This window comes from Nocardia flavorosea, from assembly GCF_015477805.1.
GTDB classification, from domain to species: Bacteria; Actinomycetota; Actinomycetes; order Mycobacteriales; family Mycobacteriaceae; genus Nocardia; species Nocardia flavorosea_A.
Window position 1 is genome coordinate 1,724,141 of record NZ_JADLQL010000001.1, and the last position, 57,671, is coordinate 1,781,811.

The 57,671-nt window shown below is 68.1% G+C and carries 50 protein-coding genes, 2 tRNA genes and 1 riboswitch (2 of these 53 running past the window's edge); of the genes, 14 read left to right on the top strand and 38 right to left on the bottom strand.

Translation table 11 applies throughout. The features are described from left to right. The 6 genes from ffh to ftsY form a co-directional block, all read right to left on the bottom strand. Positions 1–2: a 2-nt sliver of a signal recognition particle protein gene (gene ffh, locus IU448_RS07750; protein ID WP_195054725.1), read on the bottom strand. The gene continues 1,561 nt to the left of window position 1, outside the view; a 2-nt sliver of its 1,563-nt coding sequence is all that appears in the window; only part of the start codon is in view: it crosses the left edge, with 2 bases visible at positions 1–2; the stop codon falls past the left edge of the window. Positions 3–136: 134 nt separating this feature from the next. Next, on the bottom strand, positions 137–445 hold the full coding sequence (locus IU448_RS07755; protein ID WP_195054726.1) for a hypothetical protein: 309 nt from the start codon (positions 443–445) through the stop codon (positions 137–139). 177 nt (positions 446–622) lie between these two features. Continuing rightward, the gene (locus IU448_RS07760; RefSeq protein ID WP_195055107.1) at positions 623–3,052 is read right to left on the bottom strand and encodes a [protein-PII] uridylyltransferase; all 2,430 of its coding nucleotides are present in this window, start codon (positions 3,050–3,052) and stop codon (positions 623–625) included. A 183-nt stretch (positions 3,053–3,235) separates the two neighbouring features. Next, positions 3,236–3,574, bottom strand: coding sequence for a P-II family nitrogen regulator (locus IU448_RS07765; protein ID WP_033241369.1), 339 nt, complete (start codon positions 3,572–3,574; stop codon positions 3,236–3,238). A gap of 5 nt (positions 3,575–3,579) precedes the next feature. Beyond that, positions 3,580–4,869, bottom strand: coding sequence for an ammonium transporter (locus IU448_RS07770; RefSeq protein WP_324188547.1), 1,290 nt, complete (start codon positions 4,867–4,869; stop codon positions 3,580–3,582). A gap of 264 nt (positions 4,870–5,133) precedes the next feature. After that, positions 5,134–6,855, bottom strand: coding sequence for a signal recognition particle-docking protein FtsY (ftsY, locus tag IU448_RS07775; protein ID WP_195054727.1), 1,722 nt, complete (start codon positions 6,853–6,855; stop codon positions 5,134–5,136). Positions 6,856–7,021: 166 nt separating this feature from the next. On the opposite strand from ftsY, the gene IU448_RS07780 reads away from it, so the two are divergent. After that, positions 7,022–7,411, top strand: a complete 390-nt coding sequence (locus tag IU448_RS07780; protein WP_033241367.1) for a DUF2237 family protein — start codon at positions 7,022–7,024, stop codon at positions 7,409–7,411. 108 nt (positions 7,412–7,519) lie between these two features. Here the strand turns inward: IU448_RS07780 and smc are convergent, their stop codons facing one another. From smc to IU448_RS07845, 14 genes are all read right to left on the bottom strand, one after another. Next, the gene (gene smc, locus IU448_RS07785; protein WP_195054728.1) at positions 7,520–11,146 is read right to left on the bottom strand and encodes a chromosome segregation protein SMC; all 3,627 of its coding nucleotides are present in this window, start codon (positions 11,144–11,146) and stop codon (positions 7,520–7,522) included. Positions 11,147–11,348: 202 nt separating this feature from the next. After that, on the bottom strand, positions 11,349–11,783 hold the full coding sequence (locus IU448_RS07790; RefSeq protein WP_195054729.1) for a DUF1707 SHOCT-like domain-containing protein: 435 nt from the start codon (positions 11,781–11,783) through the stop codon (positions 11,349–11,351). 287 nt (positions 11,784–12,070) lie between these two features. Continuing rightward, positions 12,071–12,376, bottom strand: a complete 306-nt coding sequence (locus tag IU448_RS07795; protein WP_195054730.1) for an acylphosphatase — start codon at positions 12,374–12,376, stop codon at positions 12,071–12,073. A 2-nt stretch (positions 12,377–12,378) separates the two neighbouring features. Further along, positions 12,379–12,852: an OsmC family protein gene (locus IU448_RS07800; RefSeq protein WP_195054731.1), complete on the bottom strand. Its 474-nt coding sequence runs from the start codon at positions 12,850–12,852 to the stop codon at positions 12,379–12,381. A gap of 59 nt (positions 12,853–12,911) precedes the next feature. Continuing rightward, the gene (locus IU448_RS29360; protein ID WP_267466998.1) at positions 12,912–13,046 is read right to left on the bottom strand and encodes a hypothetical protein; all 135 of its coding nucleotides are present in this window, start codon (positions 13,044–13,046) and stop codon (positions 12,912–12,914) included. A gap of 192 nt (positions 13,047–13,238) precedes the next feature. Next, on the bottom strand, positions 13,239–14,762 hold the full coding sequence (locus IU448_RS07805) for a PstS family phosphate ABC transporter substrate-binding protein (protein ID WP_195054732.1): 1,524 nt from the start codon (positions 14,760–14,762) through the stop codon (positions 13,239–13,241). 430 nt (positions 14,763–15,192) lie between these two features. Next, positions 15,193–16,278 (bottom strand): winged helix DNA-binding domain-containing protein, encoded by a 1,086-nt coding sequence (locus tag IU448_RS07810; protein ID WP_195054733.1) that lies wholly within the window; start codon positions 16,276–16,278, stop codon positions 15,193–15,195. 220 nt (positions 16,279–16,498) lie between these two features. Beyond that, positions 16,499–17,557, bottom strand: a complete 1,059-nt coding sequence (locus IU448_RS07815; RefSeq protein ID WP_195054734.1) for a PHP domain-containing protein — start codon at positions 17,555–17,557, stop codon at positions 16,499–16,501. A gap of 3 nt (positions 17,558–17,560) precedes the next feature. Further along, positions 17,561–18,142: a dihydrofolate reductase family protein gene (locus tag IU448_RS07820; RefSeq protein ID WP_195054735.1), complete on the bottom strand. Its 582-nt coding sequence runs from the start codon at positions 18,140–18,142 to the stop codon at positions 17,561–17,563. Between the two features lie 79 nt (positions 18,143–18,221). Further along, positions 18,222–19,109, bottom strand: coding sequence for a bifunctional DNA-formamidopyrimidine glycosylase/DNA-(apurinic or apyrimidinic site) lyase (gene mutM, locus IU448_RS07825; RefSeq protein WP_195054736.1), 888 nt, complete (start codon positions 19,107–19,109; stop codon positions 18,222–18,224). Between the two features lies 1 nt (position 19,110). Then, on the bottom strand, positions 19,111–19,833 hold the full coding sequence (gene rnc, locus IU448_RS07830; RefSeq protein ID WP_195054737.1) for a ribonuclease III: 723 nt from the start codon (positions 19,831–19,833) through the stop codon (positions 19,111–19,113). Between the two features lie 14 nt (positions 19,834–19,847). Then, positions 19,848–20,030 carry a 50S ribosomal protein L32 gene (gene rpmF, locus IU448_RS07835; protein WP_195054738.1) on the bottom strand — a complete coding sequence of 61 codons (183 nt, stop codon included), beginning with the start codon at positions 20,028–20,030 and terminating at the stop codon, positions 19,848–19,850. 2 nt (positions 20,031–20,032) lie between these two features. Continuing rightward, positions 20,033–20,692 (bottom strand): YceD family protein, encoded by a 660-nt coding sequence (locus IU448_RS07840; protein WP_195054739.1) that lies wholly within the window; start codon positions 20,690–20,692, stop codon positions 20,033–20,035. Between the two features lie 112 nt (positions 20,693–20,804). After that, a complete protein-coding gene (locus IU448_RS07845) occupies positions 20,805–21,551 on the bottom strand; it encodes a DivIVA domain-containing protein (RefSeq protein ID WP_195054740.1) in 747 nt (248 codons plus the stop codon). Between the two features lie 296 nt (positions 21,552–21,847). On the opposite strand from IU448_RS07845, the gene IU448_RS07850 reads away from it, so the two are divergent. After that, positions 21,848–22,351: a GtrA family protein gene (locus IU448_RS07850; protein WP_228812512.1), complete on the top strand. Its 504-nt coding sequence runs from the start codon at positions 21,848–21,850 to the stop codon at positions 22,349–22,351. Here the strand turns inward: IU448_RS07850 and coaD are convergent. Genes coaD through IU448_RS07865 form a run of 3 tightly spaced genes read right to left on the bottom strand, consistent with a single transcriptional unit; the run spans position 22,319 to position 26,796 of the window. Then, positions 22,319–22,804, bottom strand: a complete 486-nt coding sequence (gene coaD / locus IU448_RS07855; RefSeq protein WP_195054741.1) for a pantetheine-phosphate adenylyltransferase — start codon at positions 22,802–22,804, stop codon at positions 22,319–22,321. The two genes, IU448_RS07850 and coaD, sit on opposite strands and share 33 nt — an antisense overlap. A 3-nt stretch (positions 22,805–22,807) precedes the next feature. After that, complete coding sequence (gene rsmD, locus IU448_RS07860; RefSeq protein ID WP_195054742.1) at positions 22,808–23,401, bottom strand: 16S rRNA (guanine(966)-N(2))-methyltransferase RsmD; 594 nt, start codon at positions 23,399–23,401, stop codon at positions 22,808–22,810. Beyond that, entirely contained in the window at positions 23,398–26,796 is a 3,399-nt protein-coding gene (locus tag IU448_RS07865) for a pyruvate carboxylase (protein ID WP_195054743.1), read from the bottom strand. The genes rsmD and IU448_RS07865 overlap by 4 nt, the downstream gene beginning before the upstream one ends. A 719-nt stretch (positions 26,797–27,515) precedes the next feature. Then, a riboswitch (cobalamin riboswitch) is annotated at positions 27,516–27,721 on the top strand. A gap of 114 nt (positions 27,722–27,835) precedes the next feature. On the opposite strand from IU448_RS07865, the gene metE reads away from it, so the two are divergent. Beyond that, complete coding sequence (metE, locus tag IU448_RS07870; RefSeq protein WP_195054744.1) at positions 27,836–30,136, top strand: 5-methyltetrahydropteroyltriglutamate--homocysteine S-methyltransferase; 2,301 nt, start codon at positions 27,836–27,838, stop codon at positions 30,134–30,136. A gap of 1,097 nt (positions 30,137–31,233) precedes the next feature. On the opposite strand, the gene recG is transcribed toward metE, so the two are convergent. Then, positions 31,234–33,510, bottom strand: a complete 2,277-nt coding sequence (gene recG, locus IU448_RS07875) for an ATP-dependent DNA helicase RecG (protein WP_195054745.1) — start codon at positions 33,508–33,510, stop codon at positions 31,234–31,236. Positions 33,511–33,534: 24 nt separating this feature from the next. Beyond that, a complete protein-coding gene (locus IU448_RS07880) occupies positions 33,535–35,448 on the bottom strand; it encodes a DAK2 domain-containing protein (RefSeq protein ID WP_195054746.1) in 1,914 nt (637 codons plus the stop codon). Between the two features lie 403 nt (positions 35,449–35,851). On the opposite strand from IU448_RS07880, the gene rpmB reads away from it, so the two are divergent. The 3 genes from rpmB to IU448_RS07895 all read left to right on the top strand — a co-directional run bounded on the left by rpmB (position 35,852) and on the right by IU448_RS07895 (position 37,518). Continuing rightward, positions 35,852–36,043, top strand: a complete 192-nt coding sequence (rpmB, locus tag IU448_RS07885; protein ID WP_011210730.1) for a 50S ribosomal protein L28 — start codon at positions 35,852–35,854, stop codon at positions 36,041–36,043. Positions 36,044–36,295: 252 nt separating this feature from the next. Then, complete coding sequence (locus tag IU448_RS07890; RefSeq protein WP_324188548.1) at positions 36,296–36,736, top strand: GNAT family N-acetyltransferase; 441 nt, start codon at positions 36,296–36,298, stop codon at positions 36,734–36,736. Then, the gene (locus tag IU448_RS07895) at positions 36,733–37,518 is read left to right on the top strand and encodes an enoyl-CoA hydratase/isomerase family protein (RefSeq protein ID WP_195054747.1); all 786 of its coding nucleotides are present in this window, start codon (positions 36,733–36,735) and stop codon (positions 37,516–37,518) included. The genes IU448_RS07890 and IU448_RS07895 overlap by 4 nt, the downstream gene beginning before the upstream one ends. A 183-nt stretch (positions 37,519–37,701) precedes the next feature. Here IU448_RS07895 and IU448_RS07900 read toward each other — a convergent pair whose 3' ends face one another. From IU448_RS07900 to IU448_RS07915, 4 genes are read right to left on the bottom strand one after another with little or no spacing between them, the layout of a single operon-like run. Continuing rightward, positions 37,702–38,580 (bottom strand): alpha/beta hydrolase, encoded by an 879-nt coding sequence (locus IU448_RS07900; protein WP_324188524.1) that lies wholly within the window; start codon positions 38,578–38,580, stop codon positions 37,702–37,704. Positions 38,581–38,631: 51 nt separating this feature from the next. Continuing rightward, positions 38,632–38,871, bottom strand: coding sequence for a hypothetical protein (locus IU448_RS07905; protein ID WP_195054749.1), 240 nt, complete (start codon positions 38,869–38,871; stop codon positions 38,632–38,634). 36 nt (positions 38,872–38,907) lie between these two features. Next, positions 38,908–39,591 (bottom strand): uracil-DNA glycosylase, encoded by a 684-nt coding sequence (locus IU448_RS07910; protein ID WP_195054750.1) that lies wholly within the window; start codon positions 39,589–39,591, stop codon positions 38,908–38,910. 11 nt (positions 39,592–39,602) lie between these two features. Further along, positions 39,603–40,634, bottom strand: a complete 1,032-nt coding sequence (locus IU448_RS07915) for a thiamine-phosphate kinase (RefSeq protein ID WP_324188525.1) — start codon at positions 40,632–40,634, stop codon at positions 39,603–39,605. Between the two features lie 466 nt (positions 40,635–41,100). On the opposite strand from IU448_RS07915, the gene IU448_RS07920 reads away from it, so the two are divergent. Then, the gene (locus IU448_RS07920) at positions 41,101–41,694 is read left to right on the top strand and encodes a DUF3515 domain-containing protein (RefSeq protein WP_195054752.1); all 594 of its coding nucleotides are present in this window, start codon (positions 41,101–41,103) and stop codon (positions 41,692–41,694) included. A gap of 162 nt (positions 41,695–41,856) precedes the next feature. On the opposite strand, the gene IU448_RS07925 is transcribed toward IU448_RS07920, so the two are convergent. Next, a complete protein-coding gene (locus IU448_RS07925) occupies positions 41,857–42,975 on the bottom strand; it encodes a D-alanine--D-alanine ligase family protein (protein ID WP_195054753.1) in 1,119 nt (372 codons plus the stop codon). Positions 42,976–43,032: 57 nt separating this feature from the next. After that, on the bottom strand, positions 43,033–44,028 hold the full coding sequence (locus IU448_RS07930) for an NAD(P)H-dependent glycerol-3-phosphate dehydrogenase (RefSeq protein ID WP_195054754.1): 996 nt from the start codon (positions 44,026–44,028) through the stop codon (positions 43,033–43,035). Between the two features lie 30 nt (positions 44,029–44,058). Here IU448_RS07930 and cofC point away from each other — a divergent pair, with 30 nt between their 5' ends. The 3 genes from cofC to IU448_RS07945 are packed head-to-tail and all read left to right on the top strand — an operon-like array spanning position 44,059 to position 47,979. Next, positions 44,059–44,763 (top strand): 2-phospho-L-lactate guanylyltransferase, encoded by a 705-nt coding sequence (gene cofC / locus IU448_RS07935; protein ID WP_195054755.1) that lies wholly within the window; start codon positions 44,059–44,061, stop codon positions 44,761–44,763. Positions 44,764–44,815: 52 nt separating this feature from the next. Beyond that, a complete protein-coding gene (locus tag IU448_RS07940) occupies positions 44,816–47,008 on the top strand; it encodes an RNA degradosome polyphosphate kinase (RefSeq protein ID WP_195054756.1) in 2,193 nt (730 codons plus the stop codon). Beyond that, a complete protein-coding gene (locus tag IU448_RS07945; RefSeq protein WP_324188526.1) occupies positions 47,005–47,979 on the top strand; it encodes a bifunctional NUDIX hydrolase/histidine phosphatase family protein in 975 nt (324 codons plus the stop codon). Before IU448_RS07940 ends, IU448_RS07945 begins: the two co-directional genes overlap by 4 nt. 190 nt (positions 47,980–48,169) lie before the next feature. Here the strand turns inward: IU448_RS07945 and IU448_RS07950 are convergent, their stop codons facing one another. From IU448_RS07950 to leuC, 3 genes are all read right to left on the bottom strand, one after another. Beyond that, positions 48,170–48,805 carry an HU family DNA-binding protein gene (locus IU448_RS07950; protein WP_195054757.1) on the bottom strand — a complete coding sequence of 212 codons (636 nt, stop codon included), beginning with the start codon at positions 48,803–48,805 and terminating at the stop codon, positions 48,170–48,172. 156 nt (positions 48,806–48,961) lie between these two features. Next, a complete protein-coding gene (leuD, locus tag IU448_RS07955; RefSeq protein ID WP_195054758.1) occupies positions 48,962–49,570 on the bottom strand; it encodes a 3-isopropylmalate dehydratase small subunit in 609 nt (202 codons plus the stop codon). 53 nt (positions 49,571–49,623) lie between these two features. Next, on the bottom strand, positions 49,624–51,039 hold the full coding sequence (gene leuC, locus IU448_RS07960) for a 3-isopropylmalate dehydratase large subunit (protein WP_195054759.1): 1,416 nt from the start codon (positions 51,037–51,039) through the stop codon (positions 49,624–49,626). A 143-nt stretch (positions 51,040–51,182) separates the two neighbouring features. Between leuC and IU448_RS07965 the strand changes: the two genes are divergently transcribed. The 3 genes from IU448_RS07965 to IU448_RS07975 all read left to right on the top strand — a co-directional run bounded on the left by IU448_RS07965 (position 51,183) and on the right by IU448_RS07975 (position 53,255). After that, the gene (locus IU448_RS07965) at positions 51,183–51,884 is read left to right on the top strand and encodes an IclR family transcriptional regulator (protein WP_195054760.1); all 702 of its coding nucleotides are present in this window, start codon (positions 51,183–51,185) and stop codon (positions 51,882–51,884) included. A 34-nt stretch (positions 51,885–51,918) separates the two neighbouring features. After that, positions 51,919–52,446 carry a pyridoxamine 5'-phosphate oxidase family protein gene (locus IU448_RS07970; RefSeq protein ID WP_195054761.1) on the top strand — a complete coding sequence of 176 codons (528 nt, stop codon included), beginning with the start codon at positions 51,919–51,921 and terminating at the stop codon, positions 52,444–52,446. A gap of 92 nt (positions 52,447–52,538) precedes the next feature. Next, on the top strand, positions 52,539–53,255 hold the full coding sequence (locus tag IU448_RS07975; RefSeq protein ID WP_195054762.1) for a chloramphenicol phosphotransferase CPT family protein: 717 nt from the start codon (positions 52,539–52,541) through the stop codon (positions 53,253–53,255). A gap of 419 nt (positions 53,256–53,674) precedes the next feature. Here IU448_RS07975 and IU448_RS07980 read toward each other — a convergent pair. The 4 genes from IU448_RS07980 to IU448_RS07995 all read right to left on the bottom strand — a co-directional run bounded on the left by IU448_RS07980 (position 53,675) and on the right by IU448_RS07995 (position 56,914). Then, positions 53,675–53,747: transfer RNA gene (locus tag IU448_RS07980), tRNA-Glu, on the bottom strand. Positions 53,748–53,894: 147 nt separating this feature from the next. After that, a tRNA-Gln gene (locus IU448_RS07985) sits at positions 53,895–53,966 on the bottom strand. Between the two features lie 697 nt (positions 53,967–54,663). After that, the gene (gltX, locus tag IU448_RS07990; protein ID WP_195054763.1) at positions 54,664–56,139 is read right to left on the bottom strand and encodes a glutamate--tRNA ligase; all 1,476 of its coding nucleotides are present in this window, start codon (positions 56,137–56,139) and stop codon (positions 54,664–54,666) included. A gap of 13 nt (positions 56,140–56,152) precedes the next feature. Beyond that, complete coding sequence (locus IU448_RS07995) at positions 56,153–56,914, bottom strand: fumarylacetoacetate hydrolase family protein (protein WP_195054764.1); 762 nt, start codon at positions 56,912–56,914, stop codon at positions 56,153–56,155. A 186-nt stretch (positions 56,915–57,100) separates the two neighbouring features. Between IU448_RS07995 and IU448_RS08000 the strand changes: the two genes are divergently transcribed. Beyond that, positions 57,101–57,671 carry the beginning of an MFS transporter gene (locus IU448_RS08000; protein WP_195054765.1) on the top strand. Its footprint extends 656 nt past the window's final position, so only the first 571 of its 1,227 coding nucleotides appear in the window; the start codon lies at positions 57,101–57,103; its stop codon lies beyond the right edge, outside the window.

The window sequence follows — 57,671 nt, forward strand, 5'->3', positions numbered from 1 at the left end:
ACCTGGCGCGCTCCTGATCTCGAGTGACGTCACTGAGTCCCAGGGTAATGGGGGTCCCAGCGTAGCGGGCGCGGCGGCGTAACGTGCTCGCACCGTCGGTGCCGCACTGTACTCGAGAACATCGCGGCGCAGCCGGTCAACCGGAGGTCGGGGTGGAGAAACCGCGCTGGTAGTCGTGTTGTTCGACGGCGACCAGGTACGCGGCTTCGCGGCCGGTGAGGCCGAGGCCGCGGGCCAGGGAATCCAGCTGCGACCAGTCGTCGTCCGGCGGGACGCCGGTGGTCGCGACGGCGGCGGCCACGGTCATCGCGGCCATCGCCTGGGGTTCGGTGAGCGTACGCCCGGGCAGCCAGGTCACCACCCAGTAGGCGTCGCCCACACATCGGGCGATATGAGGGGTCATATCGCTGGTCATGATCGACGAGGTCACCACTTGGATTGCCACCGACCTGCTCCCCTCATGAGCGCGACAGCTGACTCCCGAAATGGTAGGGGCCCGCGACCGAGCGACTCAGGACCTGCTGGCAACTGAAGAGCAATCGACGCGCAACGGTGACCTTCGCCACAGGACATACCGGTCACGACCGTGCCCGCACCTGTCCGGGTACGCCCGGGGCGGTGTTCAGCTGCCTTCCTGCTCCGGGGTTTTGCGCGGCGCCGGCTGCGGAACTTCCGCCAGCATGGCCTTTTCGATGGCCGACCGCCGGTGCGGACCGGCGTCCGCACCCAGATCCACACAGAAGACGTCGGCGACGAACGATCCCATGGTCACCACCTTCGCCCAGCGCACATCGGCACCGGCGTCCGACAGCACGGCGGACAGCCGGCACAGCAGGCCGATTCGATCCTCCGCCCGTAGCTGCACGATGAACCGGCCCGCGACCGGGGTCTGTGTCCACAGCAACCGCGGTTCGGCCCGGGCACATCGCGCCGCGGCAGGCGTATCCCGTTCCCGCGCGGTCAGCACGGCGCGCACATCGAGGTCTCCGGCGATCGCCCGTTTGAGTTCCTGGCGCAGCAGGCCGGCGTCCGGCGGGGACCCGAAGGCCGGTGTCACGACGAAGGTGTTGATCGCCGACTCCCCCGCCCCGCCGACCGCCGCCGACAGCACCCGCAGCGAATGCAGCGCCAGCACGCCGGCGGTATCGGCCAGCAAACCCGGAGTGTCGGGGGCGATGACGGTGGCGATGTAGGTGTATTTACCGTCGGCCTGGGATAATTCGACGTGCACCCCACCGGCGGCGGCCCGAGCCAGCAACTGTTCCGGTACGGGTTCGGGCTCGGGGAGTTCCTCGCCTGCCATCACAGCGCGGCAGCGCCGCACCAGTTCACCGATCAGCGTCGCTTTCCAGTCACCCCAGACGCCCGGTCCGGTGGCCAGCGAATCCGCCTCCGCCAGCGCATGCAACAGTTCGAGCCGCCGCGGATCGTGGTGCAGCGTATCCGCCACGTACTGCACCGTGGCCGGGTCGTCGATATCGCGGTGGGTGGCCACATCCGGCAGCAGCAGATGGTGGCGCACCAGATCACTGAGAATCTGCACATCCGCCGGCCACAGACCCAGCCGGCGCGCGATCTGGGTGGCGAGCTCGGCGCCGACCACACAGTGGTCCTCGACGCGGCCCTTGCCGATATCGTGCAACAACGCGCCGAGCGCCAGCAGGTCCGGACGGGCCACCCGGGTGCTCAATGCGCTCGCGTAGGCCACGGTTTCGACCGAATGCCGGTCCACGGTCCAGATGTGCAGGGCGTCGCGCGGCGGCAGATCGCGCACCGCCCCCCATTCCGGAAGCAACCTGCCCCACAGACCGGTTCGGTCGAGCGCCTCTACCGCGTCGATCACCCCGCGGCCGGAACCGAGCAGCACCAGCAGATCGTTGAGCGCGTCTTTCGGCCACGGCTCACGCAGTTCCGGGGCGTCCTCGGCCAGCCGGTTGAGGGTGGTCGCCGACATCGGCAGACCGGTTTGCGCCGACGCCGCCGCCACCCGCAGGATCAGGCCGGGGTCGCGTTGCGGCCGGGCGTCCCGGGCCAGTACCACCTCACCCGCATGTTCGACGACCCCCTCGTCCAGGGGCCGCCGCACCGGCACCCGCCGCAACCGCGCCAGTCCCCGCCGCGGTAACGCATTACCGGCGGTACGCAATCCGACATCCACCGAATAGCCGACGGTGCGGGCCGCGTCGCTGAGCGTCCGGGCCAGCTCGAACCGGTCCCCTATCCGCAGTGCCGCGCCGATTTCGTCGGCATCCTGGGCGCGCAACTGGTCGCGTGCCCGGCCCGCCACCCGGTGCAGTTCGGTGCGGACGTCCAGGAGCCGTCGATGCGCCTGGGCCAGACCACCGCCGGGCGTATCCGGCCCCAGCCCCGGCATGGCATCGGTGAGCTGCGCGATCGCCAGCGCGTCCAGGAGTTGGATATCGCGCAACCCGCCGCGGCCGTTCTTCAGATCGGGTTCGGTGCGGTGGGCGATCTGCCCGCTGCGGTCCCAGCGGGCGCGGACTCCCGTGAGCAGTTCGTCATAGCGACCGCGGATACCGCGGCGCCAATCCTTACGGATACCGGCGATGATGCGATCGCTGAGTTCGGGGTTGCCCACGATATGACGGGCATCCAGCATCCCGAGTGCCGCGACCAGATCATCGGCGGCGACCCGCAACGCCTGTGGCACCGTCCGCACACTGTGGTCGAGTTTGATGTGGGCGTCCCACAGCGGATACCACAACCGGTCGGCGATTTCGGCGACCCGCTTCGGGTCCATATCCTCGTGCAGCAGCACCAGGTCCAGATCGGAGTAGGGCAGCATCTCGCGCCGGCCGAGGCCGCCCACGGCCATGATCGCCAGGCCGCTGTCCGGGGTTATCCCGACCTCCGTGCCCTTACTGGTGAGCCACAGCTCGTACAGGTCGACCAGTGCCGACCGCAGCGATTCGGCGTCCAGGCGGGGATGCCGGGGTTGCCCGCCACCCAGCAACCGGTTGCGGGCGCGGACCAGATCGGCGGCGCCGTTGGACAGTTCCGCGGATTTTCCCGGCCGCTGCGCCGCCCGCACGTGCTCCCGTTTTTGCCGTTCGGCACCCAAACCACACCACCACCCGTCACACCGGCGGCCCCGCCCCGACCGGAAACGGTGGGAGCGGGGCCGCTGTCGTTGTCTACACACACTCCTCGCGCGGGAGGCGATCCCGTAACGCCGAAAGCATTGCGGTCTCGCGCGCTGCCGGCACGGCAGGTTCTATAGCGCGTCGGTGCCGCGTTCGCCGGTACGCACCCGGACGATCGTCTCGACCGGGCTCACCCAGACCTTGCCGTCGCCGATCTTTCCCGTGCGCGAGGCATCGACGATCAGATCGACGACCCGGTCCACCGAGGCGTCGTCCACCACGACCTCGACCCGCACCTTCGGGACGAAATCCACCGAGTACTCGGCACCGCGGTAGACCTCGGTATGGCCTTTCTGCCGGCCGTAGCCCTGGACCTCGCTCACGGTCATACCGAATACGCCCGCCTGTTCCAGACCGGTTTTGACGTCTTCGAGCGTGAACGGTTTGACGATTGCGGTGATCAGTTTCATGGGGTTCATGCCTCCTTGCCGGCCGAACGAGCGGTTCCACCCAGTGCAGCGAAATCGTATGCCGTTTCCGCGTGTTCGGAGTCGTCCATACCGCCCGACTCCGCTTCGGCGTCGGCACGCAGACCGATCGTGAACTTGATCGCATACGCGATCACCAAAGCGATCACGAAGGAGTACGCGAGCACGGCAACCGCACCGAGCGTCTGCCGGCCGAGTAGCTCCAGATCGCCGCCGTAGAACAGGCCCTCGGCACCCGCGGGCGCCTCGGGAGCGGCGAACAACCCGATCAGTACCGTGCCGAGAATACCGCCGACCATGTGGATACCCACGACATCGAGCGAATCGTCGTAACCGAACTTGAACTTCAGGCTCACCGCCAGCGCGCAGACCGCACCGGCGATCACCCCGATGGCCAGCGCGCCGAGTACGTTGACCGAAGTACAGGACGGGGTGATGGCGACCAGCCCAGCCACGATACCGGAGGCGGCGCCGAGCGAAGTGGGCTTACCGTCGCGGATCTTCTCGACCACGAGCCAGCCGATCATCGCGGCTGCGGTCGCGACCAGGGTGGTGATGAAGGCGGCACCGGCGACACCGTCGGCGGCCACCGCGGAACCGGCGTTGAACCCGAACCAGCCGAACCACAGCAGAGCGGCGCCCAGCATCACGAACGGCAGGTTGTGCGGCCGGAAGGGAGTCTTGGGCCAGCCGGCGCGTTTGCCGACCACGATCGCGAGGGCCAGCGCGGCGGCGCCGGAGTTGATGTGCACTGCGGTACCACCGGCGAAGTCGATGGCCTCGACCTTCGCCATGATCCAGCCGCCGCCCCAGACCCAGTGGGCGACCGGGAAGTACACCAGGGTGACCCAGATGGCGCTGAACGCCAGCCACGCCCCGAACTTCAGCCGGTCGGCGACCGCACCGGAGATCAGCGCCACGGTGATGATCGCGAACATCGCCTGGAACGCGACGAAGACGGTCGCCGGAATGTTCCCGAACAGCGGGACACCGGCCGATTCGTCACCGAATCCGGCGATCAGCGTTTTCAGGCCGAAGAACTGCCCCGGATCGCCGAGTAGCCCGCCTCTATCGGTCCCGAACGCGACCGAGAAGCCGAACAGAACCCAGAGCACTGTCACGACAGCCATCGCGCTGATGCTCATCATGATCATGTTGAGCACATTCTTGCCCCGGACCATACCGCCGTAGAAGAACGCCAGGCCGGGTGTCATCAGCAGTACGAGCGCGGCGCTCGTCAATATCCATGCGGTATCGCCGGCATTGGGCGCCCCGATCACGGTTTCCACCAGTTACCTCCCTCATCTTCCGGCCCGCCGCCTGCGCGACTTCGGGCCCGCCAATGAAGGGTCCTCATTCGGTGTTTCAACCGTGACGCTCCGGTGTTTCACCTACGTGAATGGATCACACCGTCGTGTTTCCACTGTGTTGCCGCCGTCGTACCTGCTGGTCACCGCGTCTTGTGAGGTCGCCCGGCCCGGCGTCCGCCGACGCCGGGCCGGCCGCCTGTCAGTCTGCTGGACGCCGCCGGGCGGCCGTGGTCAGCCGAGCAGCGCGTCCACGAACGCCGACGGTTCGAACGGAGCCAGATCGTCGGCGCCTTCGCCCAGACCGACAAGTTTGACCGGGACTCCGAGCTCGTGCTGGATCTGGAAGACGATCCCGCCCTTCGCGGTGCCGTCCAGTTTCGTCAGCACCACACCGCTGATATCGACCACTTCGGCGAAGATCCGGGCCTGCATGAGCCCGTTCTGCCCGACGGTGGCATCCAGTACCAGCAGCACCTCGTCCACCGACGCCTTCTTCTCCACCACCCGCTTCACCTTGCCGAGCTCGTCCATCAGCCCGGTCTTGGTGTGCAGGCGACCGGCGGTATCGATGAGTACCGCGTCCACACCGGAGTCGATACCGGTGGCCACCGCGTCGAAGGCGACGGCAGCGGGATCGGCGCCCTCCTTACCGCGGACCGTATCCGCGCCGACCCGCTCGCCCCAGGTCTGCAACTGGTCCGCCGCGGCGGCCCGGAAGGTATCGGCCGCGCCCAGCAGCACCCGGCGGCCGTCGGCGACGAGTACGCGGGCGAGTTTGCCGGTGGTGGTGGTCTTACCGGTGCCGTTGACCCCGACGACGAGCAGGATCGACGGGTGGTCGGGGTGCGGCAGCGCGCGGACGGAGCGGTCGAGTTCGGGCCGCAGCGATTCGATGAGCACATCACGCAGCACCGCACGCGCCTGGTCGGCGGTGCGCACACTGCGCGCGGCCATCTCCTCCCGCAGCCGTTCCACGATGACGCTGGTGACGGCCGTGCCGATATCGGCCAGCACCAGTGTGTCCTCGACCTCTTCCCACGATTCCTCGTCGAGGTCGCCGCCACCGAGCAAACCCAGCAGGCTTTTGCCGACCGCGTTCTGCGACCGCGACAACCGCCCGCGCAGCCGGGTCAGCCGGCCGGAGGTGGGCTCGATCTCCTCGACCTCGGGGACGAGATGGGCACCGGCCGCGGTATCGGGCGCGACCACCGGGGCTTCACCCGACGTCGATTCCGCGGGCGGTGTGGTCGCGGTATCCGGTGCGGTGGTGCTCGCCGCGGCAACCGCGCCACCGGTCTCCGGCGCGGGCGTTTCGGTCTCGGCCGGTGTCGCGGTCTCGGTCTCCGGCCGCACGGGAGTTTCTGCCTCGGGCGCCGCGGATTCCTCCGCAGCGGAAGGCGCAGGCGCCTGCATCTCGGGCGTGACAGGAGCCGCCGATTCCGCGGGAGCGGCGTCGGGCTCCGCTGTTTCCGTCTCGCGGGGCGCGGTCGTGCCGGCCGCGGAAGCGCCGAGCGTATCGCTCTGCGCGCCCGTCCCGGTTTCCGGCGGCAGGGTCGTCTCCGGTTCCGGCGGCGCGGTGGCCCCGCCGCCCGGCGCCTCCGGTGCGGTGGTGGTCGCGGTGTCGACAGCATCGGGCAGCGGCACATCGGTGATCCCGCGGCGGGGGGCGTCGCGCGGTATCGCTGCATCGTCGCCGATATGTGGCTGCCCCTCGGTATCCGTCCGCTCAGCGGGACTCGGGCGCGCGGGCGCCGCGGTAGCGCCCTGTCCGCCCTGACTGAAACTGAATCCACCGGCCGCCTGGTATCCACCCGACCGGTCGGCCAGCTCCCGTTTCTCCGTCGGTGGGGTCAGCGAGACCCGGCCGCGTTTGTACCGGACGAAGCCGGCCACGAGCGCGACCAGCAGTACGGCGGCGATCGCTGCGATCAGAATCCAAGCTTGCGCACTCACACCGCCCATCCTTGCAGAGCCGGTGCGGGCGGCCGCCGACCCCGCCCGGCCCGCGCGGCGGGCGCGCCCGCGCACGCTGCACCTTCCCAGCTCAACCGGGCGAACATGACCGGTGAGATTTCTTGTCCTGCGGAAGTTCTCGCTACAGGCCAATAGGATCGGCGATGTGACCGATCGAAACGTGCTTGGGGGTCCGCTACAAGAGTGCGGCACCGATCCTCTGACCGGGTTCTACCGGGACGGCTGCTGCAGCACCGGCCCGGAGGATCTGGGCAGCCACACCGTGTGCACGGTCGTCACAGCCGAGTTCCTGGAGCACCAGGCATCCATCGGCAACGATCTGAGCACACCGCGTCCGGAGAACAATTTTCCCGGCCTGCAGCCGGGCGACCGATGGTGTGTAGTGGCGGTGCGCTGGTTGCACGCGCACGAGGACGGTGTCGCGGCGCCGGTGATACTGGCGGCGACCCATGAGAATGCCCTGGAAGTGATATCGATGGAGATCCTGCGAAAATACGCGGTCGATGTACCCGACGACGTCAGCGATCTGCTCTGAGACCTGTTCTGACCAATCGACCGGCCGCGGCCGCACCGTTGACCGGTCCGGACGCGTCGCGTCGCCCGCTCGGTCGTCGGCACAGCCGGTGGCGGGTGTCCGGCGATATCACGCCGGTGCGGGGGCGGGAGTGACGTTCTGCCCACGCAGACGTTGCGAGATCACCTGGGTGATGCCGTCGCCACGCATGCTGACACCGTAGAGCGCGTCGGCGATCTCCATGGTCGGCTTCTGGTGGGTGATCACGATCAGCTGGCTCTTCTCGCGCAGCTGTTCGAACAGTCCGATGAGCCGACGCAGGTTGGTATCGTCGAGCGCCGCCTCCACCTCGTCCATCACATAGAACGGTGAAGGTCGCGCACGGAAGATGGCGACCAGCAGCGCCACCGCGGTCAGCGATTTCTCGCCGCCGGACAACAGCGACAACCGCTTGACCTTCTTACCCGGCGGCCGCGCCTCCACCTCGATACCGGTGGTGAGCATATCGCCGGGATCGGTGAGCAGTAGCCGGCCTTCGCCACCGGGGAAGAGGGCCGAGAAGACCTGGACGAATTCCCGTTCCACATCGGCGTAGGCATCGGTGAAAACCTGCAGGATACGGGCGTCCACCTCGGAGACCACGTCCAACAGGTCCTGGCGGGCTTTCTTGACGTCCTCGAGCTGGGTCGCGAGGAAGTTGTAGCGCTCCTCGAGGGCGGCGAACTCCTCGAGAGCCAGCGGGTTCACTTTGCCGAGGGTCGCCAGATCCTTTTCGGCGCGTTTGGCGCGGCGCTCCTGCGAGGCCCGGTCGTACGGCATGGGCGCCGGTGCGGTGACCTGCTCCCCGCGCTCCTTGGCCTGCTCGTATTCGCGAATCTCCAGCTCACTGGGCGGTAGCGCGATATCGGGGCCGTATTCGGCGATGAGATCGTCGAGCGCGATACCGAACTGCTCGCCGATATTGGCCTCGAGCTGTTCGATGCGCAGCGCCGCCTGCGCCTTGGCGACCTCGTCGCGGTGCACCGCGTCGGTGAGTTGCCCGAGCTGGGTGCTCAATGCCCGAACCCGCTCCTTGATCTGGTCGACCGCGGTCGCACATTCGGTGCGCCGGCGCACCAGATCGTCGCGTCGGGTGGCGGCCGCCGCCACGACTCGCTCCAGTTCGGCGGACAGTTCGGCACCGGATTCGGCGACCGCCGCCGCGACCTGGGCGGCGCGCCGCCGGGCGGCCTGGGCGCGTTCCGCCCGGGCCCGGGCCTCGCGTTCGGTACGGGCGGTGCGGCGCAGCGACTCTGCTCTACCGCGCACCGATTCGGCGCGTTCCTCGGCGGTCCGCACCGCCAGCCGTGCCTCCACCTCCATGGTCCGAGCCTCGGCCAGTGCCGCGGCGGCTTCTTCGCGGGCCAGTGCGGCGGCCTCGGTGCCGGCGGCGCCGGCGGCATCGCCGGCGGCGTCGGCCTGTTCCAGTTCGGCGTGGCGGAGCCGGTCCTCCAGGTCGGCGAGCGCGGTGACCGCCTCTTCCCGCGAGGTCTCGGCGGCGGCCCGCTGCTCGAGCAGGCGTTCGGATTCGGTGTTCGCCGCGCGCACGGCCGCACCGAGCCGGCCCAGCCGTTCGTAGATGCTGTTGAGTGCCTGGTCCGATTCGTGCAGGGCCAGCAGCGCCTGGTCCACCGCGTCCTTGCGGTCGGCCTGTTCCTCCAGTGCCCCGGACAGGCTCGCCTCCAGTTCCTCGGCATGGCGTTGCGCGGCCCGCAGTTCGGTTTCGGCGGTGTCGATTTCGGCCTGGATCTCGAGGCGGCTCGGCGCGCGATCGGATCCGCCGACCAGCCAGCCGGATCCGGCCAGATCGCCCTCCCGGGTGACGACCCGCAGCTCGGGACGGGTCGCGAGAACTTCCGCGGCGCGGTCCAGATCGTCGACGACCACGACCCGGCTCGTCAGTGCGATCACCGCCGCGCGCAGCGAATCGGGGTAGCTCAGCACCTCGAGCAGCCGGCGCGCTGCACCGGGCAGCTGGGTGTCGTCCTCGAGTCCGGTATCCGCGGCGGCACCCTCGTAGACCAGCGCGGCCCGCCCGGCGTCGGCCTTGCCGAGCGCCCGGACGGCGCTGGCCGCCGTATCACCGGTATCGGCGACCACTGCCTCGGCCACCGGACCGAGGACCGCCGCGACGGCGGCCTCGTATCCGGGGTGCACGCCGAGCAGTTCGGACAGCGGTCCCAGCAGCCCGGCCGGCTGGTTCTCCGTCAGCCAGGCCGCCCCGTCGCGGCTGGCCAGGTTCATGCCGAGCGCTTCGATCCGCGCGGTCAGCGAGGCGACCCGCCGGCCGGCGTCGCGGTCCTCGGCGCGTAGTTCGGTGACGCGGTGATCGGCGAGCTCGAGCGCTTCGGCAGCGTGTTCGTGCTGAGCGTCGAGGCCGGCCTCCCCCGCGTCGAGTTCGGCGAGTTCGTCCTGCACACCGTCGTATTCGCGCTGCGCCTCCGCACCCCGGGCCCGCGCCTGGGTGAGGGCGGTGGTCAACCGGACGATCTCGGCATCGACGGATTGCGCTCTGGTGCGCAGGTTGTCGACCTGCCCCGACAGCCGGACCAGCCCTTCGCGGCGGTCGGCGATGGCGCGGACGGCGGCCAGATGCGCCTGTTCGGCCGCTTTGGCCTCGTGTTCGCGTTCGGCGAGCCCGTCCCGGGCGGCTTCGAGGGTTTCCGCGGCCATCTCGACGGCTTCGCGGAGTTCGGCTTCTTCGGCTTCGACCCGATCGGCCTCGGCTTCGAGCTGGTCGGGGTCACGGCCGGTATTCGCCGCGGGCGCGGTATCGAGATGCCGGGCCCGGTCGGTGGCGATCCGGGTGGTGGCATTGACGCGTTCGGCCAGTGCGGACAGCTGAAACCACAGCTGACCCGCCGCTTCGGCGCTGGGGGTGAGCCGGGAGAGTTCGAACTCCTGCTGGGCCAGGGCCGCGTTTGCCGCGTCGAGTTCGCTTTGCACGGTGATCTGCTGTTCCCGCGCATAGGCTTCCTTGCTCTGCTGACTTTCCAGCTCGGCCCGCCGGGTGACCAGATCGTCGGCTGCCAGCCGCAGCCTGGCATCACGCAGGTCGGCCTGCACTGTCTGTGCCCGGCGTGCCACCTCGGCCTGACGGCCCAGCGGTTTGAGCTGGCGGCGCAGTTCGGTGGTGAGATCGGTGAGGCGGGCGAGGTTGGCCTGCATGGCGTCCAGTTTGCGGACGGCCTTCTCTTTGCGTTTGCGGTGTTTGAGAACGCCCGCGGCCTCCTCGATGAAGGCGCGCCGGTCTTCGGGTCGCGATTCCAGGATCGCGGAGAGCTGTCCCTGCCCGACGATCACATGCATTTCGCGGCCGATACCGGAATCGCTGAGCAGTTCCTGCACATCCATCAGCCGGCACGAATTGCCGTTGATCTCGTATTCCCCGGCGCCGTCGCGGAACATCCGGCGGGTGATGGAGACCTCGGCGTAATCGATCGGCAGCGCGCCGTCGGAATTGTCGATGGTGAGCGTCACCTCGGCCCGGCCGAGCGCGGCCCGGCCGGAGGTGCCGGCGAAGATGACGTCCTGCATCTTGCCGCCGCGTAGTGCTTTGGCGCCCTGTTCGCCCATCACCCAGGTGAGCGCGTCGACGACATTGGATTTACCGGACCCGTTCGGACCGACCACGCAGGTGATACCAGGTTCGAACCGCAATGTCGTCGCGGACGCGAAGGATTTGAAGCCCTTCAACGTCAAGCTCTTCAGATGCAACGCCGACGACCCTTTCCGCCTCCACGTACTGTCCGCCTCGCTCAGGCCGATCAGCCATGCTATAGGGCCGCAGCGAGATAACCCCATCCGGCGCACCGGAGGTGGCCGATCGGCTGCGGGTGGTGGCGGTGCGGTTGCCGAAGAGCGGCCACACCGTGGCCCGGTGGTTCCGCCGACCGGATACCACCGAGGCTACCGGGCGTTATACCTTGCGGCGATGGCAGCGGCCGGCCTCGATTCCGGTTGCCGCGCGTAATGCCAGTACGGCACCCCACGGGCCGATGACCCAGATCGGCCAGAAGTAGGTGAACGTTCCCACGCCCAGTGAGATCGCCGCCCAGATCACCAGCACCAGCACACTGACCCCCAGCCAGGCGCCGCCCTCGATCCGCTGCCAGATCGGGAACCGCGAGCGCGATCGGCGCACGGCCGACTTCTGCTCGGGCGCCTGCTTCGGTGCGGGCAGATCCGCGAGCACACCCTGCAGTTCCTCGCGGGTCGCGCTCCGATACACCTGCGCTACCCGCTCGTCGTATTCGGCGAGGTCGAGCCTGCCGTCGCCCAGATGCCGGCCCAGCTCCCGCACGAATCGATCACGTTCGGCATCCGAGGCGCGGATGCCCGCCGAGATCTCCATAGCGCTCCCCTTACAAGTCGGACCACACTCCACTGTGGAATAAACTTATAGTGATACTCCCACTGTGGAATGTCAAGTGTTTCGGAAACTCATAACCCCCACACCCACCGCGGAATGACCGAACAGGACACGGCTACAGACAGCGGGAGCAATCGCCCCGAGACACCCGGCACCGGGATCGGATCGACGTACGGGGGTCGACGGGTGGTTCCGGCCGAAGCACCGACCGCTCACCCACCTGGCAACGACCGGTCCGTGAAGCACCGCCCCCGATCGGGCGGCCTCCCCTATCGCTCCACGAACCCCTGCAGCCCGCCCCGGGCCGGCTCCCAGTTCTCGACCACCAGATCCACCCGGCCGGGCGCCGCCGGAGAACGCAGCAGCGCCAGCAATTCGGCCGCCGCGCGCCGCGACCCCTCGGCCACCACATGCACTCGCCCGTCGGCCGCGTTGGTGGCATGCCCGGTGAGCCCGAGCTCCAAGGCCCGCGACCGGGTCCACCAGCGAAAACCCACGCCCTGCACATATCCGTGCACCCAGGCGCTCAGCCGTACCGGATCGGTCGCCGATTGCGCGGTCGTATCGCCCCCCATGATCAGTCGACGGTATCGATCTCGAAGGACAGCGTCACCTTGCTCCCTGCCTTCAATGTCCGGCCCACTGTGCATACCTTGTCGATTGCCCGCTGCACCGTCACCAGCAGCCGCTCGCGGGCGGCTTCGTCGAGCTCGCTGAGGTCGAGTTCGAACACCTCGTCCAGCTGCGGGTACACCTCGTTCTCCCGGTCCGCGGCACCGGACACCCGGATGGTCGCGTCGTAATCGTCGCCGAGCCGGCGCGACAGCGGGAAATCCGAGCTCATCCCCGAACACGCGGCCAGCGCGATCTTCAAGAGCTCGCCGGGTGTGAAGACACCGGGCACGCTTTCCGACCCGATCAGTACCTCCGCTCCGCGAGAACTACGCCCGGTATAGCGCCGGGTCCCGGTACGCTCCACCCACAGCGTGGTCGGGCCCGAGGGTGCGCCGGCCGGCACCGCGGCGGCCACAGTGGTGGTGTCATCAGCCATGGTTGCGATCCTGCCATCCACCGCCCGGGCCGCGCGCACCCGTCCGCGGCAGGTGCGGATCAACCCCGGCGCGACCGCCGCGCGGTCACCCGCACCGGCCGCTTCGGCCGGTCCTCCAGCATTACGGCGAGAAGCCGCAGCAGCAGTAAGCCGACGACGAATGCGGCGATCAGCGTCGGTGTCACCAGGGACATGGCAGTCCTTCCACTCCACATCACGCGGCGCCACCGGCCGCGTACCCACCGGCGAGGCCGGTGATTCCGGCCGCGCCCACCGGCGGTGCGCAGGAAAAACTACCCCTGCGGACGGCCCGGAAACCCCTCACTTGCGCGATCTTTACGCCGCGAATCCGACCCCGGCGGATCGCCCGGGAGATCGCCCCGGGATCACCGATGCGGATGGCACCGCGAAGGATCGACCAGCTCCGCACAAGGAAGATTCCCGTAGCGGCGGATCACGTCCTGACCGCCCTCCCACAGCAGGAAACGCGCGAAGCTCGCCCCGATCGATCCCGGGGCGAAATCACCGTACGAGTACGCGTACTCCACTCCCCAAAACGGGTAACTCCCTACGCCGGCCGCCGCGCGCGTCGCGGGCCGGCCGCCGATCGTCACCCGCACCACCCCCGGCGTATCCGCGGCATCGGCGGCCTCGCTGTATCCGACGGCACCCGGTATCTCGGCCACCTCGTCGAGAACGTCGCGGGTGGTCAAGGTCTGGCAGCGCCCGGGTCCGTCGCGTCGCGCGAGCTCATTGCAGGTGATACCGGGTTCCGGCGGCTGTCCGGTTGCCAGCAGCCGGGTCTCGAAATTCCACCGGGTACCGGAACCGGCGTAGCGATTGACCACCCGAACCGGCAGATCGGCGCCGCCGACGGCTCGCCAATTGGTGACCCTTCCGAGGAACAGGTCCCGGATCTGCTCGACCGTGAGGTCGGTAACCCCGGTTCCCGGATGCACCGTCACGGTGAACAACGACAGCGCCAGCGGCCGTTGCACCAGTCCGGGGAAATCCGCGCCTTTGGGCGCGTCACCGATCGCCAGCAGCGTGCCGTCGGCACCGCGGGCGTCGTCGACCCGGGCCATACCGCGTTCGCTGCCCTCGAACTCGTAGTCGATATCCGAACCCGGACAGGTCCGTTCGTAGAGATCGCCCGCCTCCTCGACCACCCGTGCGAATGCGGTCGAGCCCACCACGGTGAGCCGCCCGGTGGCGCAACCACTCGGCGCCGCGTCGGATTCGACGATATCGAGCACGGCCATCGCCGCGATAACGGTGACCAGAAACCCGGTCAGGACGAGCATGAGCAGCGAAGCCCCGGAACGACCCTGGGTTTTGGTGATACCGCCGCCGGTGACCACGCCCTGCATCGTGGGCTCGGGATAGTCGCCCGTACCGGCGGTGCGTTCCAGGGTGGCCAGGATCTTGTAGTGGTCCGATCGGTTCAGCGGAACCTTCGGCAGATCGATGACACCGATATCCTGCCCCGGCAGTTCACGGTGACCGAAACCCGAATCCGGTTCGAAACAGACGGCCAGCCCCGGATTGCTCAGTTCGGTCACCGCCATTCCGATCACCCGCCGCTGCGGGAAATGCAGATGTAGTCCGGCCCGGCCGTTCTGCCCGGTCACGTAATCGGCGGCATCGATGGTGGTGGCACCGTGGTTCTCGATCCGGACCAGCACCACCGACAGATCCTGCAGATTACGTTCGGCGCCCTCCGGGGTCTGCCGTAATTGCCGAAGCGCCCCGGCGTGCCCGGATTCCGCTTCGCCGGTGACCGGCGTATCCATCTGTACCCGCCAGCCGAGCCGTTTACGACCGACGAAGACGAACTCCCAGACGAAGGCGCCCACCGGGATCGCGATACCGGCGAGCGGGAGCACAATACCGAACAACAGTTCACCCACCGGCGAATACCACCCCGAATCCCACTATCGGCCACCATTTTCGGCCAACCGTAGGGCGAAACCCATTCGACCGGCCGAATGTTCGCGCACGATTCACCGCGGCGTCATCGACCGCCGTGGGGTGGGCTCACGAGCTCTGGTCATCGATTCACCACTGCCGCAGTGCGTCCCTCACTCGGGGGCGACTGCTCCTTCGTGGTGTCAGCAGGCACTCGCTTCAGCACCGAGCCATTGGCGGCCCGGAAGTCGCGGGACCTCGAACGGGAAAGCCCATGCATCCCGGTAGTTCCCGCGAAACTCCAGGAATCCTGGACTATACGGCAGGTGCGGAGGCCGGACGATCGGCCCGAAACCGCGCTGCGCCGTCCACGACATGGCCGAAACCGGCCCGCTCCGAGCGAATCCTGGCTCCTGCGACCCTGCGATCCGTTCACCCGGTGACGACGATATCGCCGCCTCCGTCACCGGAAACGAATGTCAGCAGTTGCCGGGCCTCTGCCTCGACGAGGGCACGCTGGTCCGCGGCGAACCGATACCAGGGTTCGATGCGCAGTGTCGAATCCTGTAACGACCACCGGCCGTGCACGAAACCGTCCACCAGATACACCGGGACCCCGGCCGACGCCTCACGGGAGGTCCGCTGCCGATCTTCCTCGGCGATGATCCGGCGCCGGTCCCGGTAACCGAGCAGCGCATTGTCGAACGCGGGCAGAAACCGCACCGGCACCGGCAGGTCCGGATCGGCGAGCGGCGCATCGGGTAGATCGAACAACTCGGCGCCTTCCGCGCTCCGCAGTACCCGCAGCCGTGGACGCAATGCGGTGACGATCTCGCTGAGCCGGGTGAGACCCGACCAGGCCTGCATATCGGCGACGCTCGCCGGCCCGAACGCGGCGAGATAGCGCAGCACCAAAGTGGGTGGGTCGGCCGGGCCGAGCGGTGCCCCGATCCATTCCTCGGCCGGGCCGATGGTGACATATCGGTTGCGCCATCGGCCCCATTCCCCGGTTTCGGCGCCGTGCGCCATCGGCACCAGCACCTCCACCGCCTCCGCCAGCCTCCGCGTATGACGTTGCGGAAAGTATTCGGCCAGCGCCCTTCCGAGATCACCCCGCGACATCCACCGGCCCGCCAGAACTTCCCGGCCCACCGCGGCCAAGGCGGTCAACTCGATACCGTCGATCTCATTGCGGTAGTAGGCGGTATTGAGCGCTCCCGCGACATACGCCTGAACCGTGGGACGCAGCCAGCGGAAATCCTCCGCAGTGCTCAGGTGCACGGTGCGCCGGAGAGTGGTGGACCGGACGAGTTTCCGGTCGTGCATCAGCGCGGCCAAGTCCGGACGATCGAACCACCGCAACCGCGACCACATCCCGATATAGGGCCAATTCGGTTCCTGCCCCTGCACCGCGACCAGATGCCGGACCAGCTCGTAGGGTGGCAGCTCGGTCCGGGCCGCCAGATGCTGGCGTACCAGCAAGGTCCGGTTCAAGGTGCGCAGTGACAATTCCCGCATACCGGCATTATCGGCGCCGGCACCGACAAGTCGGAGCCTGTCGAGCCGGTAGACCCGAGCGCCCCGAACACGGTCGATCCCGCACCGGGTCCACAGCGGGACACCGGTATCGCCACCGTAGTGTCAGGGTGGTCCGAGTGGCTCAGCGGAGGGGTCGGCCGAACCATGCCGCCCGGTCACAACATCGGCCGGCGACCCGGCCGCGCGTTTCACCAGCGGCTCAGTCACCGCCCAGCCGAGTCCATTCCAGCAGCTCGTCCGCCGATCGGGTGTTGATGATCCGGTCGGGCGGGACCTCGCACGCCACCGCACGGGCACACCCGTACCCCTGCCAGTCCAGCTGACCCGGCGCGTGCGCATCGGTGTCGACCGCGAATTCGCAACCCATCTCGAGTGCGAGCCGGATCAACCGGTCCGGCGGGTCCTGCCGTTCGGGCCGGCTGTTGATCTCGACCGCGGTGCCGTAACGGCGGCACGCCTCGAACACGATCTCGGCGTCGAAATCCGATTCGGGCCGCGTCCCGCGCCCGCCCTCGACCAACCGCCCGGTGCAGTGTCCGAGGACGTCCACATGCGGGTTCGCCACCGCGTAGACCATGCGCCGGGTCATGGTGTCGCGGTCGTCGCGTAGCCGCGAATGCACACTCGCGACGACGATATCGAGTTCGGCGAGCAGATCGGCGTCCTGATCCAGGCTGCCGTCGGCGAGGATATCGACCTCGATCCCGGTGAGCACCCGGAACGGCGCCAGTTCGGCGTTCAGCTCGGCAATCATGTCGAGCTGCCGCCGTAACCGCTGTGCGGACAGACCGTTGGCGACGGTGAGCCGCGGTGAATGGTCGGTCAGCGCGCAGTACTCGTGTCCGAGCGCAGCGGCGCAGCCCATCATCTCCGCGATCGGGCTCCCACCGTCGGACCAGTCCGAATGGGTGTGCAGATCACCGCGCAACCGGGCGCGCAGCTGCGCACCCGCGGCCCCGATCGGCCGAGCCGCTGCCCGTAACTCGGCGAGGTAGCGCGGAACGACCCCCGCGCAGGCTTCTTCTATCACCGCCGCCGTTTTGGGACCGATACCGGCCAGCTCCTGCCAGTTCCGGGCTTCCCGGCGCCGCCGGAGTTCGTCGTCGTCGAGGCCCGCGACGATATCGGCGGCTCGCCGATACGCCTTGACCCGATGCGTCTGCTCCCGGCCCCGTTCGAGCCAGAATCCGATCTCGCGCAGCGCCGCCACCGGCCCGGGAGCGGGCCGTCCGGTGGTCTCCGGCGCGTCGGCGAACACCGGTCAGCGGGCCCTTCCGTACTTGACGAAGGCGACACCGTCGTCGAAGACCTGACTGGTGATGACACGGAATTCCATGGGTTCGGGCAGTCGCGGACCACTGCCGAACAGCGGCCTGCCCCGGCCCAGCACGATCGGATGCAGTTTGAGGAAGATCTGATCGATCTCGGGCATCAGGTCCTGAGCGAGCCGGCCGCCGCCGCACAGCCAGATCCCTGGCCCCTGTTCGCGTTTGAGTTCGCGTACCCGGGCGAGCGGATCGGCGGCGATGAGTTCCACGGCCGGATCCGGCGGTGCGGTGAGCGTGGTGGACACCACGAATTGCCGTAGATGCCCGTACGGGCTGGTGGTGCCGGTGCGCACTCCGAAATCGTAGGTTTTCCGGCCCATGATCACGGTATCGAAGTTGGCATTGCGCGCGTCGATCCCGAGTGTCCGGCGCACTTCGGACGGCACCGTTTCCGGATACTGCGCGGTGATCGTGGGCCCGTGGTCGCCGCCGACCGGGAAGAAATCGACGGTGCCCGCCTCGGTGGCGATGAACCCGTCGATCGTGGCAGCGACGAAGTAGGTGAGCTTGCGCATGGCGTCCTTCCCAGGCCGGCCGGGCCGACGATCTTGCCGAGCAAACCGTAACCCGTCGCCGGGCACCGCCGCGAGAGGTCTACGACGCCGTTTTGCGACGCCGCGCCGGCGGCTGGCACCGCGGGCACGAGAAGGACGAGCGATTCATGAATTTCTCCCGGACGATCGCCGCACCGCAGCGGGGACAGGGCCGGTCACCGCGCCCGTATACCGCCAGGGCCCGCTCGAAATAGCCGGATTCGCCGTTGACGTTCACATACAGTGCGTCGAACGAGGTCCCGCCCGCGGCCAGGGCATCTTCCATCACCGCCGCGGCCTCCGTGAGCAGCCGCCGCAACACCGGCCGGGTGAGTCCGGCAGCCGGCCGGCCGCCGTGGACCTGCGCCCGCCACAGTGCCTCGTCGGCGTAGATATTGCCGATACCGGAGACCACCGTCTGATCCAGCAGCACCCGTTTGATCTCGACCTGCTTCGTGCGCAACACAGCGACCACCCGCTCGGCGTCGAAACGGGGATCGAGCGGATCGCGGGCGATATGGGCCAGCAGATCGGGCAGCAGATCACCGTCCACCTGCACCAGCGGTGCCAGCACCCAGCCGCCGAAGGTGCGCTGATCGACGAACCGCAGCTCACGGCCGTCGTCCAGGGTCGCCCGGATATGGGCATGCTTCTCGACCGGCGCACCGGCCGGCTGCACCAGCATCTGCCCGCTCATCCCCAGATGGACGACCAGCGCGGTATCCGCAGGCTCCCGGTCGGGTTCGTCGAAGGTGAGCCACAGGTACTTACCGCGACGCCGGGCCGCGGCCACCGTCAGACCGGTCAGCCGGGCCGCCATATCGGCGGCACCGGCCACATGGCGGCGCACCGAACGCGGGTGCGTCACGGTGACCGATTCCACGGTCCGGCCGCGCAGATGTTCGGTCAGGCCGCGGCGAACGACCTCGACCTCGGGAAGCTCGGGCACCTCAGGTTTCGCCGGTCAGTGCGCGGTAGGCCGCGCCTGCCGCTTTCTGCTCGGCTTCTTTCTTCGACCGTCCGACACCCTGCCCGTAGGCATCACCGGCGATCACCGTGGTTGCGGTGAACTCTTTGTCGTGATCGGGGCCGGTGGAGGTGATCTCGTAGCTGGGCACGCCGAGACCGCGCTCGGCGGTGAGTTCTTGCAGGCTGGTCTTGAAATCCAGCCCGGCACCCATCCGCGGGCCACGTTCGAGCAGTTCGGCGAACAATCGCAACACGACCTCGCGCGCTACGTCGATACCGTGCTCGAGATGCACGGCACCGAGCAGCGACTCCATCCCGTCGGCCAGGATGCTCGGTTTGTCCCGGCCGCCGGTGAGTTCTTCACCTTTGCCGAGCAGCAGATGCTCGCCCAGACCGCCCTCGCCCAGCTTCCGGGCCACCTCGGCGAGCGCGTGCATATTCACCACGCTCGCGCGCAGCTTCGCCAGTTCGCCCTCGGATTTTTCCGGATGCTCGTGGTAGAGCCGTTCGGTGATACTCAGACCGAGTACCGAATCGCCGAGGAACTCGAGCCGCTCATTGGTCGGCAGCCCACCGTTCTCGTACGCGTACGAGCGATGGGTCAATGCGAGACGGAGCAGCTCGGGCTGAATCTCGACACCCAGGGCGGCGAGCAAACTCGCTTGGTCCGGCCGCTCGCCGGGTTCGTCTTTGCCCGCGGTCAATGGTCGACCGGGGATCAGACGGCCGAGGCGACCTGGCGGCCCTTGTAGGTACCGCAGGAGGGGCACGCGATATGCGGCAGGGTCTTCTGACCGCAGGCCCGGTTCGGGCAGGTGATCAGCGTAGGCGCGGCGGCCTTCCACTGGCTGCGCCGCGACCGGGTATTGGAACGGGACATCCGGCGCTTGGGAACGGCCACGACTACTTCTCCTCTGTGCTGTTACGTGCAATGTCTGCGGAATGGTCTCCGGTGGCCGCACCCGTATCGGGGCTGCCGCTGCCGGGCGATCCGGAGGCGAATTTCGCCAGCCCGGCCCAGCGGGGATCCAGTATCTCATGCCCGTGATCGGATCCTGCAATCGCCATCCGAACCCCGCATTCCGGGCACAGTCCCGCACAGTCGGGAGTGCACAGCGGCTGCAGCGGTAATTCGAGGCCGAGCTGGTCCACGACCAGGGGTTCGAGATCGATGAGGTCGTCGTCCATCCGGTAGACCTCGTCGTCGGACGCGGTCTGATCGGTGGTGCTGTCCGGGTAGGCGAACAGTTCGGTCAGCGAGAGTTCGATCGAATCGGTGAACTGTTCCAGGCAACGAGAGCATTCACCGGCCACCGGCGCGCTGACGGTTCCGGTGACGAGCACACCTTCCGAGACGGCCTGCAGACGTAGATCCAACTCGACCTCGGAACCGGCCGGTACGGCGATCAGGTCCAGGCCGAGCCGGTCGGAGGTGGTGACGGTTCGCCGCAGTTCGCGCATCGAGCCCGGGGCGCGACCGAGACTGCGAACATCGAGCACGAGACCCGCGTCGTGTGCACGGTGTGCACCGGAACGCGAGCGCGCGGTCGTATCGGCAGGCATCGAAGAACACTCCACTGGGTCGTTCGGGGGTTTCCGGGTGTGCCCACGACTGGGCGGGCAACCACACCACAGTACGCGAAACGTGGGGTTACCTGCAAAATCTTCGAAAGAGCTAGCGGCGGAACTCGGCGGCGTAGTCGGGCACCCCCGCCCCGTTGCGCAACTGCTGCCGGCCCCGCCCGACGGTCCGCAGGGCCCCGCCCAGGGTCTCCTCGAATTCGGCGAGTTTACTGTCGACGTAGTGGTCGCAATCGGCTCGCATCCGGTCGGCGTCGGCCTGTGCGGTATCGATCAGCCGAGCCGATTCCGCGTGTGCAGCCCGCACCACCTCGGTCTCCTCCACCAGGCGGCGCTGCTCGGCTTGCCCGTCGGCCACCGACCGATCGTAGGACGCCCGGCCGGCTTCGACCATCCGGTCGGCCTCGGTGCGCGCCCGGCCGGTCACCGATTCGTATTCGGCCTTGGCATCGGCTACCAGACGCTGGGCTTCGTTCGAGGCGGTATCGACCAGCCGGTCGGCATGCGCGGTGGCCTCGGCGACCATCCGGTCGGCATGCGCCTTCGCCTCGGCGAGGATCCGGTCGGCTTCGGCGCGGGCGTCGGCCACAGTGGTGGTGGCCTGTTCGTCGGCACTACGGACGGTTTCCTCGGCCAGTCCGCGGGCGTCGTCGACGATCTTGTCGCGGTGGTCGAGCACATCCTGGGCGTCGTCGATCTCGGCCGGCAGCGCGTCGCGCACATCGTCGAGGAGATCGAGCGTTTCCGGACGCGGGACGATGCAATTGCGCGTCGCGGGGATCCCGCGTGCCTCCTCGACTATGGCGACCAGTTCGTCGAGCGCCTCGAATACCCGGTACATGCTCAGTGCCCTCCTGCTGACGATCGGCGAAATATCACGCCGTTCCCAGTGTGCCCCGGCCCGTCGGCTGAGCCGAGCCAACTTTCGGTGTGTCGCTACTTCCGGGGGATATACACAGACTCCGGGGAATCAACTGGAGACCTGTTCTCCGCTTGGTGTTAGATTCGTAGGAGTCCTATCGCATCGTGATGGACCGCCTGACCCTTGCCCGATCGGAACCGCCCATGACCATCCTGCAAATGTCCTCGTCCGGGGCACTGTCCGCCGGGGATCTGGATATCGATTGGCCGGAACAGATGTCCCCGGCGGCCTGGCAGCAGCGTCTGCTCCGGTATCTCCGCGGCGATCGGGCGTTTCCGCAGCTGATCCGATTCGCGCTGGTGGGTGGTCTGAGCAATATTTCCTACGTACTGCTGTTCCTGAGCTTGACCGGCGCCGGGACCCTACTGGCCAATGTCGCCGGTTCGCTGGTGAGCACGGTCCTGGCAAACGAAATGCACCGCCGCCTCACCTTCCACGCAGCCGAACGGGTCGGCTGGTTCACCGCGCAATGGGAAGGCGGCGGCCTGGCGTTACTGGGCCTGGGAATCAGCACCGCGGCCCTCGCCGCGGTAGGAGTGCTCGCGCCCACGATGGCCGAACCGGCGCAGGCCGCGGCCGTGCTGGCGATCAGCGCCGCCGTGGGCGGGCTGCGTTTCCTGGCCTTGCGCGGCCTGGTGTTCGGGCCGCTGCGGCGGGCCCGGGAAGTGAGCGCCGCGCGCGGGGAATCAGCCGGCGCGCTCGGCGAGCCGGTCGAGTAGGCGTTTGTGCACCAGCGGCGGCAGCATATCGCTGACATCGCCGCCGAAGGCCGCCACTTCCTTGACCAGTGAACTGGACAGATAGCTGAATGCCGGATTGGTGGCGATGAAGAAGGTGTCCACCCCGGCGAGCTTCTTGTTCATCTGCGCCATCTGCAGTTCGTAGCCGAAGTCCCCGGCATCGCGTAGCCCCTTGACGATCGCGGTGATGCCCTGTTCCCGGGCGAAATCGACGGTCAGGCCGTGCCAGGAGGCGATCCGGACATTCGGCAGATCGGCGGTGGCATCACGCAGCATCTCGATACGCTCGTCGACGCTGAACATGCCCTGTTTCTTCTTGTTCACATTGACAGTGACGACGACCTCGTCGAACTGGGCCGCGACCCGGCGGAATACATCGAGGTGGCCGTTGGTCACCGGATCGAACGAACCTGGGCACAATGCTCCTGCCATGGGTCAGACGCTAGCAGGTGCGGCCCGATCCACCGCGGCGGCGCCGACGTACACGGCGGACTCGATGCGGGTCTCCCCGTACCGTTTCGGCGCGCGCGCGGCGAAGCCGGAAGGCCAGGCGATCTCGGCCGAACGGACGGACCGTTCGACGAGCAGCAGCGCGTCCTCGGCCAGCCAGCCGTGGGCCGCCAGTGCGCCGATATCCGCCTCGACCGCCGGGGTGGGCAGATCATAGGGTGGATCGGCGAATACCAGGTCGAAATCGCCCGCACCGGGCTGGGCCAGGACCTGCGCCACCGCACCGACCCGGACCTGCGCCGCGGTCAATCCCAGATCCGCGATATTGCCGCGCAACACCCCCGCTGCCCGGCGATCCGATTCGACCAGCAGCGCAGCCCCCGCGCCACGGGACAACGCCTCGAGCCCCAGCGCACCCGACCCCGCGTAGAGGTCGAGTACGCGGACACCGTCGAGATCCATCCGGGCCTCGATCGAGGAGAACAGCGCCTCCCGCACCCGGTCCGAGGTGGGCCGGGTGCCTGCGGGCGGGACCCGCAGGCGACGCCCACCGGCCGTTCCGGCGACGATCCGGGTCATTCGGATTCGCGTCCGCCCAGTTCGATCAGCAGATCACCGCCCTCGACCTGCTGCACTTGGGTGATGGCCACCCGGCCCACCACTCCCCCGCGCGGCGCGGTGATGGCGGCCTCCATCTTCATGGCCTCGATGGTGGCGATCGTATCGCCGGCCGCGACCCGATCCCCCTCGGCGGCGATCAAGGTCACGACGCCGGCGAAGGGCGCGGCGATATGGTGCGGATTGTTCTTGTCGGCCTTCTCCGCGACCGGGATCTCACTGGCAATGGAACGGTCCCGGACCGAGATCGGGCGCAGCTGCCCGTTGAGGATGCACATCACCGTGCGCATACCGCGTTCATCCGGTTCGGAGATGGCCTCCAGGCCGATCAGCAGGATGACGCCCTTCTCCAGCTGGACCCGATGCTCCTCGCCGTGCCGCAGGCCGTAGAAGAACTGATTCGCCGACAACCCGGTGGTATCGCCGTACTGCTCGCGGTGCGTCAGGAATTCGGCGGTGGGGCCCGGGAACAGCAGCCGGTTGAGAGTCGAACGGCGCTCCTGGGAGCCGCCCGCCAGCCCGGCCTCGTCGTCGGCTGTCAGCGGTGTCTCCGGTTTGGCGGCACTGCGTCCGGCCAGCGCCTTCTCCCGGAAGGGTTCGGGCCAGCCGCCGGCAGGGGTGCCGAGATCACCGCGCAGGAAGCCGATCACCGAATCTGGGATGTCGTAGCGGCCCGGATCGGCGGCGAAATCCTCGATATCGATACCGGACCCGACCAGCGACAGCGCGAGATCGCCGACCACCTTCGACGACGGAGTGACCTTGATCAACCGGCCCAGCAACCGGTCGGCCGCGGCGTATTTCGCCTCCACCTCCTCGAAACGGTCGCCCAGGCCGAGCGCGATGGCCTGCTGCCGCAGATTGGACAGCTGGCCACCGGGGATCTCATGGGTGTAGACACGACCGGTCGGAGCGGGCAGCCCGGACTCGAACGGCGCGTACACCTTGCGCAGCGCCTCCCAGTAGGGCTCCAGATCGCAGACATTGCCCAGATTCAGGCCGGTGTCGTGCTCGCTGTGCGCGGCGGCCGCGACAATCGCGGAGAGCGCGGGCTGGCTGGTGGTGCCGGCCATCGCCGCAGAAGCGCCGTCCACGGCGTCGGCGCCGGCCTGCCACGCCGCCAGATAGGTGGCGAGCTGACCACCCGGGGTGTCGTGGGTATGCACATGGACGGGCAGGTCGAAGTTGCTGCGCAGCGCCGTCACCAGTTTCGCCGCCGCCGGAGCCCGCAGCAGACCGGCCATATCCTTGATCGCGAGGACATGCGCGCCCGCGTCGACGATCTGCTCGGCCAGTTTCAGGTAGTAGTCCAGGGTGTAGAGCTTCTCGTCGGGATCGGTGAGATCCCCGGTGTAGCTCAGCGCGACCTCGGCCACCGCGGTACCCGTTTCCCGGACCGCGTCGATCGCCGGGCGCATCTGATCGACATTGTTGAGCGCGTCGAAGATCCGGAAGATATCGATCCCGGTTTCGGTGGCCTCGGCGACGAATGCCCGCGTCACCCGCTCCGGGTAAGGCGTATAACCGACGGTGTTGCGGCCCCGCAGCAGCATCTGCAGGCAGATATTCGGGATCGCCTCACGCAGGGCGGCCAGCCGCTCCCACGGATCCTCGTACAGGAACCGTAACGCCACATCATAGGTCGCGCCGCCCCAGCATTCGACCGAGAGCAGTTCGGGGGTCAGCCGGGCAACATGCCCGGCGACATCCAGCAGCCCGTTGGTCCGCACCCGGGTCGCCAGCAACGACTGGTGGGCGTCCCGGAACGTGGTGTCGGTGACTCCGACCGCTTTCTGTTCGCGCAGCGCGCGCGCGAACCCGTCCGGCCCCAGGGTCAGCAGCTTCTGCCGGGAACCGTCCGGCGGCGGTACCGACAGGTCGATCGCCGGCAGTTTGTCGTGCGGGTACACCGCCGTGGGCCGCGCCCCGTGCGGTTTGTTCACGGTGATATCGGCCAGATAGTTCAGGATCTTGGTGCCGCGGTCGGCGGGTTCGCGCAGGGAGAGCAACTGCGGGCGTTCGTCGATGAACGAGGTGGTGACCCGCCCGGCCTTGAAATCGGGGTCGTCGAGCACCGCCAGCAGGAATTGGATATTGGTGGTGACACCGCGGATCCGGAACTCCATCAGCGCCCGGCGCGCGCGGGCCACCGCCGCCGGGAAGTCCCGCCCCCGGCAGCTGAGCTTCACCAGCATCGAATCGAAATAGGCGCCGATCTCGGCACCGAGGTTCGCACCACCGTCGAGCCGGATCCCCGCGCCGCCGGGCGTCCGGTACGCGGTGATCCGCCCGGTATCGGGGCGGAAACCGTTGGCCGGATCCTCGGTGGTGATCCGGCACTGCAGCGCGGCACCGCGGATGGTGACCCTGTCCTGGCTCAGGCCCAGATCGTCGAGGCTCTCCCCGGCCGCGATCCGCAACTGCGACTGCACCAGATCGACATCGGTGATCTCCTCGGTCACGGTGTGCTCGACCTGGATACGGGGGTTCATCTCGATGAAGACATGGTTGCCGCGCTCGTCGAGCAGGAATTCGACGGTGCCCGCGCAGCTGTAACCGATCTGCCGGGCGAACGCCACCGCGTCGGCGCAGATCCGATCCCGCAGTGCCAGGTCCAGATTCGGGGCGGGCGCCAGCTCGATCACCTTCTGATGCCGCCGCTGCACCGAACAGTCCCGCTCGAACAGGTGCATCACATTGCCCTGGGTATCGGCCAGGATCTGCACCTCGATATGGCGCGGGTTGACCACCGCCTGCTCCAGGAAGACGGTGGGATCGCCGAACGCGGATTCGGCTTCCCGCGACGCCGCCTCGATCGCCTCCCGCAACTGCTCACGCGCCGGCACCCGGCGCATACCGCGGCCACCGCCACCGGCGACCGCCTTCACGAATACCGGGAACTCCATGGATTCGGCCGCCGCGAGCAGTTCGCCGACATCCGCGGAGGGCGCACTGGAATCCAGGACCGGCAGCCCGGCCGCCTTCGCCGCTGCGATCGCGCGCGCCTTGTTGCCCGCCAGTTCCAGGACCTCGGCCGACGGACCGATGAAGGTGATCCCCTCCCGCGCACAGGCCGCGGCCAGATCCGGATTCTCCGAGAGGAAACCGTATCCCGGATAGATCGCGTCGGCGCCGGCGGTCTTGGCCGCCTCGATGATCGCGTCGACCGAGAGATAGGCCCGGACGGGATGACCTTCCTCGCCGATCTCGTATGCCTCGTCCGCCTTCAGGCGGTGGACCGAATTCCGGTCCTCGTGCGGGAAGACGGCAACCGTTCCGATACCGAGCTCGTACGCCGCGCGGAAGGCTCGGATGGCGATCTCGCCGCGGTTGGCAACCAAGACTTTCGAGAACATTGACCCAACGTACCCGGCGCCACATCCAGGATCGACACCGAAGTCCACTTCGCAGAATCTTCACATCGGCGCATTGCACGGTTGCGAAACCTTGGTCACCCTGCCGTCACATCTCACCGGCGACCACGGCCGATTGTGCGGTCGCCCGGAGCGGGCCAACTTCCGGCAATCTTCGCAGCCGGCTACATCGGCGGCGGGAGCAAGGTCCGGGCGCGCTCGTCGACACGGTCGCGCCACGCTCCGCAACACGGTCGCGCCACGCTCCGCAACACGGTCGCGCCAGGCTCCGCAGCACGGCCTCACCACACTCCGCAGCACGGCCTCACCACACTCCGCAACACGGCGACATCGCGCTCCGCAACAGGGCAGCGGTGCGACCGGAAGTACGGCCTCGCCGCGTTCGGCAACACAGTGACAACGCGCTCGGCAGCACACCGGCAGCGCAGTCGGCCTACAGTCCACTGCATCGAGCGGCGGGCTCACCTCGTCGGCGCGGTTGTCGCCGACCGGTACGACCGGCGAATCCGGCCGAATCCAGGTGAGCGCAGCCACCCGGTCCGCAGCCGCCCGGCCTCCGAACCCCGCGCCGAGGCGTATCCGGCTCGGGAACCGCCGCCTGATCGCGGCGATGCCGGTACGTACGGACGTTCGCGACGACTCTGCCCGCCGGCCGGGCTATGGTGGATGACGCAGCTGGTTCGCCGGCCGGTCGCCCCGGAGCCCCGGACGATCGCCCCGGCGTCGAAACCCGCACCAGGCGGGTGAGAGGGAATCCGGTGGAAATCCGGAACTGTCCCGCAGCGGTGAGCGAGAACGAACGCTGTCATCAGCACTGGGCATACAGCCTGGGAAGCGACGGTCAGTAGGTCGGCCGTTCGGCCGGAGCCCGCGAGTCCGAAGACCTGCCGGTTGTACCGGGTACGCCGTATCCGGTGGCCACCGCCTCGAGGATTGGGCGTCGCGGTCCACCAGTGCCGGAACAGCCACCGCCTGCGCGGATGTCCGGGTTTTCAGTGGTTCCGTGCACCCGCGTAAGGCGATGGCCGGTCGAACATCAGCACTGGAGAACACCGTGACTGCTATTTCGTACAGCCCGTTCACCGCAACGGTTCTCGGCCTGCCCCGGGTGGGTCCACGCCGCGAGCTCAAACGCGCGACCGAGTCCTATTGGGCCGGGCGTATCGACGCCGACCGTCTGCACGAGACCGGCCGCGACCTGCGCCGCGACCAGTACGCCGAACTCCAGGCCGCGGGCCTGGATTCGATCCCCGTGGGCACCTTCTCCTACTACGACCAGATGCTGGATACGGCCGTGTTGCTGGGTGCCCTGCCGGCGCGGGTCGCCGATATCACCGACCCGCTGGACCGCTACTTCGCCGCGGCCCGCGGTACGGATTCGGTCGAACCGCTGGAGATGACCAAATGGTTCGATACCAACTATCACTATTTGGTCCCCGAGATCGGTCCACAGACCGCCTTCGCATTACATCCCGGCGAATTGCTGGCGCAGCTCCGCGAGGCAATCGAACTCGGAGTTCCCGCGCGGCCGGTCGTGATCGGCCCGGTCACCTTCCTGAAACTGTCGAAATCCGCGGGCACCCCCGCACTGGAACGTATCGCTGAGCTCATCCCGCTCTACCGGGACCTGCTCCGGCTGCTCGCCGCGGCCGGAGCGGCCTGGGTGCAGCTCGACGAACCCGTGCTGGTCACCGACCTCACCGCCGAGGAACTCGCGGCGGTCCGGCAGGTCTACACCGAACTGACCGAACCCGCCGACCGCCCGGCCGTGCTGGTGGCCACCTACTTCGGCAGTCCCGGCCCCGCAGTGAACGCGCTGGCCGGGACCGACGTGGAAGGACTCGCGATCGACCTGGTCGCCGGCAGTACGGTCGACGACTTGGCCGCCGTTCCCGCCCTGACGGGCAAAACGCTGGTCGCCGGTGTCGTCGACGGTCGCAATATCTGGCGCACCGACCTGGACCGCGCCCTGTCGACCCTCGCCACGCTCCTCGGCAGCGCGCAATCGGTCGCGGTGTCGACCTCCTGTTCCCTGCTGCATGTGCCCTATACCCTCGCCGGGGAAATACATCTCGACGATGCCCTGCGCTCCTGGCTCGCCTTCGGCGCCGAGAAGGTCGCCGAGGTGCGGGTACTGGCCACCGGACTGACCCGCGGAACCGAGGCCGTCGCCAGCGAGCTCGCGCAGTCCCGCGCCGCGGCCGCGAGCCGCCGGTCCGATCCGCGGATCGCCGACTCCCAGGTCCGGGCCCGTCTGGCCGCGCTGGGCCCGAAGGCCGTCGAACGCGGCCCGGCGGCGCAGCGGCGGGCCCTGCAGCAGGACCGGCTGCAGCTACCGCCGTTGCCCACCACCACGATCGGCTCCTACCCGCAGACCACCGCGATCCGGCTGGCCCGGGCGGCGCTGCGCAAAGGCGATATCGACCGTAGTGAATACGAGCGCCGGATGCGGGCGGAGATCGCCGAGGTCATCGCCCTGCAGGAGGAGCTGGGCCTCGACGTGCTGGTGCACGGCGAACCCGAACGCAACGATATGGTGCAGTACTTCGCCGAACAGCTCGACGGTTTCGCGGCCACCGAACTGGGCTGGGTCCAGTCCTACGGCACGCGGTGCGTACGCCCGCCGATCCTGTACGGCGACGTCTCCCGGCCCGCGGCCATGACGATCGACTGGATCCGCTACGCCCAATCGCTCACCGGCAAACCGGTGAAAGGCATGCTCACCGGGCCGGTCACCATCCTGGCCTGGTCTTTCGTCCGCGACGACCAGCCCCTCGCGGAATCGGCGCGGCAGGTGGCGCTGGCCATCCGGGACGAAACCGTCGACCTGCAGAACGCGGGTATCCGGATCATCCAGGTGGACGAGCCGGCGCTGCGCGAACTGCTCCCCCTGCGCACGGCCGACCAGCAGGCATACCTGGATTGGTCGGTGGGCGCATTCCGGCTGGCGACCTCCGGAGTCGCCGATTCGATCCAGATCCACACCCACCTGTGCTACTCGGAATTCGGTGAGGTGATCGATGCGATCGCCGGCCTGGACGCGGATGTCACCTCGATCGAGGCGGCACGGTCGCATATGGAGGTGCTCGACGATCTGAACGCCGCCGGCTTCGATGCGGGGGTCGGCCCGGGTGTCTACGATATCCATTCGCCCCGGGTGCCGAGCGCCGAGGAGATCACCACAGCCCTCGAAGCGGCCCTGAAAGCCGTTCCCGCCGATCGTCTCTGGGTGAATCCGGACTGTGGCCTGAAGACCCGCGGTCCCGCCGAGGTCGAAGCGTCGCTACGCAATATGGTCACCGCCGCGCACCGGGTGCGCTGACCGGAAGCCGCCCGGTCCGCTCCGGATCGGTCCGGTAGCCGACCCGGCCTCGGTGGGCCGGGCGGCACGGGCGCCACCGCGTATATGTGCGCCGATCGCGATCCAGGCTTCGCCCGGCCCGGACCACCGCCGACGAGTCGAGGCACCGCCGCACAGTACGGTCGCCGAGCCGGCCGTACTGTGCACTGGTCGATACGGTGTTCCACCGGCTCGGGCCGTCACGGGAACCCGGCCGGGTGGAGTCAGCCCTCCAGCTCCCCCGCCCCCGACTCGCGACGCTTCATCCGTTCGGCCGCAGCGCATTCCGGGCAATGCCGCATGATCCGCAATACCGGACGAACCCCTCGCTGTGGAACCGGCGATCGCCGCCGGACCGCACGGCACCCTTGCTCTGGTCTCATACCGCCCAACCCTTTCCCTCGCCGTTGCTCTGTAACAGATTCGACGCGACCGGGTACGCATCGGTTCCCTCCCGCTACAACAAATTTCGCAATCGCCGCGCTACACCGCTCCCCGCCTCCCACGACGCCGCAGAAACCGGCCGCACGATGCTCGAGAAGGCCGCCGAACCCGACACCGCGCAAGCCCGCTCAACCAGCCACAGCGTCATCTCGCTCGCGTTCCCCAGCCACCCGGCACTCCACCCACCAGGAACTTTCACCGACCGCAACCGGCTTCGCTCCCATCCATGCCTACGCCATTCGCCGACTCGGCACCCCGCCGCGCCGGGCCACAGCGGGATGGAACCGGGCGGCCGCATACGGTGGCCCCGGTGCGGTGCTGAGACGACCGGCAGCGGCACACGACGACAGCCTGCTCCTGCCCTGGCGTATGCGGTGCGCGCGGATGACCGCACGGCATCACCGCCCCGGAGCGCCCCGGGCCACGCCGACCCGCAGTAACAGCACCCCAGCGCCGGGATACGCCGGACGGAGCCGGTGGTCTCACGGCATCGGACCGCACCGCGCACCGGAACGCTGCGGGCTTCCGTCGGCCGCAAGCGATGGCCACGCGGCCGAGAAACCTGACTCCGCGGTGGCCGAAAACCGTGGGGCGCGAACGGGAAAGACTGCGAGCCGCCCGCCGGCACCGCGCACTCAGGACTTCGCCAAGTATTCCAGGCGTTCCGAATCGACGGCGGCGTGCATCATCGCCGCCAGACCCGGGTGGCGGGTGAGCCCGGGATCCTCGGCGACCAAGGTCCGCGCGAGTTCCTGGGCGGTGGTGATGACCTCCAGATCGTCGAGCAGCGACAACAGCCGTAGCGAGCGCGCGGTTCCCGACTGCGCCGAGCCCAGCACATCGCCCTCGCGGCGCTGCCGCAGATCGAGCACCGACAACTCGAAACCGTCGGTGGTCGCGGCCACCGCCTCCAACCGGGTCATCGCGGGTCCGCCGGGCGCCGCGTCGGTGACCAGCAGGCACAGTCCGGGATGTTTGCCGCGGCCGATCCGGCCCCGCAACTGATGCAGCTGGCTCACTCCGAATCGGTCGGCGTCCACGATCACCATCACGGTCGCGTTCGGCACATCCACCCCGACCTCGACAACGGTCGTGCAGACCAGCACATCGATGGTGCCGGCGTTGAAATCCCGCATCACCTGATCTTTTTCATCGGACGGAAGCCGTCCATGCAGCAGCCCGATCCGCAGTCGCGCCAGCGGTCCGGTGCGCAATCGGTCGAAAACGTCCAGTACGGACTGGGTGGTGGGCGGTTCCTTCCCGGAATCCGCGCCGCGTGCTTTTCCGCCCTTCCCACGGGTGCCGCCGCCGTCCTCGTCGTCGCCGATCCGCGAACACACCACATACGCCTGCCGGCCGGCCGCCACCTCCTCGGTGATCCGCTCCCACGCCCGGTCCACCCAGTTGGGATGCATCCGGCGCGGCACCACCTTCGAGGCGATCGGGGAGCGGCCGCGCGGCAACTGGGTGAGGGTGGAGGTCTCCAGATCACCGAGGGTGGTCATGGCGATGGTGCGCGGAATCGGGGTCGCGGTCATCACCAGCAGGTGCGGGGATACTCCGTCTTTCGCCTTGGCGCGCAACGCATCCCGCTGTTCCACCCCGAAACGATGTTGTTCGTCGACCACCACCATGCCCAGATCGAAGAATTCCACCGAATCCTGGATCAGCGCATGCGTCCCGATCACGATCCCGGCTTCCCCGGTCACCGCCGCGAGCAGCGCGGCCCGTTTGGTGGCCGTGGACATCGATCCGGTGACGAGCCTCACCTGTGTCGCCGTTTCGGCCGCGCCGAGTTCACCGGCCTGTCCGAGATCGCCCAGCATTGCGCACAACGACCGATAATGCTGGGCAGCGAGGACCTCGGTGGGCGCGAGCAGTGCGCATTGCCGGCCCGCGTCGACGACCTGCAGCATGGCGTGCAGGGCGACGATGGTCTTCCCCGAGCCCACCTCCCCCTGCAGCAGCCGGTGCATCGGCTGTTCACGGGCGAGGTCGGCGGAGATCTCGGCGATCACCTGGCGCTGGCCTTCGGTCAGTTCGAACGGCAACCGCTCATCGAACGCGGCGGCGATACCACCGGGCCGCGGCGGGCACGACCGCGCCGTCCGGCCCGACGTCTCGTGCCGCCGTTCGGCGAGTACCAGCTGCAACGCCAGCGCCTCGTCGAATCGCAGCCGTTCCCGGGCCCGCTCGATATCGGCCTGGTGCTCCGGTAGGTGGATCAGCCGCAGCGCATCGCCGACCGGCATCAGCGCCCGCTCGTCGCGGACCGCGGCGGGCAGCGGATCCTCGACCGGGTCGAGCTGGTCGAGGACCTGCCGGACACAGGCCAGGATCTCCCAGCTCTGCACCTTCGCGGTGGCCGGGTACACCGGGATGAATTCGCGCTCGAAGAACGACATATCCACCCCATCGGAGCCTTTCGCGCTCTGCGCGATCCCCCGCAGATCCCCGCCACCGCGCACCCTGGTCAGCGCCGGCTCGTCGCCGTCGGACTCCGGCAGGATCAGATACCCCGGGTGGCTGAGATTCCATTGGCCGGGCCGCCAATAGTTCACGGTGCCCGACATCATCGCCCGGGCGCCTTCGCGTATCACGTACTTCACCTTGTCGCCGTTGAAGAAGGTGACGTCCACCCCGCGACCGGATCCGGTATCGAGCACCACCTTCAACAGCGAGCCCCGCCGCTGCCGCATCGGCCGCAGTTCGGCCTTGGTGATCCGCCCGATCACCGTGATATGCGCACCGTCCTCGGGCGCTTCCTCGGTGAGCGGCTGGCCCTGGGTGGCGTACCGCAGCGGATAGTGGCGCAGCAGATCCTCCACGGTGCGCATATCGAATGCATCCGACAGCGACCCGGCGGCCTTCGCCCCGAGCACGTGGTCGAGCCGATCGCTCAAGGTAGCCATATCACTCCGCTCACTGCCGCCTGCTCATTCCACACCGATCTGGATCAGATCCGCGCGCTGCCCCCCGGAATACACCGAAACCTCGACACCGGGAAATTCGGCTCCGATATGCCGCGCGAGATCCGCGGCCAGACCCTCCGGCGCCGGCGTGCCGACCAGCAGGGTCACCAGTTCACCGCCCAGCCCCAGCATCCGGTCCAAGAGGGTTTGTCCCGCGGCGCGGGTATCCCGGTCGATCACCACCACATCGTGGCCGACCAATCCCAGACCGTCACCGGGCGCGCAGGTCCCGACCATGGTCAGGGCGCGTTCCTCGGCCCGGCGCAGCGAACCCCAGCGGGTACCGGCGGCTGCTTCCGACATCGCGAAGGCGTCGTCGACCGCTATCCGCGCCCGATCGTGCACCGCCATCGCCGCCAGCCCCTGCACCATGCTGGCGCTGGGCAACAGCAGGACGTCGCGGTATGCGTCGCGGGCCGCGACACCCACCGCGACCAGCTCATGGGCCGGCAGTGCCCCATTGGGTAGCACCAGCACCTCTCGGTGCGGCATTCCACGGATGGCCGCGAGCAGCGCCGCGGATTCCAGCGCAGGCTCGGCGTCCAGCACCACCGCACCGGCCGCCTCGAACAGCCCCGCCGCACCCGCCCCGGCCGCAACCGCCAGCACACCACGATCGACCGCTGTCCCCCCGGCCGCACATCGGCCGCCGGAAAGGGACGTGACCCGATCGGTCCATCCCGCGCCGGCCTCGGCAGCCGGGGATTCGGCGAGGTATTCGATCCGGATATCCCGGACGGCGCCCGCGGCCATTCCGGCTTCGACCGCGGCCCCGGCCTCCGCGCAGTGGACATGAGCCGTCCATCCCCCGGCACCGTCGGCCGCCACGATCACGGAATCACCCAGTTGCGCCAGCCGCGCTCGCAACGCGGCGGCCCGGCGGTCGTCGGCCGCTGCGATCCGGAACATCACCTCGTAGCGCATCGGCTCCGTGGCGGCCCGCCCGCGGCCGGTGTGGGACGGATCGGCGGCCGGCGGGTATTCACGTCGAGCCGGGATCTCCCCGGTAACCACGGCAACCATCGTGTCCAGCAACACCAGCAGCCCGCGCGCGCCCGCGTCCACAACTCCGGCCGCGCGCAATACCGCCAGCTGGTCACGAGTCTGTTCCAGCGCCCGCGCCGCCCCGTCGGCAGCGGCGCGAGCCACCTCGGCCAGCCCGCGCTCGAGGCATTCGCGCGCCGCGTCGCTCGCCCGGTCGAGCACGGTGAGGACGGTTCCTTCCACCGGTTCGCTCAAACTGTCCCGGGCCAGCGCCGCCGCCCGCGCAAGCCCGTCCCGGTAGGTTTCGCCGGTCAGCTCCCGCTGCACGGCGGATTCCGCGATCCCGCGCAGTACCTGCGAAAGGATGATCCCCGAGTTCCCCCGCGCCCCCGAGACCGCTCCGCGCGCCATCGCGGCGGCGTACCGGTGGAGTTGCTCCGCCGCCCGACCACCGCCGTCCGCTGCCCCGCCGGCATTCGCGCCCGCGGTCACTGTCTGCGGTCGCCCGCCGGTCGCGCCGGCGACAACCTCCGCATCCGCGTCAACGTCCCCCGTCCGCCCGCCGACGCCGTAAACCGTCGCCACGGCAACAGACTCCGCCTCTGCCACGGCGGCGCGCATGGTCGCCAGGAGATTGCGCCCGGTATCGGAGTCCGGTACCGGGAACACGTTGAGTGCGTCGATCTCCGCCCGCGCCCGCTCCAGCGCGGCGACACAGGCGCGACCCCACTGCAAGAATTCCGCTCCGCCCAGACCGGCTTCGAAAACCCCGGATCGCGGTAGCCGCACAACCCGTTCACCCGCAACCGATGCGCCGTCGAGCCCCGGAGACAGCCCGTCCGGAACACCGCTCACCTGCCGAGTTTCGGGCACCGCCACCTCGTTCCTGGTCATCGGATTCTTCGCCCGCCCAGGTTAGCGGGAGTGCCCGACATCGCCGATCCGGCGCACAGCAGCCGACAACCCGGCAGCGGGCCGACCAACGCGGCAGCAGTCGACCGGGGGCTGCGTCCGGCCGGCGGCACCGGCATCACGCGCGAAGGTCGCCCGGCGTAGCCTCGAAGCGCTGGGTGCCGTGGCAAGCGGGCGCCGGGTAGCCGACCACGAGGTTCACGGGCCGGGGTCCGCCCCCGGTTTTGTGGATCATTGCGGGCCGGGCTACTCTTGCAGGGTTGCCTGGCGCGATCGGTTCGGTCTGCGCTTCCCGGGTCGCCCGGCAGGCAGGAAGACATTGATCTCGGATCGACCACCGTAATGGGTGGCCGGTCCCTCTGAAGACATGAAGGAGTTCGCGACTATGGCTGCCGTCTGCGACGTCTGCGCCAAGGGCCCCGGCTTCGGGAAGTCGGTCTCGCATTCGCACCGGCGCACCAACCGTCGCTGGAACCCGAATATCCAGACCGTGCGTGCACAGGTCGCCCCGGGTAACACCCGCCGGATGAACGTGTGCACCTCCTGCCTGAAGGCGGGCAAGGTCGTCCGCGGCTGAGCCGCGCCGATCAACTGTGCCCCGATTCGCGGTGGTCGGGCGGTGAAAACCGCTGACTGCCGCATCGGGACAAGTATTCTCCGACATCGCCTCGCCCCGGCTGCCCCATAGTAGCCGGGGCGAGGTCGTGCGGGCGTCCGATCGGAGGGTTCACCTATCGATCCGAACAGTGCGGAGCAGCCGGGGTCCGGGCCGCCGTGGCGAATAGTTCCGCTCCGGCCGGAACACGCCCATGCGCTGGCGGTCTGCCATATCGCGTGCTGGCGTGAGGCTTATCACGCGCTGGTACCCGATCATGTATTGGCGGCCTTGGATCCGGAACGCCGTGCCGCCACGGTGGAACGGACGGCTCGCGAACCCCGCGGAACCTTCCTGGTGGCGGAATCCGGCGGCGAGGTCGTCGGGTTCGTCCACTACGGTGCGCCGAGCGAGTATCCGGCGGTCGCCGAACGGGAACTGAGCGCCCTGTACGTCCGGGCCTCCTGGTACGGCACCGGGCTCGCCCAGGCCCTGCTGGAGGCCGTGCTGATACCCGGAAAGTCCTGCTCATTGTGGGTTTTCGAGCAGAATCCGCGCGCCCGCGCCTTTTACAGCAAGTACGGTTTCGTACCCGACGGCACCGCCCGCGCGGAACGGTTCGCCACCACGACCGAGATCAGGATGGTGCGCCCCGCAGTAGAGTGCCGGTCATGAGCACCGAAACCGAATACATCCGGATCGAGGACGGGGTCCTGGAGATCACCCTGTCCACCGCGGCCCGAGGGACCTCCCTCGATTTCGCGGGAGTCGCCGCGGGAACCGCCGCCTTGGCCGCGGCGGGTACGGATGTGGGGGCCGTACTGCTCACCGGTTCCGGCCCCAACTTCTGCGCCGGTGGCGATGTCCGGGATTTCGCCGCCGCCGAGGACCGCTCCGCGCACCTGTACCAGCTCGCCGATACGCTGCACGTTTTCGTCCGCGCGTTGGATGCCGCGCCGGTTCCGGTGGTCGCAGCGGTACACGGCTGGGCGGCCGGCGCCGGTATGAGCCTGGTATGTGCCGCCGATATCGCGATCGGCGGCCCGGGCACGCGGATGCGGCCCGCCTACCCCGGTGTGGGGTTGAGCCCGGACGGCGGTATGTCGTGGACACTACCGCGGCTGGTCGGCGTCGCGAAGGCCCGCGACATCATGCTCACCGACACCGTGCTGGATGCCGCCGAAGCCCACCGCCTAGGCATTCTGGCGCGGCTCACCGGCAGCGACGACGCCGTCCAGGACGCCGCCCGCGAACTCGCCCGTACGCTGGCCCGCGGCCCCCGCGCCAGCTACACCTCGATCCGCACCCTGCTCAGCAGCTCTGCCACCGCGACCCTGAGCGAACAACTGGACGCCGAACGCGACGCCATGGGCAAAGCCGCCGGTAGCCCGACCGGCCGCGAAGGCGTCGACGCGTTCCTCGCCAAACGCGCCCCCGACTATTCCGGCTTGAGTTGATCCGGGCCCCTGACCGCGCATAACCCGCCTGTCCATCGTTCCGACCGCGAGATGATGCGCCGCAAGCGCGAATATCGCGGCGGTACACACGGGAACCCGCCGTCTGCGTCAGCGCATTGATGAGCTGGGGGTGCCGATCTGGTTCGGTCGCGGAATCCGAACCGGCCGGCGGCTGCGTGGTTTCTAGCAGCGGTCAGTTGCGCCGGCGCGTAGCACGAACCGGGCGACCGCCTCGGTGAAGGCGTCGTTGTCGTCACCGGCGGCGGTGTGGGCGGCATTGCCGATTTCGGCGATTTCCGCGTGCGGTACCAGTTCCTGGAATTCGGCGGCGCCTTCGGCACTGACGACATCGGATTTCATGCCCCGGACGAGCAGTACCGGGATCGTCAGTGCCCGGGCGACGCTCTCGAGGTTACGGGCCATCTCGGCGGGGTCGTGTCCTTTGTCACCGAGAATGCCCGGATCCCAGTGCCAGTACCAGCGCCCGTCGCGCTGCCGGAGATTACGGAGCAGGCCCGCGCTGGATTTCGGCCGGGGCCGGTGCGGCATATATTGCGCGACCGCGTCCGCGGCTTCTTCCACGGTGGCGAATCCTTCGGGATTCTTGTTGAGGAATGTGACGACCCGGTTGACTCCCGCGGGTTCGGGCCGGGTGACGATATCGACCAGGACCAGCGCCGAGATCGCCTCCCCGCCCGGGGCAGCGGTGGCCAGCAGGCCGGTTATCCCGCCCATACTGGCGCCGACCAGGACGGTCGGGCCGCCGCCCAGTTGTTCCAGTACTGCGTGTACATCGCCGACCATGGTCTCGTAGCGGTAATCGCGGTCGAGTGCCCATTGGCTGTCGCCGTGTCCGCGCGCGTCCATTGTGACCGCGCGGATTCCGGCGGCGCCGAGTTGCGCGCCCGTCTGTTTCCAGGAGTGCCGGGTTTGACCGCCGCCGTGCAGGAACAGCGCCGTCGGACCGTCCGCGGGGCCGTATCGGTCCGCAACGAGCTCGATCCCGCCCGCGCCACGGAACCGCAGCCGGACGGGATCGAGCAGATTGTTCGCATTACTCACGATTCGCAGCATCGCAAATATGCGGACGTTACGCCGTACGAACGGACAAAATCAGCAGTCCAGGTCCATCGCGCTGAGGGTCCGCTGGAACAGGCACGCGCCCTTGGCGTTCACCGACGCGGAGATCGTGGACGAACCGGACGAGGTGAAATCCTCGGCGACCGGCGCGGGTTCGGTGACCGGCTGGGCCGGCTGCAGGGTCAGCGGGGCCGCTCCAGCCGTCGCCCCGGCGCTGCCGGACAGGGCGGCGGCGCCCAGCGCGAGCGTGGCGGTGATGCCGCGCAGATTCATGGTGTGCTCCTCACTTGTTTCTTTTTCGACGCCCGGTCAGGGCAGGCGCCAGTCCACCGGTTCGGCACCGAGTTCGTCCAGGAGTTCGTTCACCCGGGAGAACGGACGCGAACCGAAGAATCCGCGCGACGCCGACAACGGTGACGGATGCGCGGACTCGATACAAGGCACCCCGGCTTGGGTCAGCACCGGTTTCAGCGAGCCGGCGTCACGCCCCCACAGCACCGCTACCAGGGGTTCGTTCCGGTCCACCAGGGCGCGGATGGCCTGTTCGGTGACCGGCTCCCAGCCCTTGCCGCGATGCGAAGCGGGCGTGCCGGGCGAGACTGTCAGCACGCGGTTCAGCAGCAGCACGCCCTGGTCCGACCACGGGCTCAGATCCCCGCTCGTGGGCGTGGGGTGGCCCAGATCCTTGCTGTACTCGGCGAAGATATTGGCCAGGCTGCGCGGGACCGGTGAAACATCCGGCGCCACCGAGAAGCTCAACCCCATGGCATGGCCCGGCGTGGGATAGGGGTCCTGACCGACGACCAGTACTCGCACGCCGTCGAACGGATGCTGGAAGGCACGCAGCACATTTTCCCCGGCCGGTAGATATCCGCGCCCGGCGGCGTTCTCGGCACGCAGGAACTCACCCATCGCCGCGATCCGGTCGGCCACCGGGTCCAACGCTTTCGCCCAGCCCGGATCGATGATTTCGGCGAGTGGTTTCGTGCCCATGACCGCACAACCTATCGTGAGTCGTCCGATTTCGCCGACTCCGAGCCGGAGAATGCCTCCCAGCCGGCCGGCCCCTGATAGCGCATACCGTCCACGATGACGCCTCGACCCGCCTCGATACGTCCGATGGAAGTCCAGCCGGGCGGCGGGGCCGTCCCGGGCGCCCACACCCCGGCGAACACATGATCCTCACCGCCGGTCAGAACCCATTGCCGGGCATCCGCTTCCAACTCCTCGGCACACAACCGCAGGCCGGGATCGTGCAGGGGTGCGGAGTCCACCGCTACCGCGACTCCCGAGGCGGCGGCCAGATGCCCGAGATCGGCGAGCAACCCGTCGGAGATATCGGTGAGCGCTTCCGGCGGCGCACCGGCGCCCATGGCCGCGCGAACCAGGTCGTAGGCCGGTTGCGGCGACCGGTGCGCGGCGACCGCGGCCGCCACTGCCCCAGCGGCCGGATCCCGGTCGCGGTCCACGGCTGCCTGGTGCGCCTGCGACAACAGGGCGAGCCCGGCCGCGGACCATCCCGGACGGCCCGCGATCGCCACCGTGCCCCCGACCCGCGCGCCCGAGCGGGTGACCGGCCGCTCACCCAGCGGATCACCGAAAGCCGTAACCGAGATCACCAGTTGCGCGCTGTGCACGATATCGCCGCCCGCGATGGATCCGCCCGCGCGTCCTGCCTCGGCCCAGAACCCGTCCGCGAGAGCTGTGACGAAATCGACCGGGGTATCGCCGGGCAGTCCCAGGCCGATCACGTACCCCACGGGCTCGGCGCCCATGGCATAGATATCCGCCGCGTTCTGCGCGATCGCCTTACGTCCGATCTCGTCCGGATTCGACCAGTCCAGCCGGAAGTGCCGGCCCTCGATCAACATATCCGTGCTCACGACGTATTGCCCGCGCGCGGCCGCCAGGACGGCGGCGTCGTCGCCGGGACCCAATCGGATGGCGGATCCCTGTATCCGGCCCGCGTTGATCCGGTCGATCAGGCCGAATTCGCCCAGGTCGCGCACTGTAGGTGGATTGCTGATCGCCGACACCTTCCTTACTTGCGCTACTACCGAACGGTCACCGAACTCCGGAACCGCCCGGCGCGCGATTCGGCCGGGCCGGCGAACCGGGGCACGGCGCCGAGCACCCGGCTCTCGTCGCGCAGGACCTCGATGCGCGGCACGTCCGGTCGCCGCGGACCGTGCTGACGGTAGTGCCCACCGCGACAGCAGCGTTGCCCCGCCCCGGTTGCCCGGATCGAATATGCGGCCTCGCGGGTCTGGACCGCGCACGGCGGCAGCCGTCGTCCGGCACTTTCCGCACTGACGGTACCCTGTGCCCGGTGGCCGAGAGCGGCCCCGCGACCTGCCCGCGGCGGCTGCACCGAAAGCCACGCTTGCGGCGGCGAGGCCGGGTGCCCGTATCCCGCGAACCCGGTGCACCGGCCCGGAGCAGGCTCCTGCGCCCCGTACCGGACAACCCATGTGCCACGCACCGCAGAAAGGACAGTCGAGGATGCCGGGGACATCGCCGGACGAGAACACCGAAACCCCCGGCAACGCGACCTCCGAACGCCCGCCCTACCACCCCGCCCTGATCGCGACCGCGGTCGCGTTGCCGGTGGCGCTGCTGGTAGGGGTCCTCGTCGCGGCGGTGATTGTATTGCGCGGCCCGGCCGAACGCGAACCGCTGGCACTCGGTCCGGTGCCGGCGCCCGCGGCCGACGGTCCGGCCTGTTCGGCGCTGCTGCCCGCGCTGCCCGCCGACCTCGGCGATTTCACCCGGTCCACCCTGGTCGACCCCGCCCCACCGGCGACGGCCGCCTGGCAGCGACCGGACGGCGGCGACGCGGTGGTGTTGCGCTGCGGTCTGGATCGTCCGCTGGAGTTCAATCGGGCTTCCCCACTGCAGGTGGTCAACGGGGTGCAATGGTTCGAGGTCCGCGACGATACCGCGGCCACTGCCACCTGGTTCGCGGTAGACCGCGAAACCTATATCGCGCTCACCGTTCCCGACGGCTCCGGGCCTACTCCGCTGCAGGCGGTCTCGGATGCCATCACTGCGCATCTGCCGGCACAGCCGCTCGATCCCGGTGAACTGCCCAACTAGTTTCTCCGCGAACTCGCCCACGGACGATTCGGCGCAACCCGGCCGGCCAGCGCATCCCGCCGGCTCAGCAGACCGGGGCGACTCGGCACACCCCAAGCCGATTCAGCACGCCGAGGACGACACAGCACAACCCTGGTCGACCCGGCACAACCCGAATCCGACCTAGCGCAGACCCGTTCCGCGGGCAAGGGCGGTATCGACGAGATTCGTCAGCAGCTCCGCATAACCCACCCCGGTTTCCTGCCACATCCGCGGATACATCGAGATCGGTGTGAAACCGGGCATGGTGTTGATCTCGTTGATCACCGGTCCGTCGTCGGTGACGAAGAAATCGACGCGCGCCAGCCCCTGACAGTCCAGTGCCCGGAAAGCGCGTACCGCCATCGTCCGGACTTCCTCGGCGATATCGTCGTCCAGTTTGGCCGGGACATCGAATTCGCAGACGTCGTCGAGGTATTTGGTGTCGAAATCGTAGAAAGCCGGACCGGCGGGCTTCTCCCCGGCGTCGGCGTCGGCGAGGTCCTCGGGCATCCTGATCTCCGCGAGCACACTGGCTTCCACCCGGCCGTCCGGGAATTCCAGCACACCGCATTCGACCTCGCGGCCGACGATCCCGGCCTCGACGATCACTTTCGGATCGTGTTCACGCGCGGTGGCGACCGCGGCGTCCAGATCGGCCCAGTCGGTGACCTTGGTGATCCCGATCGACGACCCGCCGCGGGCGGGTTTCACGAATACCGGCAGCCCGAGCCGCTGCCGATCCTGCGGTGTGACCGTCGCCGTGCCGGGCCGCAGCACCACCTGCACGCCCACGGGCAAACCGTCGGCGGCCAGCAGTTTCTTGGTGAACTCCTTGTCCATCCCGGCGGCGCTGGCCAGTACGCCGGGGCCCACGTACGGGATTCCCGCCAATTCCAGCATTCCCTGGACGGTGCCGTCCTCGCCGAATGGCCCGTGCAGCACCGGGAACACCACATCGACGGCGCCGAGCACGGTCTCCGGATCGTCGAGCGGCACCAGTGTTCCGGCGCGGCTGGCATCGGCGGCCAGCACCAGTTCGGTACCGCCGCCGGTCACCGACGGCAGGGTCCGGTCGTGGCGGGCGAGGGCGGCGATATCGATATCGGCGAGCAGCCAGGTCCCGGCGGGGGTGATTCCGATCGGCACCGCCTCGTAACGCTCCGGATCGAGGTTGCGCAGGACGGCACCGGCCGATACGCACGACACCGTGTGCTCGTTACTGCGACCGCCGAACACAACGGCTACTCTGATCCGGGTCATTACCGAACGGTACCCTGTCGCGCGACCGGATAATCCCGGCGCACCGGCCCCGGCGGCTCATTCGGGTTTGATCCGGCGCCCCAGCAGTTTCTCGAGCGCGGACCGCACGGCCAATCCCTCGTGACATACCTGATGGACGGCCTCGGTGAGCGGCATCTCGACCCCGTGCGCATCGGCGAGCGCGCGGACCGAACTACAGGACTTCACCCCTTCGGCGATCTGACCGTGGGTGGCTTCCTGCGCCACCTGCATGGATCCCCCGGAGCCGAGCGCCACGCCGAACGATCTGTTCCGCGAAAGCGGCGACGTGCAGGTGGCGATCAGATCCCCGACCCCCGCCAGCCCGGCCAGTGTTGCCGGTTCGGCGCCGAGTGCCACGCCGAGCCTGATGATCTCGGCCAGGCCCCGGGTCATCAGCGCGGCGATGGAATTGTCCCCGAAACCCATTCCGGAGGCGATCCCGCAGGCCAGCGCGATCACGTTCTTACAGGCGCCGCCGATTTCGCAGCCGATTACATCGGTGTTGGTGTAGGGCCGGAAGTAGCTGGTGACGCAGGCCCGCTGGATGGCCGCGGCCCGTTGTTCGTCGATACAGCCGATCACTGTTGCGGCCGGTTGCCCGGCGGCCAGCTCACCGGCGAGATTGGGGCCGGACAGAACCGCGATCCGCGCCGGATCCGCCCCGCTGACCTCCGCGATCACCTCGCTCATCCGCAGCAGAGTGCCGTTCTCGATCCCCTTGGCCACGCTCAGCAGTGTGGCGTCGGCGCCGATGCCGGGCGCCCACGTCTCGAGGTTCGCGCGCAGGGATTGCGATGGCACCGCGAGCACCACGATATCGGCGCCGTCCAGGGCTCGTTCGTGCTCGTCGGTGGCGGCGATCGGCGGCAGCTGCACCCCCGGCAGGTAGTAGGGGTTGCGGTGGTCGGTCGCCAGGGCCTCGGCGACCTCGGGCCGGCGGGCCCAGACGGTGACTTCGGTCCCGGCGTCGGCCAATACCTTCGCCAGTGTCGTACCCCACGATCCCGCGCCCATAACCGCCGCCCTCGTCATCAGCCCAGAATGCCATGACAGGATGGGGCCATGTGCCCGCACTCCGTGCACGCCGTCATCGCGGTGAAATCCCTGGACAGTGCCAAGAGCCGGCTCGCCGGTGTGCTCGCGCCGGCCCACCGGTCCCGGCTGGTACTGGCCATGCTCACCGATACCGTGCGCGCGGCCGCCGCGGTCCCCGCGATCGCGGCGATCACGATTGTCACCCCGGACCCGGTGGTAGCCGAGGCGACCCGCGCGCTCGGTGCCGAGCTGCATCCCGAACCGGTCCGCGCCCGCACCGACCCCGACGGCCTCAATATCGCGCTCGCCGATGCGGCGGCGGCCCTGCGGCACCGGCATGGAGCCGTGGACCTGCTGGCATTGCAGGCCGATTTGCCCGCCTTGTGCCCGGACGAGCTGGCGGCCGTACTGGCCGCCGCTGCCGGCGAACTGCGTGCGCTGGTGACCGATCACGCCGGGACGGGCACCGCGGCCTTGTTCGCGCCGTCGGGTGTCGGGCTACGGCCCCGTTTCGGCCGTGATTCGGCTCACCGCCATCGCGCCGACGGCGCGCGCGAACTGACCGGCGAGTGGCCGGGTCTGCGCCAGGATGTCGATACCGCCGCGGATCTGGCCGCCGTCCAAGCGCTGGGCACGGGCGTCGAGACCGCTGCCCTGCTGCGTGAACTGGGCCTGTCCTGTCGTGTTCGCGAAACGGTCACCCAGGTGTGCGGGCCGGTCGCCACCCCGTGAACTAGAGATAACAGTCACCGCCGGTATCTGCACACCGTCCGGTTCGTAGGGGATGATCGTAGGCGTGAGCGATACGGAAACCGTCAAGCAGCAGCAGGTGCTACCCACCCCGCCTCCGGCCGCCACCCAGATTCCGGCCGATGGGAAAACTCCTCGTTTGCCGGCCGATCGCTATCTCAACCGGGAACTGAGCTGGCTCGACTTCAATGCCCGTGTCCTGGCGCTGGCCGAAGACAATTCGCTGCCCCTGCTGGAACGCGCGAAATTCCTGGCGATCTTCGCTTCGAACCTCGACGAGTTCTATATGGTCCGGGTCGCCGGTCTCAAACGCCGCGCCGAAACCGGGCTTTCGGTGCGCTCGGCCGACGGCCGCTCACCGAGCGAGCAGCTCGAGCTGATCGCGGCCCGCACCCAGGATCTCGCCGTCCGCCACGCCGAGGTGTTCCTCACCGAGGTGCTGCCCGCGCTCACCGCGGAGGGTATCGAGATCATCGACTGGGCCGATCTGGCCGAGCCCGAGCGAGAACGGCTGTCGGCGCATTTCCAGGATCAGGTTTTCCCGGTGCTCACCCCCCTGGCCGTGGATCCCGCGCATCCGTTCCCTTATATCAGCGGGCTCAGTCTCAATCTCGCGGTCACCGTCCAGGACCAGACCACCGGCGGCGAGCATTTCGCCCGCGTGAAAGTTCCCGACAATGTGGACCGGTTCGTGCGAGTACGCCGGCCCGGTTCCGGCAACGGCGCCTCGATCGCGGCGTTCCTGCCGATGGAGGCATTGATCGCGGCGCATCTGGACCAGTTGTTCCCAGGAATGACGGTGGTCGAGCACCATTCGTTCCGGATCACCCGTAACGCCGATTTCGAGGTCGACGAGGACCGCGACGAGGATCTGCTGCAGGCGCTGGAACGCGAACTGGCCCGCCGCCGCTTCGGTTCCCCGGTGCGGCTCGAGGTTTCCGACGATATGACCGAGCATATGCTCGACCTGCTGCTGCGGGAACTGGAAGTCGATCCGGGCGATGTCATCCAGGTGCCGGGCCTGCTGGATCTGTCGTGCCTGTGGCAGGTGTACGGGGTGGACCGCCCGAATCTCAAGGACGTACCCTACGTTCCCGCGACCCCGCCGGCATTCGGTGAACGCGAAACCCCGCGCAATGTCTTCGCCGCCCTGCGCGAAGGCGATGTGCTGGTGCACCACCCGTACGATTCCTTTTCCACCAGCGTGCAGCGTTTCATCGAACAGGCCGCCGCCGACCCGCAGGTCCTGGCGATCAAACAAACCCTGTACCGCACCTCCGGCGATTCCCCCATCGTGAACGCGCTCATCGACGCCGCCGAGGCCGGTAAGCAGGTGGTGGCGCTGGTGGAGATCAAAGCGCGGTTCGACGAGCAGGCCAATATCAAATGGGCGCGCACCCTGGAACAGGCCGGGGTGCATGTGGTCTATGGCCTGGTCGGTTTGAAAACGCATTGCAAAACCTGCCTGGTGGTGCGGCGGGAAGGCTCCACCATCCGCCGCTACTGCCATATCGGCACCGGTAACTACAATCCCAAGACCGCCCGCCTCTACGAGGATGTGGGCCTGCTCACCGCGGCACCCGAGATCGGCGCCGATCTCACCGATCTGTTCAATTCGCTCACCGGCTATTCCCGAAAGGCCGATTACCGCAACATCCTGGTTGCCCCCCACGGTATCCGGGCCGGAATCATCTCCCGGATCGAACGTGAGATCGAATTGGCCCGCGCGGGCGCGGCGGCCCGGATTCGGCTGAAGGCCAATGCCCTTGTCGACGAACAGGTGATCGACGCGCTCTACCGCGCCTCGCAGGCGGGAGTTCCGGTGCAGATCGTGGTCCGCAGTATCTGCGGATTGCGGCCGGGGGTCCCCGGAATGAGCGACAACATCGAAGTGCGGTCGATCCTGGGCCGGGTGCTGGAGCATTCGCGAATTCTCAACTTCGCGGCGCAGGACGAGTTCTGGATCGGCAGCGCCGATATGATGCACCGGAATCTGGATCGCCGCGTGGAGGTCATGGCGCAGGTGAAAGACCCGAAACTACGGGAACGGCTGGATGGGATCTTCGAATCGGCATTGCATCCGATGACGCGCTGCTGGGTCCTGGATGCCGACGGTAATTGGTTGTCCCGCCCCGATCGGGTCGGCACCGGCCCCGACGGTGACGGGATCGAGGTCCGCGACCATCAGGTGTCGCTGATGCGCCTGCGCCGCCCGGATCAGCAGTGAACGCAGTGGACACCACGCATACCCCGCCGTCCTATCCGGATCCCCGGACCACAGCCAATATTCATGCCGCCGGCACAGTGCTGTGGCGGTACGCGCCCGATGCGGCCGGGCAGATGGAAATCGCCGTGATCCGCCGGCCCAAATACGACGACTGGTCGCTGCCGAAGGGAAAACTCGATCCCGGGGAAACTCCGGTCCTGGCCGCGGTCCGTGAAACCGAGGAGGAGACCGGGCTGCGGCCCCGGCTGGGCCGCTATCTGGGCAAGGTCACCTATCCGATCCCGGGGCATCGCCGGCTGAAACGAGTCGATTACTGGGCCGCCGAGGTGACCGGCGGTGCATTCACGGCGAACAACGAAGTCGACGAACTCACCTGGTGCCCGCTGGAGACGGTGATGTCGGCGCTGTCGTATCCGATGGATCGCCAGATCGTGCGGGCGTTCACCCGGTTACCGGCCGATACCCGGACGGCACTGGTGGTCCGGCACGCCAAGGCCGGGCGCCGCGACCGGTTCCGTGGCCCGGACGAACAACGCCCGCTCGAATCCGCGGGATATCAGCAGGCGCTCGCACTGGTGCCGAATCTGCTCGCCTTCGGCGCCGGGGAAATCCATTCCGCCGAACCGCTGCGCTGCGTGCAGACGGTGGCGCCGCTGGCCGAGGAACTGGGAGTCGAGGTGGCGGTGGATCCGCTGCTCGGGGATATCGGATACGCCGCGGATACCCCGAAGGCGCGGGAACATATCCGATCGCTGGCCCTGTCCGCCCGGGCGGTGCCCGTCCTGTGCAGTCAAGGCGACACCGTTCCGGATCTCGTCCGGTGGTGGGCGGAACGGGATGGGATGAAGCTGTCACCCGCCCGCACCCGGAAAGGGTCGGTCTGGGTGTTGTCCTTCGCGGGCGACCGTTTGGTCGCCGCCGATCATCTGGACCGATCGCTGTCGGTCGATACTGCGCCGGCGACCGGGTAGCGCCGAACCCTCACCGGCCGTGGAAACGGTCACGCCCCCGGGGATCGCCCGGGGGCTGGTCCGTCCGGCGTTTCGGTTGTGGGGGTCGCGAGCACGCGAGCCGAGATACGGCACGCGATACCCGTCGACGAGCACCGTTCGCGGGTCGGAAAGCCGTCGGGGATTTCCGCGGCATCCGCGGCCGGTCGAATCAGCGCGCCTTCTTGGCGGCTTTCTTCGCCGTGGTCCGCTTCGCGGTGGTCGCCTTCTTCGTCGCCGGGGTCTTCTTGGCGGTCGCCTTGGCCGTCGTCTTCTTCGCCGTGGCCTTGGCCGGGCTCTTCTTCGCGGTGGTCTTACGCGCCGCCGTCTTCGTAGCCGCCTTCTTGGCGGCGGTGCTCTTGGCCGGCGCCTTGGTGGCGGTCTTACGCGCCGTGGTTTTGGCGGGCGCCTTGGTGGCCGACTTCTTGGCGGTGGTTTTCTTCGCCGTGGTCTTCTTGGCCGTGGATTTCTTGGCCGCCACAGGAGCATTGACACCGCGTTTGACCGCCGGGCCGGTGGCCGCAAGCTTCTGTTTACCCGCGATTACCGCCTTGAACTGCGCACCGGGCCGGAAGGCCGGCACCGAAGTGGGCTTCACCTTGACGGTTTCCCCGGTGCGCGGATTACGCGCGACGCGCGCCGCCCGCTTCCGCTGTTCGAACACACCGAATCCGGTGATGGTGACGCTCTGTCCTTTGTGTACCGCACGCACGATCGTGTCGACCACATGCTCGACTGCCGCGGTGGCCGTGCGCCTGTCAGTACCCAACTTTTCGGTCAGAACGTCGATCAGTTCCGCCTTGTTCATTGAATCCTCCGCAGACTAATGGCCCGTCGTCGGACCGACTAGGTACCACGGTAAACCCACATTGGGCAAGAGTCTATGTGCCACGCCAAAATTCATGTGGCCTAGCACACGCACAGCTACCGCGTCATCCGAGGCGTCACTAAGAGGCCGAGAACATTACGCCTGCGAAATAGGTTCGGGAAGGGTCTTTGGTTTCCAACCCGGCCTTGCCTTTTCGAACTCGGCGATCACATCGCTACGCCGCAGGGTCAGGCCGATGTCATCCAATCCTTCCAACAGGCGCCACCTCGTGTAGTCGTCAATATCGAACGGCAACACGACGGTTCCTGCGGTCACCGTGCGCGCCTGGAGGTCGACAACCAATTCCAGTCCGGGCTGTTCCTCGAGCAACTTCCAGAGCATTTCGACATCATTCTGTGACATTCGCGCAGCGAGTAGACCACCCTTGCCCGCATTACCGCGGAAGATGTCGGCGAAACGTGAAGAGATAACTACCCGAAAGCCATAGTCCATGAGCGCCCAGACCGCGTGCTCACGCGACGATCCGGTGCCGAAATCCGGTCCGGCCACGAGCACGGAGCCGCGGGAGTACGGTTCGGTGTTCAGAATGAAGTTCTCATCGCCCCGCCATGCGGCGAACAGGCCGTCTTCGAATCCTGTTCGAGTCACACGCTTCAGATAGACGGCCGGGATGATCTGATCGGTGTCCACATTGGACCGGCGCAGCGGAACGCCGATCCCCTTGTGCACGGTGAAGGCATCCATGTATTTCTCCTGTTTCGAAGCTGATCGTAGGTTTCGGAATGCGGCGCGGCGGCTCAGTTCAGATCGGCGGGCGCCGACAGCCGGCCACGGACCGCGGTGGCCGCGGCGACCAGTGGCGACACCAGATGGGTGCGGCCCCCTTTGCCCTGCCGGCCCTCGAAATTCCGGTTGGAGGTGGAGGCGCAACGCTGGCCCGGCTCGAGCTGATCGGGGTTCATCCCCAGGCACATCGAGCATCCGGCCTGCCGCCATTCGGCTCCGGCCGCGGTGAATATCTCCCCGAGCCCCTCGGCCTCGGCCTGTTCACGCACCCGCATCGACCCCGGGACGACCAGCATCCGCACCCCGTCGGCGACCTTGCGGCCCTTCAGGACCCCGGCCACGGCCCGCAGATCCTCGATCCGGCCGTTGGTGCACGATCCGACGAATACGGTGTCCACCGCCACCTCACGCAACGGCATCCCCGGGGTCAAATCCATGTATCGCAGCGCTTTCTCCGCGGACTCGCGCTTGGTTTCGTCGGCGATCTGCGCGGGGTCCGGGACATTCTCGCCCAGCGGCAAACCCTGTCCCGGGTTGGTGCCCCAGGTGACGAACGGCGTCAGCGCGGCGGCGTCGATATGCACTTCCCGGTCGAAAACGGCGTCCTCGTCGGTCTTCAGCGCCTCCCACGCCTGCACCGCGGCATCCCAGTCCGCGCCCTGCGGCGCATGCGGCCGGCCTTTCAGGAACTCGTAGGTCGTTTCGTCCGGGGCGATCATCCCGGCCCGCGCCCCGGCCTCGATGGACATATTGCAGATCGTCATCCGCGCTTCCATCGACATTTTCCGAATGGCTTCACCGCGGTACTCGAGCACATATCCCTGCCCGCCGCCGGTGCCGATTTCGGCGATCACCGCCAGAATGAGGTCTTTACTGGTGACTCCGGGCGGCAATTCCCCGTCGACGGTGATCGCCATCGTCTTGAACGGCCGCAGCGACAGTGTCTGCGTGGCCAGTACGTGTTCGACCTCACTGGTGCCGATCCCCATGGCCAGCGCGCCGAACGCGCCGTGGGTGGAGGTATGGCTGTCCCCGCACACGACGGTCGTACCCGGCTGGGTCAGGCCCAGTTGCGGGCCGACCACGTGCACGATCCCCTGTTCGCGATCACCCATCGGATGCAGCCGGATTCCGAATTCCGCGCAGTTACGCCGCAGCGTCTCCACCTGAGTACGCGAAATCGGATCGGCGATCGGTTTGTCGATATCGACGGTGGGAACGTTGTGGTCCTCGGTGGCAATGGTGAGATCGGGCCTGCGCACCGGCCGCCCCGCCGTCCGCAGGCCGTCGAACGCCTGCGGACTGGTGACCTCGTGCACCAGATGCAGGTCGATATAGATCAGGTCGGGTTCGCGGGCCTCACCCTCTCCTTCACCGCGAGCGACGACATGCTGTTCCCATACTTTCTCGGCCAGCGTACGTGGCATTTTGCGATCACCTTTCGGGCCGGGCACCCGCCCCGGTGACCCCGCGGCGGATACGCGCTAGCTGGAATATCGCGACCCCATCCCACGACCCACCTGGGCTGTTCGTGATGGCATCTCAGAATGCAGGACGCTAATATCGTTGTATGAGACAGCATAGCGGTATCGGCGTTCTGGACAAAGCGGTGGCAGTGCTGTATGCGGTAGCCGAGCAGCCCTGCGGTCTCAACGAGTTGTGCGAACGCACCGGCCTGCCCCGCGCCACCGCCCACCGCCTCGCGGTCGGCCTGGAAACCCATCGCCTGCTGGCCCGTAACGGCGACGGCGCCTGGCGCCCCGGCCCCGCCCTCGGCGAACTCGCCGCCGGCGCCGCCGATCCACTGCTCGAGGCCGCGAGCTCGATCCTGCCCCGGCTCCGCGAGATCACGGGCGAAAGCGTGCAGCTGTACTGCCGCGACGGCAATCAGCGGGTTTGCGTCGCCGCCCTGGAACCGCCCGCCGGATTACGCGATACCGTGCCCATCGGCTCCCGGCTGCCGCTCACCGCCGGTTCGGCGGCGAAGGTCCTGGTCGCCTGGGCTGATCCCGATCTGCAGCGCAGCGTGCTCGCCGAAGCCATGTACACCGAACGCACCCTCGCCGATGTCCGCAAACGGGGTTGGGCGCAGAGCGCCGGCGAACGCGCGGCCGGGGTCGCGAGTATCTCGGCACCCGTGCGCGATCAGCAAGGTGCCGTCGTCGCCGCCATATCCGTCTCGGGCCCGATCGACCGGATGGGCCGCCGGCCGGGCGCCCGCTGGGCCGCGGATCTGGTGGCGGCGGCGGATGCCCTGCACCGCCGACTCTGAGCGGCAGGCAACCGCCGTCACTTATGGTGAGCCCATGGGAGTGAACCAACGGTCACAGATCGTGATGACCGACGCCGAGATCACCGATTTCCTCACCCGCAGCCGCGTGGCCACCCTGGCCACCCTGGGTAGCGACGGAAAACCGCACCTCACCGCCATGTGGTACGCGCTGATCGCCGATCCCGGCCGCCCCGACACCGTCCCCGAACTGTGGTTCGAAACCAAAGGCAAATCCCAGAAAGCCGTCAACCTGCGCCGAAATCCCACCATCACCTGCATGGTCGAAGCCGGCCAGACCTACGACACCCTGCGCGGCGTCTCCATCGAGGGCCACGCCGAAGTGATCGACGACCCCGAAAAACTGTTCGCCGTCGGCGTCAGCGTCTGGGAGCGCTACACCGGCCCGTACACCGACGATATGCGCCAGTACGTCGAAGGCATGCTGAACAAGCGCGTAGCGGTCCGCGTGGTACCCGAACGCATCCGCAGCTGGGACCACCGCAAACTCGGTCTCCCCGAAATGCCCCTCGGCGGTTCGACCGCGGGCGCCCTCGACGACTGAGCCCCGAGCCCGGGTGATTCCGATCACCCGGGCGGGCCCGCTGCCGAGCGCAGTGCGCCCGACAGCCGCCGCCGGGCGGTCACCATGTACTCATGGCGAATCTGTCCGGCCCCGGTTGTGCGGGCGAGCCGGCCCCGGGCCGGATCGTTCTTCTCAACGGAGTCTCGAGCTCCGGAAAGACCACCATCGCGCGCAGACTGCTGCGCGACCTCGAACGCCTCTTCTTCCACATGGGCGTCGATATGTTCGGTGCCATGCGGTCGGAATCCCGGACCCACGAACTGGATCCGAGCGGTCTCGCAGCGGTCCTCCGCAACACCCGCGCCGGTTTCCACCGCGCTGTCGCCGGTATGGCCCGGGCAGGCAACGACGTCATCATGGACCACGTCCTGAGTGAACCCTGGCGACTCTCCGACTGCCTGGCCGTGATGACCGGTATCGACGTCGTTTTCGTTGGCGTGCACTGTCCACCCACCGAACTCCGCCGCCGGGAACGCCACCGCGCCGACCGGTCCATCGGCACGGCTAACGGACAGCTGGATTCGGTCCATGCCCATGGAATCTACGACCTGGAAGTCGATACCGCGGCCGCCTCCATCGAGGAATGCTCCGCCCGGATCAAGGATTTCCTGATCCGCGCCCCGGAAACCCGCGCGTTCGACCGCCTGCGGGCCACAGCGGGCTATCGACCTTCGCCTCCGCCGCCGTTCGCGCGGGCGCATCCAGCACCAACCAGCCACTCCCCACCCCTTACCCGGCACCAACGCCTTACCGCATCTCTCGATGGTCACCAATCCCCCACACGATGAGCGGCAGCCCCACCCCATACAACCGAGGGATCAGCGGCGCAAGCCCCAGCCGACCCGCTCTAGGCCCTCCGGACGCATCCGACCACGAACGCCTCACCGCACGCCACCAACCACAGAGGGGTCCAGGGGCGCAGCCCCGGCAAAGCCCTGGCAGGGCCCCCTTCACGGGTACATCCGGCAACCACTGACCTGACCGGCACATCCCCCGGCTCACCCAGCACCACGCCTCACCGCACGCCACCAACCCCAAAGGGGTCCAGGGGCGCAGCCCCGGCAGAACGTTCGTAGGAATCCCTCCACGGAGGGGGGTCCAGGGGGCGCCGAGCCCGCCTGGTCGGGGTGCGGGGGTCGAACCCCCGCAAAACATCGCGAATCAGCAAAGGCCCATGCTCTCCATGAGCATGGGCCTCGCAGCTGAGTAGCCCCGACGGGATTTGAACCCGCGCTACCGCCTTGAGAGGGCGGCGTCCTAGGCCGCTAGACGACGGGGCCAGGACTTCGATCGACTCCTGGCTGGAGCGGATCGTGGATCTTTCGATCCGAAGCTCGATCAGCGTAACCGACCGGGCGGTGGCGACCAAATCGCCTGGTTGTTCGTTCCGCACCGCATCTGGAGGATGTAGTAGAGAGCGATCTCCGCTGGGGTACCAGGACTCGAACCTAGAATGGCTGAACCAGAATCAGCTGTGTTGCCAATTACACCATACCCCAATGACCTGGGCTTTCGGGTTCGTCGCTGGCTGCGACGGCACCGTCTCTCCGGCCGAGAAAGAGAGTACCAAACTGTTCGGGGGGAACTACAAATCGCCTGGTCAGTCCGGGGTTGTTGGGGTCGGTTGTCCTATTTCGCGGTTAGTTTCGGGGGCGGTTGCTCCGGTGGGCCGGGCTACCTGCCGGGCCGGTGTTCGTTCCCGGTCGCCCGGGCCGTGTTTTCAAGGTTGCCGCAGCGGCGCCCGGCTGTGGGATACGGCACGCACCCGGTCGGGTGTGTGCCGCGGGTCGCCGGCCCTGGCGGCGGATCCGGATCGAACAGCACCGGCACTCGTCCTCGCCTACCTCGTGCCTCGCGGCCTGGGGTCACCGGACTCACGTGGTCTCCACGGCCGAGACGACGGGCCCGACCGGCGCTCACGGCCGACGTGACTACCGAGGCCGCGGCATGGCGGCCGGCCCTATCGACTGCCCCGGCTTCACTGCCTGTCCCGGCGCGCAACGAGCGCCTCGGGCACCGATCCGCGTAGGCACAGCAACCGGCCACGCCGGAATTCCGGCGCGTTGTGTCCGGCGTTCGGATCCCGGTCGGGGCCGTCGTCGGACCGCGACGGCGACAGTCCCGCCTCGAGTCCCGGGCCCGGTCACCGGCGGCAACCGAGCCCGGGCGGTAGTCACTCGGGTCCGCCGGGCGGGGTTATTCGCTGGGCGCGACCCATTCGCGGCCGGCGCGCAGGCGCCGTATGGATTCGTCCCGGCCGAGCAGTTCCATGGATTCGTAGAGCGGCGGGCTGATATGGGACCCGGTGACCGCGACCCGTACCGGCGCGAACGCTTTTCTGGGTTTCAGTTCGAGTCGTTCGATGAGTGCTGTTTTCAGCGCTTCTTCTATTTCGGCGGCGGTCCACGCGGTGAGCGGTTCGAGTGCGTCGATGGTCGCGTCGAGTACCGACCGGCTGCCTTCGCCGAGGTTTTTCTTTCCGGCAGCCGGGTCGATTTCGAAGTCGGCGGCGGGGGCGAACAGGAATCGGAGAAGATCCCAGGCGTCGGCGAGTACGACTATTCGGGTCTGAACGAGTTCGGCGGCTTCGGCGAATACTTTCTCGTCGATTTCTTCACCGATATATCCGTGCCGGACGAAGTATTCGCGCAACCGTCCAGCGAAATCGGCGGGGGCGAGCATCCGGATATGTTCGGCGTTGATCGCATCGGCTTTTTTCTGGTCGAAGCGGGCCGGGTTGGAGTTGACCTTGGAGATATCGAAGGCGGCGATCATCTCGTCGAGCGTGAACACATCGTGGTCGTCGGCGATGCTCCAGCCGAGGAGGGCGAGGTAGTTCAGTAATCCCTCGGGGATGAAGCCGCGGTCGCGGTGCAGGAACAGGTTGGATTCGGGGTCGCGTTTGGAGAGTTTCTTGTTCCCCTGTCCCATCACGAAGGGCAGGTGCCCGAATTCCGGGGTGAAATCGGTGACGCCGATACGCTGCAGGGCCGCGTAGAGGGCGAGCTGGCGGGGGGTGGAGGAGAGCAGGTCTTCACCGCGCAGGACGTGGGTTATCCGCTGGGTGGCGTCGTCGACCGGGTTCACCAGCGTGTAGAGCGGGTCGCCGGTGCCGCGGGTGAGCGCGAAGTCGGGGACGGTGCCCGCTTTGAAGGTGGTCTCGCCGCGGACGAGATCGTTCCAGGTGAGGTCGGTGTCGGGCATACGCAGCCGGACCACGGCGCCGCGCCCGGCAGCTTTGTATTCGGCGATCTGTTCGGGCGTCAGATCGCGGTCGTAATTGTCGTAGCCGAGTTTCGGATCCCGGCCGGCCGCACGGTGGCGTTCTTCGACTTCTGCTGGCGTGGAAAAGGATTCGTAGGCTTCGCCGGCTTCCAGCAGTTTCCGCACCACATCGAGGTGGATATCGCGGCGTTGCGATTGCCGGTACGGCGCATAGGGTCCGCCGATTTCGGGGCCCTCGTCCCATTCGAGGCCGAGCCAGCGCAACGCGTCCAACAGCGCCAGATATGATTCCTCGGAATCCCGTGCGGCGTCGGTGTCTTCGATTCGGAAGACGAATGTTCCGCCGTGATGTTTGGCGTAGGCCCAGTTGAACAGTGCGGTGCGGATGAGCCCGACATGCGGTGTTCCGGTGGGCGACGGGCAGAAACGGACCCGTACGTTTGTCATGTCTCTCTTTCGTTCAGCGTTTGGCGGCAACGGGATTGGTGAGTGTTCCGATTCCGGCGACGGTCACCGAGACGCTCTGGCCGTCTTTCATGGGGCCGACACCTTCGGGTGTGCCGGTGAGGATCACATCACCGGGCAGCAGGGTCATCACCCGGGTCACCCATTCGATGATTTCCGGAATATCGTGCAGCAGTAGCGATGTGGTGCTGCGCTGCTTGACTTCACCGTCGAGTTCGGTGGTGATCTCGAGATCGGCCGGGTCCAGTTCGGTTTCGATCCAGGGCCCGAGCGGGCAGAAGGTGTCGTACCCTTTGGCCCGCGTCCATTGACCGTCCTGGGCCTGCTGGTCGCGGGCTGTGACGTCGTTGGCGACGGTGTAGCCGAGGATCACATCCTTGACGCGGGACGCGGCGACGTCTTTGCACGGCCGCCCGATCACGACCGCCAGTTCGCCTTCGAAGTCGACCCGGGAGGAGCTGGGGGGCAGTTGGATGGGAACGTTCGGCCCGATGATGGAGGTGTTCGGTTTGATGAAGATCACCGGTTCCTCCGGTGCCTGGCCACCGAATTCGGCGGCGTGGGCCGCGTAGTTCTTGCCGATGCAGATCACCTTGCTGGCCAGGATGGGGGCGAGCAGGCGGATATCGGCCAGCGGCCAGCTGCGGCCGGTGAACGTCGGCGTGCCGAACGGGTGTTCGGCGATTTCTTTGGCGGTCTCGCCGTCGATGGCGACGAAAGCGACCCCGTCGGGGCTGGCAACTCGACCTAGACGCATCCCCGGAGTCTATCCAGCCGCGTCCACCAGCCCGAATGCACCCGACCGGTCGGCATGTGGGCCGACGCGAAGTGACACCGTCCGGCACAACCGCGCCCCCGGCGGTGTACGGTGACCATAGTTCATAATTTGAGAAGCATTTCCCATATGTTGAGATGATGCTGCTGTATTCCGAGATGGGGAACTATGGCACACGGTTCACCGGCGGCCGCCCGCGTCGCCGCCCCCGGACACCGGCCGAAACCGGTGTCCCCCGCACACCGCTGGCTCATGCTCGCCCTCGGTGTCTTCGCCCAGACCTCGAGCGCGATCTTCGTCCACGGTGTCCCCTTCCTACTGCCCGCGCTCACCGCGGGCGGTATGCCGCTGCCGACCGCCGGCCTGCTGGTCGCGCTGCCGACCGTGGGGCTGTGCTGCACCCTCATCGCCTGGGGTTATCTGGTGGACCGATTCGGCGAACGCATCGCGCTGGTGGCCGGACCGCTGATCATGTGCGCCGCCGGCACCACGGCCGCTTTCACAACGAGCTACCCCCTGCTCGGTGTTCTGCTGTTCCTCGGCGGTATGGGCGCCGCCAGCACCAACGGCGCCAGCGGCCGGGTGATCGTCGGCTGGTTCCCGCCCGAGCGGCGCGGCCTGGCAATGGGTATCCGGCAGACCGGCCAGCCCCTCGGTGTGGGTATCGGCGCACTGTCCATTCCACTGGTCGCCGACAGTGCCGGGGTGGCTTCCGCGCTGTTCGTCCCGGCGGTCCTGG

Excerpts from the sequence above, each read along its gene's own strand:
- IU448_RS07790 (WP_195054729.1), bottom strand. The coding sequence starts at position 11,783 with ATGGAGATCTCGGCGGGCATCCGCGCCTCGGATGCCGAACGTGATCGA.
- leuC (WP_195054759.1), bottom strand. The coding sequence starts at position 51,039 with ATGCCACGTACGCTGGCCGAGAAAGTATGGGAACAGCATGTCGTCGCT.
- IU448_RS07840 (WP_195054739.1), bottom strand. The coding sequence starts at position 20,692 with ATGCCTGCCGATACGACCGCGCGCTCGCGTTCCGGTGCACACCGTGCA.
- IU448_RS07905 (WP_195054749.1), bottom strand. The coding sequence starts at position 38,871 with ATGAATCTGCGCGGCATCACCGCCACGCTCGCGCTGGGCGCCGCCGCC.
- gltX (WP_195054763.1), bottom strand. The coding sequence starts at position 56,139 with ATGACAAACGTACGGGTCCGTTTCTGCCCGTCGCCCACCGGAACACCG.
- IU448_RS07995 (WP_195054764.1), bottom strand. The coding sequence starts at position 56,914 with ATGCGTCTAGGTCGAGTTGCCAGCCCCGACGGGGTCGCTTTCGTCGCC.
- cofC (WP_195054755.1), top strand. The coding sequence starts at position 44,059 with ATGTGCCCGCACTCCGTGCACGCCGTCATCGCGGTGAAATCCCTGGAC.
- IU448_RS07765 (WP_033241369.1), bottom strand. The coding sequence starts at position 3,574 with ATGAAACTGATCACCGCAATCGTCAAACCGTTCACGCTCGAAGACGTC.
- IU448_RS07795 (WP_195054730.1), bottom strand. The coding sequence starts at position 12,376 with ATGGGGGGCGATACGACCGCGCAATCGGCGACCGATCCGGTACGGCTG.
- IU448_RS07800 (WP_195054731.1), bottom strand. The coding sequence starts at position 12,852 with ATGGCTGATGACACCACCACTGTGGCCGCCGCGGTGCCGGCCGGCGCA.
- IU448_RS07910 (WP_195054750.1), bottom strand. The coding sequence starts at position 39,591 with ATGGGCACGAAACCACTCGCCGAAATCATCGATCCGGGCTGGGCGAAA.
- rsmD (WP_195054742.1), bottom strand. The coding sequence starts at position 23,401 with ATGACCCGGATCGTCGCCGGAACGGCCGGTGGGCGTCGCCTGCGGGTC.
- IU448_RS07970 (WP_195054761.1), top strand. The coding sequence starts at position 51,919 with ATGGGAGTGAACCAACGGTCACAGATCGTGATGACCGACGCCGAGATC.
- IU448_RS07920 (WP_195054752.1), top strand. The coding sequence starts at position 41,101 with ATGCCGGGGACATCGCCGGACGAGAACACCGAAACCCCCGGCAACGCG.
- IU448_RS07950 (WP_195054757.1), bottom strand. The coding sequence starts at position 48,805 with ATGAACAAGGCGGAACTGATCGACGTTCTGACCGAAAAGTTGGGTACT.
- IU448_RS07810 (WP_195054733.1), bottom strand. The coding sequence starts at position 16,278 with ATGCGGGAATTGTCACTGCGCACCTTGAACCGGACCTTGCTGGTACGC.
- leuD (WP_195054758.1), bottom strand. The coding sequence starts at position 49,570 with ATGGATGCCTTCACCGTGCACAAGGGGATCGGCGTTCCGCTGCGCCGG.
- IU448_RS07965 (WP_195054760.1), top strand. The coding sequence starts at position 51,183 with ATGAGACAGCATAGCGGTATCGGCGTTCTGGACAAAGCGGTGGCAGTG.
- IU448_RS07880 (WP_195054746.1), bottom strand. The coding sequence starts at position 35,448 with ATGACCAGGAACGAGGTGGCGGTGCCCGAAACTCGGCAGGTGAGCGGT.
- coaD (WP_195054741.1), bottom strand. The coding sequence starts at position 22,804 with ATGGCAGGAGCATTGTGCCCAGGTTCGTTCGATCCGGTGACCAACGGC.
- IU448_RS07820 (WP_195054735.1), bottom strand. The coding sequence starts at position 18,142 with ATGCGCAAGCTCACCTACTTCGTCGCTGCCACGATCGACGGGTTCATC.
- IU448_RS07865 (WP_195054743.1), bottom strand. The coding sequence starts at position 26,796 with ATGTTCTCGAAAGTCTTGGTTGCCAACCGCGGCGAGATCGCCATCCGA.
- IU448_RS07930 (WP_195054754.1), bottom strand. The coding sequence starts at position 44,028 with ATGACGAGGGCGGCGGTTATGGGCGCGGGATCGTGGGGTACGACACTG.
- IU448_RS07940 (WP_195054756.1), top strand. The coding sequence starts at position 44,816 with ATGATCGTAGGCGTGAGCGATACGGAAACCGTCAAGCAGCAGCAGGTG.
- metE (WP_195054744.1), top strand. The coding sequence starts at position 27,836 with ATGGCCGGTCGAACATCAGCACTGGAGAACACCGTGACTGCTATTTCG.
- IU448_RS07925 (WP_195054753.1), bottom strand. The coding sequence starts at position 42,975 with ATGACCCGGATCAGAGTAGCCGTTGTGTTCGGCGGTCGCAGTAACGAG.
- recG (WP_195054745.1), bottom strand. The coding sequence starts at position 33,510 with ATGGCTACCTTGAGCGATCGGCTCGACCACGTGCTCGGGGCGAAGGCC.
- IU448_RS07845 (WP_195054740.1), bottom strand. The coding sequence starts at position 21,551 with ATGTACCGGGTATTCGAGGCGCTCGACGAACTGGTCGCCATAGTCGAG.
- IU448_RS07850 (WP_228812512.1), top strand. The coding sequence starts at position 21,848 with ATGTCCCCGGCGGCCTGGCAGCAGCGTCTGCTCCGGTATCTCCGCGGC.
- rpmB (WP_011210730.1), top strand. The coding sequence starts at position 35,852 with ATGGCTGCCGTCTGCGACGTCTGCGCCAAGGGCCCCGGCTTCGGGAAG.
- IU448_RS07895 (WP_195054747.1), top strand. The coding sequence starts at position 36,733 with ATGAGCACCGAAACCGAATACATCCGGATCGAGGACGGGGTCCTGGAG.
- IU448_RS07975 (WP_195054762.1), top strand. The coding sequence starts at position 52,539 with ATGGCGAATCTGTCCGGCCCCGGTTGTGCGGGCGAGCCGGCCCCGGGC.
- IU448_RS29360 (WP_267466998.1), bottom strand. The coding sequence starts at position 13,046 with ATGTCCCTGGTGACACCGACGCTGATCGCCGCATTCGTCGTCGGCTTA.